General features: G+C 69.7%; 40 protein-coding genes, 1 pseudogene and 1 riboswitch. Of the genes and pseudogenes, 24 read left to right on the top strand and 17 right to left on the bottom strand.

Features of this window, described 5'->3' with window-relative positions; all coding sequences use genetic code 11:
• Positions 1 to 127 precede the first annotated feature (127 nt).
• A pseudogene (locus HZU84_RS16115) lies at positions 128 to 349 on the bottom strand (transposase); the annotation flags it as partial.
• Here HZU84_RS16115 and HZU84_RS16110 point away from each other — a divergent pair.
• Positions 339 to 1,787, top strand: coding sequence for a methyl-accepting chemotaxis protein (locus tag HZU84_RS16110; RefSeq protein ID WP_149505493.1), 1,449 nt, complete (start codon positions 339 to 341; stop codon positions 1,785 to 1,787). The pseudogene HZU84_RS16115 and the gene HZU84_RS16110 overlap by 11 nt on opposite strands.
• 11 nt (positions 1,788 to 1,798) lie before the next feature.
• On the opposite strand, the gene iolB is transcribed toward HZU84_RS16110, so the two are convergent.
• The 4 genes from iolB to HZU84_RS16090 are packed head-to-tail and all read right to left on the bottom strand — an operon-like array spanning position 1,799 to position 7,533.
• On the bottom strand, positions 1,799 to 2,614 hold the full coding sequence (iolB, locus tag HZU84_RS16105) for a 5-deoxy-glucuronate isomerase (RefSeq protein WP_149505494.1): 816 nt from the start codon (positions 2,612 to 2,614) through the stop codon (positions 1,799 to 1,801).
• Between the two features lie 23 nt (positions 2,615 to 2,637).
• A complete protein-coding gene (gene iolE / locus HZU84_RS16100) occupies positions 2,638 to 3,576 on the bottom strand; it encodes a myo-inosose-2 dehydratase (protein WP_149505495.1) in 939 nt (312 codons plus the stop codon).
• A 53-nt stretch (positions 3,577 to 3,629) separates the two neighbouring features.
• Entirely contained in the window at positions 3,630 to 5,519 is a 1,890-nt protein-coding gene (gene iolD / locus HZU84_RS16095; protein WP_149505496.1) for a 3D-(3,5/4)-trihydroxycyclohexane-1,2-dione acylhydrolase (decyclizing), read from the bottom strand.
• A 58-nt stretch (positions 5,520 to 5,577) separates the two neighbouring features.
• Positions 5,578 to 7,533, bottom strand: coding sequence for a bifunctional 5-dehydro-2-deoxygluconokinase/5-dehydro-2-deoxyphosphogluconate aldolase (locus HZU84_RS16090; protein ID WP_149505497.1), 1,956 nt, complete (start codon positions 7,531 to 7,533; stop codon positions 5,578 to 5,580).
• Between the two features lie 311 nt (positions 7,534 to 7,844).
• Here HZU84_RS16090 and HZU84_RS16085 point away from each other — a divergent pair, with 311 nt between their 5' ends.
• The 3 genes from HZU84_RS16085 (at position 7,845) to HZU84_RS16075 (ending at position 11,488) form a co-directional block, all read left to right on the top strand.
• Positions 7,845 to 8,774: a sugar ABC transporter substrate-binding protein gene (locus tag HZU84_RS16085; RefSeq protein WP_149505498.1), complete on the top strand. Its 930-nt coding sequence runs from the start codon at positions 7,845 to 7,847 to the stop codon at positions 8,772 to 8,774.
• Positions 8,775 to 8,861: 87 nt separating this feature from the next.
• A complete protein-coding gene (locus HZU84_RS16080) occupies positions 8,862 to 10,397 on the top strand; it encodes a sugar ABC transporter ATP-binding protein (protein WP_149505499.1) in 1,536 nt (511 codons plus the stop codon).
• A 65-nt stretch (positions 10,398 to 10,462) separates the two neighbouring features.
• Positions 10,463 to 11,488, top strand: coding sequence for an ABC transporter permease (locus tag HZU84_RS16075; RefSeq protein WP_149505500.1), 1,026 nt, complete (start codon positions 10,463 to 10,465; stop codon positions 11,486 to 11,488).
• Here the strand turns inward: HZU84_RS16075 and HZU84_RS16070 are convergent, their stop codons facing one another.
• The 11 genes from HZU84_RS16070 to HZU84_RS16020 all read right to left on the bottom strand — a co-directional run bounded on the left by HZU84_RS16070 (position 11,489) and on the right by HZU84_RS16020 (position 23,041).
• Positions 11,489 to 11,872 (bottom strand): response regulator, encoded by a 384-nt coding sequence (locus HZU84_RS16070; RefSeq protein WP_149505501.1) that lies wholly within the window; start codon positions 11,870 to 11,872, stop codon positions 11,489 to 11,491.
• Positions 11,873 to 11,907: 35 nt separating this feature from the next.
• On the bottom strand, positions 11,908 to 13,182 hold the full coding sequence (locus HZU84_RS16065) for a methyl-accepting chemotaxis protein (protein ID WP_149505502.1): 1,275 nt from the start codon (positions 13,180 to 13,182) through the stop codon (positions 11,908 to 11,910).
• Between the two features lie 70 nt (positions 13,183 to 13,252).
• Positions 13,253 to 13,618 (bottom strand): response regulator, encoded by a 366-nt coding sequence (locus HZU84_RS16060; protein WP_149505503.1) that lies wholly within the window; start codon positions 13,616 to 13,618, stop codon positions 13,253 to 13,255.
• A gap of 67 nt (positions 13,619 to 13,685) precedes the next feature.
• Positions 13,686 to 13,922 (bottom strand): hypothetical protein, encoded by a 237-nt coding sequence (locus HZU84_RS16055; protein ID WP_149505504.1) that lies wholly within the window; start codon positions 13,920 to 13,922, stop codon positions 13,686 to 13,688.
• Positions 13,922 to 16,336: a chemotaxis protein CheA gene (locus HZU84_RS16050; RefSeq protein ID WP_149505505.1), complete on the bottom strand. Its 2,415-nt coding sequence runs from the start codon at positions 16,334 to 16,336 to the stop codon at positions 13,922 to 13,924. Before HZU84_RS16050 ends, HZU84_RS16055 begins: the two co-directional genes overlap by 1 nt.
• The gene (locus tag HZU84_RS16045) at positions 16,333 to 16,761 is read right to left on the bottom strand and encodes a response regulator (protein WP_149505506.1); all 429 of its coding nucleotides are present in this window, start codon (positions 16,759 to 16,761) and stop codon (positions 16,333 to 16,335) included. Before HZU84_RS16045 ends, HZU84_RS16050 begins: the two co-directional genes overlap by 4 nt.
• Entirely contained in the window at positions 16,758 to 17,633 is an 876-nt protein-coding gene (locus HZU84_RS16040) for a CheR family methyltransferase (RefSeq protein WP_149505507.1), read from the bottom strand. The genes HZU84_RS16045 and HZU84_RS16040 overlap by 4 nt, the downstream gene beginning before the upstream one ends.
• A gap of 29 nt (positions 17,634 to 17,662) precedes the next feature.
• The gene (locus HZU84_RS16035) at positions 17,663 to 18,289 is read right to left on the bottom strand and encodes a HEAT repeat domain-containing protein (RefSeq protein ID WP_244954575.1); all 627 of its coding nucleotides are present in this window, start codon (positions 18,287 to 18,289) and stop codon (positions 17,663 to 17,665) included.
• Positions 18,290 to 18,335: 46 nt separating this feature from the next.
• Positions 18,336 to 19,463, bottom strand: coding sequence for a chemotaxis-specific protein-glutamate methyltransferase CheB (gene cheB, locus HZU84_RS16030; RefSeq protein ID WP_149505508.1), 1,128 nt, complete (start codon positions 19,461 to 19,463; stop codon positions 18,336 to 18,338).
• A gap of 22 nt (positions 19,464 to 19,485) precedes the next feature.
• Positions 19,486 to 21,153 carry a chemotaxis protein CheW gene (locus tag HZU84_RS16025; RefSeq protein WP_149505509.1) on the bottom strand — a complete coding sequence of 556 codons (1,668 nt, stop codon included), beginning with the start codon at positions 21,151 to 21,153 and terminating at the stop codon, positions 19,486 to 19,488.
• 1 nt (position 21,154) lies between these two features.
• Positions 21,155 to 23,041 carry a methyl-accepting chemotaxis protein gene (locus tag HZU84_RS16020; protein ID WP_310734049.1) on the bottom strand — a complete coding sequence of 629 codons (1,887 nt, stop codon included), beginning with the start codon at positions 23,039 to 23,041 and terminating at the stop codon, positions 21,155 to 21,157.
• Positions 23,042 to 23,280: 239 nt separating this feature from the next.
• Positions 23,281 to 23,506, top strand: a riboswitch (cobalamin riboswitch).
• 142 nt (positions 23,507 to 23,648) lie between these two features.
• Between HZU84_RS16020 and HZU84_RS16015 the strand changes: the two genes are divergently transcribed.
• The 17 genes from HZU84_RS16015 (at position 23,649) to HZU84_RS15935 (ending at position 38,379) form a co-directional block, all read left to right on the top strand.
• Positions 23,649 to 24,989 carry a cobyrinic acid a,c-diamide synthase CobB gene (locus tag HZU84_RS16015; RefSeq protein WP_149505511.1) on the top strand — a complete coding sequence of 447 codons (1,341 nt, stop codon included), beginning with the start codon at positions 23,649 to 23,651 and terminating at the stop codon, positions 24,987 to 24,989.
• 116 nt (positions 24,990 to 25,105) lie between these two features.
• Complete coding sequence (locus HZU84_RS16010; protein ID WP_149505512.1) at positions 25,106 to 25,753, top strand: energy-coupling factor ABC transporter permease; 648 nt, start codon at positions 25,106 to 25,108, stop codon at positions 25,751 to 25,753.
• Positions 25,754 to 26,533, top strand: a complete 780-nt coding sequence (cobM, locus tag HZU84_RS16005; RefSeq protein WP_149505513.1) for a precorrin-4 C(11)-methyltransferase — start codon at positions 25,754 to 25,756, stop codon at positions 26,531 to 26,533.
• Positions 26,530 to 27,408 carry a sirohydrochlorin chelatase gene (locus tag HZU84_RS16000; RefSeq protein ID WP_149505514.1) on the top strand — a complete coding sequence of 293 codons (879 nt, stop codon included), beginning with the start codon at positions 26,530 to 26,532 and terminating at the stop codon, positions 27,406 to 27,408. Before cobM ends, HZU84_RS16000 begins: the two co-directional genes overlap by 4 nt.
• Complete coding sequence (locus tag HZU84_RS15995; RefSeq protein WP_149505515.1) at positions 27,405 to 28,085, top strand: precorrin-8X methylmutase; 681 nt, start codon at positions 27,405 to 27,407, stop codon at positions 28,083 to 28,085. The genes HZU84_RS16000 and HZU84_RS15995 overlap by 4 nt, the downstream gene beginning before the upstream one ends.
• A 19-nt stretch (positions 28,086 to 28,104) precedes the next feature.
• Positions 28,105 to 29,229, top strand: coding sequence for a cobalt-precorrin-5B (C(1))-methyltransferase (locus tag HZU84_RS15990; protein WP_149505516.1), 1,125 nt, complete (start codon positions 28,105 to 28,107; stop codon positions 29,227 to 29,229).
• Between the two features lie 12 nt (positions 29,230 to 29,241).
• Positions 29,242 to 30,567, top strand: a complete 1,326-nt coding sequence (gene cbiE / locus HZU84_RS15985; protein ID WP_180693007.1) for a precorrin-6y C5,15-methyltransferase (decarboxylating) subunit CbiE — start codon at positions 29,242 to 29,244, stop codon at positions 30,565 to 30,567.
• A complete protein-coding gene (cobI, locus tag HZU84_RS15980) occupies positions 30,564 to 31,376 on the top strand; it encodes a precorrin-2 C(20)-methyltransferase (RefSeq protein WP_180693006.1) in 813 nt (270 codons plus the stop codon). The genes cbiE and cobI overlap by 4 nt, the downstream gene beginning before the upstream one ends.
• Positions 31,373 to 32,140 (top strand): cobalamin biosynthesis central domain-containing protein, encoded by a 768-nt coding sequence (locus HZU84_RS15975; RefSeq protein ID WP_149505518.1) that lies wholly within the window; start codon positions 31,373 to 31,375, stop codon positions 32,138 to 32,140. Before cobI ends, HZU84_RS15975 begins: the two co-directional genes overlap by 4 nt.
• Positions 32,137 to 32,583, top strand: coding sequence for a cobalamin biosynthesis protein (locus tag HZU84_RS15970; protein WP_149505519.1), 447 nt, complete (start codon positions 32,137 to 32,139; stop codon positions 32,581 to 32,583). The genes HZU84_RS15975 and HZU84_RS15970 overlap by 4 nt, the downstream gene beginning before the upstream one ends.
• A 65-nt stretch (positions 32,584 to 32,648) precedes the next feature.
• Positions 32,649 to 33,608, top strand: coding sequence for a precorrin-3B C(17)-methyltransferase (cobJ, locus tag HZU84_RS15965; protein ID WP_149505738.1), 960 nt, complete (start codon positions 32,649 to 32,651; stop codon positions 33,606 to 33,608).
• Entirely contained in the window at positions 33,605 to 33,970 is a 366-nt protein-coding gene (locus tag HZU84_RS15960) for a (2Fe-2S) ferredoxin domain-containing protein (RefSeq protein ID WP_149505520.1), read from the top strand. Before cobJ ends, HZU84_RS15960 begins: the two co-directional genes overlap by 4 nt.
• A 64-nt stretch (positions 33,971 to 34,034) precedes the next feature.
• Positions 34,035 to 34,403: a hypothetical protein gene (locus HZU84_RS15955; RefSeq protein ID WP_149505521.1), complete on the top strand. Its 369-nt coding sequence runs from the start codon at positions 34,035 to 34,037 to the stop codon at positions 34,401 to 34,403.
• Between the two features lie 125 nt (positions 34,404 to 34,528).
• Positions 34,529 to 35,086, top strand: coding sequence for an NADPH-dependent FMN reductase (locus HZU84_RS15950; protein ID WP_149505522.1), 558 nt, complete (start codon positions 34,529 to 34,531; stop codon positions 35,084 to 35,086).
• Positions 35,087 to 35,126: 40 nt separating this feature from the next.
• Positions 35,127 to 36,443, top strand: a complete 1,317-nt coding sequence (locus HZU84_RS15945; protein ID WP_149505523.1) for a M16 family metallopeptidase — start codon at positions 35,127 to 35,129, stop codon at positions 36,441 to 36,443.
• A gap of 120 nt (positions 36,444 to 36,563) precedes the next feature.
• Complete coding sequence (locus HZU84_RS15940) at positions 36,564 to 37,274, top strand: substrate-binding domain-containing protein (protein WP_244954576.1); 711 nt, start codon at positions 36,564 to 36,566, stop codon at positions 37,272 to 37,274.
• Between the two features lie 76 nt (positions 37,275 to 37,350).
• Positions 37,351 to 38,379: an amidohydrolase family protein gene (locus tag HZU84_RS15935; RefSeq protein ID WP_149505740.1), complete on the top strand. Its 1,029-nt coding sequence runs from the start codon at positions 37,351 to 37,353 to the stop codon at positions 38,377 to 38,379.
• Between the two features lie 29 nt (positions 38,380 to 38,408).
• On the opposite strand, the gene HZU84_RS15930 is transcribed toward HZU84_RS15935, so the two are convergent.
• Positions 38,409 to 39,059, bottom strand: a complete 651-nt coding sequence (locus HZU84_RS15930; RefSeq protein ID WP_149505524.1) for a hypothetical protein — start codon at positions 39,057 to 39,059, stop codon at positions 38,409 to 38,411.
• A gap of 166 nt (positions 39,060 to 39,225) precedes the next feature.
• On the opposite strand from HZU84_RS15930, the gene HZU84_RS15925 reads away from it, so the two are divergent.
• The 3 genes from HZU84_RS15925 to napA all read left to right on the top strand — a co-directional run bounded on the left by HZU84_RS15925 (position 39,226) and on the right by napA (position 42,699).
• Positions 39,226 to 39,651 (top strand): YkvA family protein, encoded by a 426-nt coding sequence (locus tag HZU84_RS15925; protein ID WP_149505525.1) that lies wholly within the window; start codon positions 39,226 to 39,228, stop codon positions 39,649 to 39,651.
• A 76-nt stretch (positions 39,652 to 39,727) separates the two neighbouring features.
• Positions 39,728 to 40,051, top strand: coding sequence for a chaperone NapD (locus tag HZU84_RS15920; RefSeq protein WP_149505526.1), 324 nt, complete (start codon positions 39,728 to 39,730; stop codon positions 40,049 to 40,051).
• A 98-nt stretch (positions 40,052 to 40,149) separates the two neighbouring features.
• Complete coding sequence (napA, locus tag HZU84_RS15915; protein WP_149505527.1) at positions 40,150 to 42,699, top strand: nitrate reductase catalytic subunit NapA; 2,550 nt, start codon at positions 40,150 to 40,152, stop codon at positions 42,697 to 42,699.
• Positions 42,700 to 42,822: the final 123 nt, after the last annotated feature.

Genomic DNA, 42,822 nt, shown 5'->3' with positions numbered 1-42,822 from the left:
CAGGAAAAATCCAGGAAGACCAGTCTCAACATCAAGCGCCAGAAGGCCGCCTGGAGCCCGAAGTATCTGGAGACCGTGCTCGGCATCAGCCCGAAGTAGGGGATCGGGCTTCATGCAATTGCCCTGGCCAGGCTCTCAGCCGCCGCCAGCACGTCATGCCGCTGCCGTAGCCCAGCTCCTGCGGCAGGTGTTCCCACCCAATCCCGGTGCGCAGCACGAACAGGATGCCGTTCAAGGCCCGCCTGTCGTCCACCCGCGGCCGGCCTCCCTGGGCCGAGCGCCGCGGTGCCTCAGGCAGCAACCCTTCCAACTTCTCCCACAGGGCAGCGCTGACTTCCTTGTCTCTCATCGGCCTTCAACGATTCAGACAGCGATGGCGACGACTGTGTTTTGTTAGCCGCTCTTATGGCGCGACGCTGCGCAGCTTCGCTGCAGCAGATCCCTCGTCGATCGAGGCGCTCTACAAGGATCTGGACGGGCAGGCGAAATCCTGCGCGGCCGGCTTTGTCCAGGCCCGCGAGCTGGTGACGGACGAGGCCGGCCGGAAGCTGCTCGACCAGGCAGCAGCAGCCGAACGCACTGCAGTCGAGATCATCTCGCAGGCCCGCCAGGAATACGCCAGCCGGGGAGAAGCCGCTGTGGCCTTCGGCATCCGGGTGGCGATGAGCACCGACCAGGAAAAAAATGAGGCCAGGCTGGTCGCCTGGACGCAGGCACTGCGTGCGCTCAGCGACTGGGACGATGCCACGCAGCGCCAGGTGGCAGAGGCAGCCGCACCGGTGGCCGCGCAGGCCGGCCAGGTGCTGCTCGGCGGTGCGGTGCTTGCGCTGCTGGTGGCGGCCGGACTGGGCACCTGGCTGACGCGCGACATCAGCCGCGGCCTGCGCCAGGCGGTCGACGCGGCGGCGCAGATGGCCTCGCACGACCTGTCGCGGCCGATCCCGCCGGGCCGCGCCGACGAGATCGGCGAGGTGCTGCTGGCGCTCGAGAATCTGCGCCAGCAGATGAACCGGATGGTCAGCGGCGTGCACGAGGCCGCGGCCTCGATCAGCCTGGCCGGCGGCGAGCTCGCCAGCGGCAGTCAGGACCTGAGCCAGCGCGCCGAGCAGGCCGCCGCCACGCTGCAGGTGACGCTGGGCACGCTCGACACGCTGAGCGGCTCGGTCACCGAGACGGGCGGATCGGCCCGCCAGGCCGACGAGCTGGCGCGCTCGGCCAGCGAGGTCGCCACCCATGGCGGACGCACCGTCTCGCAGGCGGTGTCGACGATGGGCGAGGTCGAGGCCGCCGCGCGCAAGATCTCCGACATCATCGGCATCATCGACGGCATCGCCTTCCAGACCAACATCCTGGCGCTGAATGCGGCGGTGGAGGCCGCCCGGGCCGGCGAGCAGGGCCGCGGCTTCGCGGTGGTCGCCGGCGAGGTGCGCAGCCTGGCACAGCGCAGCACCCAGGCCGCGCGCGAGATCAAGTCGCTGATCGGCGACTCGCTCGACAAGGTGGCCGCCGGTTCGCAGCAGGTGCGCCTGGCCGGCGACAGCACGCAGGCGCTGATGTGCTCGATCGAGCAGGTCTTCGGCCTGATCAGCACCATCTCGCAGCAGGCCAGCGGCCAGATGGGCGGTCTGGAGCAGACCCGCGGCGCGCTGCAGCAGCTCGACTCGGTGGCGCAGCAGAACGCGGCGATGGCCGAACAGACCGCCGCCGCGGTCAGCGCGCTGACCGAACAGGCCGACCGGCTCGGCGAGCTGGTCGGCGACTTCAGGCTCCAGGCCCAGGCGGCCTGAGGCCGCCCGGATCAGGGCTTGGGCGGAGTCTGCAGCATCCACTCGTGCGCCGGGTCGTTCCTGAAATGCCAGGCGCGGCCGGGACCGGCCATCACGTTGAGGTAGTACAGGTCATAGCCGTGCGGTGCCACGCAGGGGTGGTAGCCGCGCGGCACCATCACCACGTCGTGGTCCTCGACCACGCAGGCCTCGTCGAGGCTGCGGTCGTCGGTGTAGACCCGCTGGAAGGCGAAGCCCTGCGGCGGGTTGAGCCGGTGGTAGTAGGTCTCCTCGAGCAGCGTCTCCTCGGGCGGCATGTCGCGGTCATGCTTGTGCGGCGGATAGCTGCTCGAGTGGCCGCCCGGCGTGATGACCTCGGTCACCAGCAGGTGATCGGCGGTCGGGTCGTCGGCCATCAGCACGTCGCAGACATAGCGGGTGTTGCTGCCCTGGCCGCGCACGCTGCGGCGCATGGAGCTGCCGTCGATGCGCCGCACCGACTTGCCGCCATCGTACGGGGCGGTGCACAGCGCCACTTCCGCCGCGCCGCGCGCGGTGATGACCACCGTCTCGCCGCCGGGCACATAGAGCGCGTCGGGCGACTTCTCCTCGAAGACGCTCTCGCGCGAGCCCAGGCCGGCGTGCGTCGTGCCGCCGACCTGCACGTCGACCGTGCCGGTCAGCACGACCAGGCAGAGCTCGCGCGTGCCGGTCTCGAGCGATTCGCTCTCGCCGGCCTCCAGGCGCAGGGCCCGGAAGCCGACGTGCCTCCAGCCGGCGCTCTCGGGCGTGATGTCGCAGATCTGGCGGCCGGCGGCGGCCTTGACCAGCAGGGGGGACTGGGGCATGTCGGCTCCTGGCGGTTGAGCGGTCAGACCGCGCTGGCGTCGATGCGGTCGACGATGGCGCGCAGCGTGTCGTAGCCCTTCTTGGCGTACTCGTAGCTCGGGGCCACGGCCGGATCCTGTTCGGCCTCGACCACCAGCCAGCCCTCATAGCCGGCGTCGTGCAGCGTCGAGAGCACCGCGTCGTAGTCGATCACGCCGTCGCCGGGCACGGTGAAGGTACCGTTGATGACGCCGTGCAGGAAGCTCCAGCCGTCGTTGCGGGCCCGGGCAATGACCTGGGCGCGCACGTCCTTGCAGTGCACATGCACCACGCGGCCGACATGCTTCTTCAGCACCGCGACCGGGTCGGCGGCGCCGCCGAAGTAGGCGTGGCCGGTGTCGAACAGCAGGAAGACCTTGGCCGGATCGGTCAGGGCCATCAGCTTGTCGACGTCGGCCGGGCTCTCGACATAGGCACCCATGTGGTGGTGGTAGGCCAGCTTGATGCCGTAGGTCTCGATCAGGTGCTGGCCGAAGGCGTTCAGGCGCTCGGCGTAGGCGGCCCAGGCCGCGTCGTCCTTGAACTTCGGACGCTTGGCCACCGGGGTGTCGATCTGGCCCTGGATGGTGCCGGCACACTCGCCGTACACGACCACCTTGACGCCGTTGTACTGCAGCTTGCGCAGGTGGGCCTGGGCGCGCTCGATCTCGGCGGCGACCGCCTGGGCGTCGGTCTGGCCGACGGGCACTTCGGCCAGGAAGCCGGAATACCAGCCCGAGACGCAGACCAGGCCGAACTCGTCGAGCTTGGCCTTCAGGCCGGGACCGTCCTTCGGGAACTTGTTGCCCAGCTCGAAGCCGGCGTAGCCGATCTCGCGGCCTTCGGAGAGCGCCGTCTCCAGCGGGGTCTCGCCGCCCAGCGAGGGCAGGTCGTCGTTCATCCAGGACAGGGGATTGATGCCGATGCGGACGTTCCAGGTCATGGTGGGGTTCCTGAGAAAGAAGAGGGAAATGTTCAGGGGTTCGGGCCGGCAGCTCAGTTGAACTGCTTCTTCTTGGCGTCGAGGTAGCGGGCGTGCGCGGCCTCGACCTCGGGGCGCTGCGAGACCTGCGGGATGGCGACCTCCCACCAGGCGCCGCCGTCACCGGTGGTGCGGTGGTGCGTGGTGTCGATCACCAGCACCTGGCTGCGGGTGGCGCGGCGCGCGCGGGCCATCTCGCGGCGCAGCTCGGCCACGTCCTTGACATGGACCGCTTCGGCGCCGAGCGAGCGCCCGTTCATCGCGAAGTCGATCGCCGAGGGCACGCCGCCCTCGGGAATGCAGTCGTCGAGCATGTTGTTGAAGCTGGCTCCCCCGGACTTGAGCTGCAGCCGCTCGATGCAGCCGTAGCCGCGGTTGTCCAGCAGCACGACGATGATCTTGCGGCCCAGCATGACCGAGGTGGCCAGCTCGTTGTTGAGCATCATGTAGGAGCCGTCGCCCACCATGACGATCACCTCGCGCTCGGGGCGGGCCATCTTGGCGCCCAGGCCGCCCGCCACCTCGTAGCCCATGCACGAATAGGCATAGTCCATGTGGTAGTTGCCGGGCACGCCCGAGCGCCAGAGCTTGTGCAGCTCGGCGGGCAGGGTGCCGGCGGCGCAGACGACGATGTCGCTGGCGGCCGAGTCCAGCCCGATGTCGGCCGCGGACTCGCGCACCGCGCCGATCACCTCGGCGTCATAGGGCAGCGTGCCGGCGGCGGGCGTGTCCAGCGTCAGCTCGGTCACGCGGGCCAACCAGCCGGCGGCCAGATCGCGGGCCTGCGCGGTCCAGGCGGCGTCGGCCTTCCAGTCGCCCAGCGCGGCGCCGAGCTGGGCCAGACCGTCGCGGGCATCGGCCACCAGCATGCGGCCGCGCTTCTTGCCGGCATCGAAGGGCTGCACGTTCAGGCTCAGCAGCTTCGCGTGGGCATAGAGCGCGTGCGAGCCGGTGGTGAAATCCTGCAGCCGGGTGCCGACCGCGAAGACCACGTCGCAGTCCTCGGCCAGGCGGTTGGCCGCCGGCGAGCCGGTCACGCCGATCGAGCCCAGGTTGAGCGGATGGTTCCAGCCCAGGCTGCCCTTGCCGGCCTGCGACTCGGCCACCGGGATGCCGTGCGCCTCGGCGAAGGCGGCCAGCTCGGCCCAGGCCTGGCTGTAGAGCACGCCGCCGCCGGCGACGATCAGCGGCTTCTTCGCCGACTTCAGCAGCTCGGCGGCCGCGGCCAGTTCGCGCGCTTCGGCCGGCGGGCGGCGGAAGCGGATCACCTCGGGCTGGAAGAAGTCTTCCGGCCAGTCGTGCGCGAAGGTCTGCACGTCCTGCGGCAGCGCCAGGCAGACCGGGCCGCACTGGGCCGGGTCGGTCATCACCTGGATGGCCCTCGGCAGCGCCACCAGCAGCTGCTCGGGCGTGGTGATGCGGTCGAAGTAGCGGGTGACCGGGCGGAAGCAGTCGTTGGCGCTGAGGTCGCCCTGCTCGAAGCTCTCGACCTGCTGCAGCACCGGGTCGGGCAGGCGGCTGACGAAGACGTCGCCGGGCAGCAGCAGCACCGGCAGGCGGGCCACATGCGCCAGCGCGGCCGACGTCACCATGTTGGTGGCGCCGGGACCGATGCTGGAGGTCACCGCCATGATGCGCTGGCGGAAGTTCGTCTTGGCGTAGGCGATGGCCGCGTTGGCCATGCCCTGCTCGTTGTGGGCGCGGAAGGTCGGCAGCACCGCCTTCTCGGCCTGCAGCGCCTCGCCCAGGCCGGCCACGTTGCCGTGGCCGAAGATCGAGAACACGCCCCCGCAGTAGGGCAGCACCTCGGTGCGGCCGTCGGGCTGGGTGACTTCCGCCTTCAGCGCGGCCAGGTAGCGCACCAGCGCCTGGGCCACGGTCAGTCTCACGGTCTTCCTGTCCATCATGGATCTCGGTAGAAAATTCGGGGGATCAGCAGGCAACGGTGGCGTGTTGCAGGACTCAGGCGGCGGCTGCGCTGCGGCCGTCGTGGCGGCGCTTCCAGGCCTCGACCAGCGTGGCGAAGTTGCGCGCCACCTCGTCAATGAAGGCCGCGTCGTCGATCTGGCCGGCGAACCACTTCAGCGAGGCCTCGACCCACAGCGTGCGCCCGACCATGAATCCCTTGACGATCGGGTTGGTCGCCAGCGCGAAGCTGTCGGCCAGGTACTGCAGCGGCTGGTTCAGGCCCAGGATGACGGCGCCGCGGCAGTGCGGGTCGCGCTCGGCCACCAGCGCGGCCAAGCGGGTCCAGCCCTCGGGGCTCATCGGCGCGAGCTTCCACCATTCCGGCCGGACACCCAGGTTGTAGAAGCGCTTGACCGCGCGCAGCACCGCCTCGTCCTCGGTGCCGGCGGCCGTCATCGCCTTCGGGGGAATGATCTCCAGCAGCAGCTCGTTGCCGCTTTCGCGGGTGGCCTCCCACAGTTCGAGCACGCGCTGCTCCTGCTCCAGGCGCAGGTCGACCGCGTCGTCCGGGTGGTAGTGCACCAGGCACTTGACGACCTGCTCGGTCGGCCAGTGGACCAGCGCCGAGCCGACCGAGCGGGTGCCGTCGAAGCGCAAGGGGCGCGAGCCCGGCAGCTCGACCGGACGGCCCACCCACCAGCCGCGGCCGGTGGCGGCGGCCAGTGCGTCCTGACCGTAATCGCCGCCGTCGATCAGCACACCGGTGTGGCCCTGCAGCTGATGGCTGACTTCCACCTGCTCGGCCGCCTTGACCAGCAACTTCTTCAGCGCCGGGATCCGCGATTCGTCGGCGCCGGCCTCGCGCGCCAGATCATAGAACTGGCTGCGGTGGTCGAAGGCCATCACGCACAGCTCGTCCCAGACCGCGCGCGCCGGCGTGACCCGGTGCAGATGCGCCAGATCCTGGTCGGCATCGACCTTCGGGTTGCGGCTGCCGGAGAACCAGTGCGCCAGCTCCGCCGGCGTGGGCATCGCCGCCGAGCAGGCATGGCGCGAGACGACGATGGCGCCGCAGGCATTGGCGGTGCGGGTGGCTTCCCGCCAGTCCTGGCCGCGCAGCAGGCTCGCCAGCAGGCCCGACAGGAAGGCATCGCCGGCGCCCAGCACATTGAGCACTTCGACGCGCTCGCCGCGGAAGGTCGGCGCATGGTCGATCTCGGCCGGGACGTCGCCCTCGATGACGCAGCAGCCCAGCGCGCCGCGCTTGACCACCAGCACCGCGCCGGATGCCGCACGCACCGCGCGCAGGCAGGCCATCAGGTCTCCCGGCACGCCGCCGGCGATCAGGAACTCTTCCTCGGTGCCGACCAGCAGGTCGAACTCACCCAGCACCTGCTGGAGCTGCTGCGTGACGCGCGCGTCCGGCACATAGCGGTTCTCGCCGGCACCGCGCGAGGTCAGGCCCCACAGCACCGGGCGGTAGTCGATGTCGAGAATGCGCACCGTGCCGTGCTTCTTGGCGTAGTCCAGCGCGGTCAGCGCCGCCTCGCGGGTGGTCGGGGTGGAGAGGTGGGTGCCGGTCAGGGCCAGCGCGCGGCATTCGGCGATGAAGTCCTCGCGGATCTCGTCGGCGCGCACCGCCATGTCGGCGCAGTTCTCGCGCACGAACAGCAGCGGGAAGGTGTCGCGGTCCTTCAGGCCCAGCAGCACCAGCGCGGTCAGGCGCTCGGGATCGGTCTGCAGCGCCGACGTGTCGCAGCCCTCGCGCTCGAGCGTCTCGCGCAGGAAGTTGCCCATCTGGTCGTTGCCGACGCGCGAGACCATCGCGGTCTTCAGGCCCAGGCGCGCCACGCCGAACGCGACATTGCCCGAGGAGCCGCCCAGGTACATCTGGAAGCTGCGAGCGTCCTCGAGACGGCTGCCGAATTGCTGCGCGTACAGGTCGACCGCGACGCGACCCAGGCAGGCCAGGTCGATGCGGCGCCCGGCGGGAAAGTTCAGGATGCTCATGGAAATGTCCGGCCCGTGATGGAGGCAGCCCGGAGGCTGTGAAGGCAAGTGCAAACGCTGATGCGCTGATTGATGCGCTGATTGATGCGCCGATGCGCAGGCTTGTGCGGAAGTTGGCGCCCAGTCTAGGAGATACGGAAAAACAATTCCTTAGTGTATTCACTTAGAAATGTTTTTCCAAAATTTGCGTGCCTGAAGCTACAGTTGCCACCGTGCCGGACCGACAGGCCAACGCGCCCGCTCCACCGGACACTGGCTCACCCACCCAACCGGATGGCGCCCGGGGCGCCGACTTCGAAGAGGAGACAGAGATGAAGAAGATGCTGATGGCCGTTGCAGTGGCAGGCACGCTGGCCACCCCGATGGCCCACGCCCAGAAGATCGGCGTGACGATGGCGGCCTTCGACGACACCTTCCTGACCATCCTGCGCAACGGCATCAACGATTCCGCCAAGAAGGCGGGCGCCTCGGCGCAGCTCGAGGACGCCGGCAACGACGTGGGCAAGCAGCTCAGCCAGATCCAGAACATGATCGCGCAGAAGTTCGACGCGATCATCGTCAACCCGGTCGACACCGACGTGACGCCGAAGATCACCAAGATGGTGACCGACGCCAAGATCCCGCTGGTCTATGTCAACCGCAAGCCGGCCGACTTCGCCAAGCTGCCCGCCGGCGTGGCCTTCGTCGCCTCCGACGAGAAGGTCTCGGGCACGCTGCAGACCCAGCACATCTGCAAGCTGCTGAACGGCAAGGGCACGGTGCTGGTGCTGATGGGCGAGCTCTCCAACGAGGCCGCGCGCACCCGTACCCAGGACATCGAGGATGTCGTCAAGACCAAGGAGTGCTCGGGCCTGAAGATCGCCGACAAGCGCGAAGGCAAGTGGAGCCGCACCGCCGCCCAGGACATCACCACCAACTGGCTGTCGTCGGGCATGAAGTTCGACGCCATCATCGCCAACAACGACGAGATGGCGCTGGGCGCGATCAACGCGCTGAAGGCCTCGAAGAAGTGGACGCCGCAGAGCATCGTCGGCGGCATCGATGCCACCCCGGACGCGCTGGCCTCGATGAAGGCGGGCGAGCTGAAGGTCACGGTGTTCCAGAACGCCGCCGGCCAGGGCGCGGGCTCGGTCGATGCCGCGCTCAAGCTGATCAGGAAGCAGCCGGTCGACCGCTTCGTCAACGTGCCCTTCGAGCTGGTCACGCCGGAAAACCTGAGCAAGTACGCCGGCAAGAACTGATCGCGCCGGTGCGCTGATCACGGGCGGCCGGCGTGCCGCCCGCCGAGCTTTCTCCTCCCCACCGACCCGAACCCCGCGAGACCCCCGATGTCCGACACCGCCACCGTCGAGCGGCCCGATGCGGCCGCCTCCTCCGCCGCGCCGCCGCTGCTGGCGATCCAGGGCATCCGCAAGGCCTTTCCGGGCGTGGTCGCGCTCGACAATGTGCAGTTCAGCCTGCGTGCCGGCACGGTTCACGCGCTGATGGGCGAGAACGGCGCGGGCAAGTCGACGCTGATGAAGATCATCGCCGGCGTCTACATGCCCGATCAGGGCGAGATCCGCATCAAGGGCCAGCCGGTCGCGCTGAGCGGCCCGCTCGATGCGCTCGACCGCGGCATCGCGATGATCCATCAGGAACTCAACCTGATGCCCTTCATGACGATCGCGGAGAACATCTGGATCCGCCGCGAGCCGAAGAGCCGCCTCGGCCTGGTCGACCACGCCGAGATGCGCCGGCGCACCCAGGCGCTGTTCGACCGCCTGGCCATCGATCTCGATCCCGAGACCGAGATCCAGAGCCTGTCGATCGCCAGCCGCCAGATGGTGGAGATCGCCAAGGCGGTGTCCTTCGACTCGGACGTCCTCATCATGGACGAGCCGACCTCGGCGCTGACCGACAAGGAGGTCGCCCACCTGTTCCGCATCATTCGGCAGCTGCGCAGCCAGGGCAAGGGCATCGTCTACATCACCCACAAGATGAACGAGCTGTTCGAGATCGCCGACGAGTTCTCGGTGTTCCGCGACGGCAAGTACATCGGCACGCACGCCTCGAAGGACGTGACCCGCGACGACATCATCCGCATGATGGTCGGGCGCGAGATCACGCAGATGTTCCCCAAGGAAGAGGTGCCGATCGGCGATGTGGTGCTGTCGGTCAAGGACCTGAAGGTCGACGGTCTCTTCGAGGGCGTGAGCTTCGACCTGCGCGCCGGCGAGATCCTGGGCCTGGCGGGCCTGGTCGGCTCGGGGCGCTCCAACGTGGCCGAGGCGCTGTTCGGCGTGGTGCCTGCCACCGGCGGCACGATCGCGATCCGTGGCCGGACGGTGAAGATCGACTCGCCCGCCGCCGCGATGAAGCACGGCATGGCCTTCCTGACCGAAGACCGCAAGGACACCGGCTGCTTCCTGATCCTGGACATCCTCTCCAACATGGAGACGGCGGTGCTGCAGGACCGCCATGTCAGGTTCGGCTTCGTGCAGGAGGCGCAGCTCAGGCGCGACTGCGAGGAGATGAGCCGCACGCTGCGCGTCAAGACACCGGACCTGCAGGAGGTCATCCAGAACCTCTCCGGCGGCAACCAGCAGAAGGTGCTGATCGGCCGCTGGCTGCTGACCCGTCCGAAGATCCTGATCCTCGACGAGCCGACCCGAGGCATCGACGTCGGCGCCAAGGCCGAGATCCACCGCCTGGTGAGCAGGCTCGCCGGCGAGGGCGTCGCGGTGCTGATGATTTCCTCGGAAATGCCCGAGGTGCTCGGCATGAGCGACCGGGTCATGGTCATGCACGAGGGCCGCATGACCGGCATCGTCGACCGGGCCCAGGCCGATCAGGTGACCATCATGGACCTGGCCTCGCGCTGAATTCCCGGCACACGCACATCAACAAGATCCACGAGATCAACGAACTCACCGAAGCGGAGACCTTCATGGCAAGCACCAACGCGACTGTCGGCGCCCAGTCGATGACCTTCAAGCCGGCCAAGCGCAAGTGGCCGCCCGAGACCAGCATCTTCCTGGTGCTGGTCGGCATCTGTCTGCTGTTCGAGGGCCTGGGCTGGTGGGTCAACGGCCAGAGCTTCCTGATGAATGTCGACCGCCTGCAGATCATCATCCTGCAGATGGCGGTCATCGGCATCATCGCCATCGGCGTCAACCTGGTGATCATCACCAGCGGCATCGACCTGTCCTCGGGCTCGGTGGTGGCGGCGGCGGCGGTCGTCTCGGCCAGCCTGGCGCAGGTGTCGGACTTCCCCCGCGCGATCTTTCCGCATCTGACCGACCTGCCGATCATCTGGCCGGTCCTGGCCGGTGCACTGGTCGGGCTGATCGTCGGGCTGATCAACGGCTCGCTGATCGCCTACACCGCGATCCCGGCCTTCATCGCCACGCTGGGCACGATGGTGGCCGCACGCGGCTTCGCCAAGTGGTTCACCAACGGCATGCCGGTGTCGATGCTGACCGACGACTTCGCCTGGATCGGCGCAGGCGCCAACCCGGTCATCATCTTCCTGGTGCTGGCCGCCATCTTCCATGTGGTGCTGCGCTACACCCGTTTCGGCAAGTTCACCTACGCGATCGGCGCCAACCGCCAGGCGGCACGGGTCTCGGGCATCAATGTCAACCGCCACCTGATCTGGGTCTACTCGATCGCCGGTCTGCTGGCCGGCATCGCCGGCACGGTGACCGCCGCACGCGCCGTCTCCGGCCAGTCCGGCATGGGCGTGATGTACGAGCTCGACGCGATCGCCGCGGTCGTGATCGGCGGCACCTCGCTGGCCGGCGGCCTGGGCCGCATCACCGGCACCGTGATCGGCGTGCTGATCCTGGGCGTGATGACCTCCGGCTTCACCTTCATCCGCATCGACGCCTACTACCAGGAGATGGTCAAGGGCGCGATCATCGTCGCGGCGGTGGTGGCTGACCAGTATCGCCAGCGCAACCGCCGCGGCTGATCAGGGCCGGCCGGACGGATTCTGCGGGGGCAGCAAGGGCTTGATCAGCCGGATCAGCTCGCTGCCCCCGACCGGCTTGATCAGCCAGCCGGTGGCACCGATGTTCTTGGCCTGATCGCGCTTGGCCTGCTGGTCGCGTGTCGTCAGCGCCAGGATCGGCGTGAAGCGCAGCAGCTTGCGCGCCTCGGCGATGAAGGAAATGCCGTCCATGCACGGCATGTTGATGTCGGTGATGATCAGGTCCGGGCGCAGCCCGGACTGCAGCCGCGCCAGTGCCGTCTGCCCCTCCGGCGCCAGCACGACCGCGTAGCCGCTGATCTCGAGCGTGTTCTGGAGACTCTGGCGCATCGTCGCCGAATCCTCCACCACCAGGATGGTTTGCATCGTCTCCTCCAGACTTCGGACTTCAGGATTCAGGATCAGAACAGCTCGATCTTGGGTCCGGCCGGCTCGCTGACCGCAGCCAGCTCGGGCTGTGGCCGGACCGGTGCCGAGCCTGATGAGCCGGTCGAACCGGCACCGCCCGTGGCCTGGGCGTGGGCCTTGCGCTGGCTGTGCATCACGTAGTTCTCGCTCCAGCGGGTGATCAGGTGCTCGAGCTGAACGGGCGGCGGCGGCGCATCGCCGTCGAGCAGCTCGTAGAGCTGGGAGAAATGCTCCGACATGCCCACCAGCGCCATGTTGACCTGCTCGAGCATCTGGCGGTTGATGTCCTGGAACTGCATGTCGCCCAGCGTGTCGATCACGTCCTGGGTCATCGCACGAATGGTGCTGTCCATGCTGGAGGAGAGATCGCCCAGGTAGGGCACGACATCGCCGAGGGTGCGGCTCATCGTCTCGATGTGGCTGGCGATCTCGTCGAGCTGCTCGGCCGTGCTGGACGACGCTCCTCGGTCGCTGCCGGCAGAGCGTGCGGACGACTGCAGATCGATCTGCTCGGCCGCATGCGCGATGCCCTCGGTGATCTTCTGCGCCGCCTCGGCGGTCTGGGTGGAGAGATTGCGCACCTCGGCCGCCACCACCTTGAAGCCGGCGCCTTCCTGACCGGCACGCGCGGCCTCGATCGACGCATTGATCGCCAGCAGATTGGTCTGGCGCGAGATGTTGGAGATCAGCTCGGCCAGCGGCGTGAGCGCACGGACCTGATCGGCCACCGCCCGCACACGCAGCACGCTCTCGTCGCGCCCCTGCTCGAAGGCCTTCTGGTGCTCGGCCAGCGAACTGACCGCAGCGGTGTGCTGGCCCGCCCGCGACAGGGTCTCCGCCGAGAGGCTGTGCGATCGGCCTACCGCCTGGTCGACCCGCTCATGCAGCTGGATGACCGTGGCATGCACCCGCTGCATGCGCTCCATCATCGACATGACCGCATCTTCCGAGGTCTTGATGGTCGCCTTGACCTGGGCCTCGAGAATGCCGAAGGCCTGGCGCAGCGTTCCGATGTCCTGCGCGATCACGTCGGCAGCACGGTCCTGGCGGACCCGACCGCTGGGCCCCTGCCAGCGGCCCAGGGCATGGCCGGCGCCCAGGCCGCCGATCAGCGCGCCCGCGGTGCCGGTGCCGACCAGCTCGGGCCAGGCCAGATGCACCGCGACGGTCAGCAGCCCCAGGCTGCCCAGCACCGCATGGCGAGCGTTCAGGCGGCGCCATGCCGGCGATGCGGCGACATGCGAGGTCGTGTCCGTTCTCTGGTTCATGATGTGCTCGTGCGTGCTGCCGCTGCCTGCCTGATGCGGCATGGGAAAAGGCGAGGGAGAATGCTCAGGATCAGGCTCCGGGCAGCACCTGCTTGATGACCTTGACCAGATCGGAGCCGCCGACCGGCTTGACCAGCCAGCCGGTGGCGCCGTTCTTCTTGGCCTCGTCGCGCTTGCCCTGCTGGCTCTCGGTGGTCAGTGCCAGGATCGGGGTGAAGCGCAGCAGCTTGCGCGCCTCGCGGATCAGCTGGATGCCGTCCATGCGCGGCATGTTGATGTCGGTGATGATCAGGTCGGGCTTCAGACCGGTCTTGAGCCGGTCCAGCGCCGCCTGGCCGTCTCCGGCGGTGTCGACCTTGAAGCCGCTCATCTCCAGCGTGCCCTTCAGGCTCATCAGCATCGTCGCGGAGTCGTCGACCAGAAAGACGTGTTTCATCGGGGAGCCCCCTGCAGTTCATGGAGAAAGTCGGGCTGGCACGGCAGCGGCTGGGGTGGCCGCCGCTTCATGACGAAGCCTGCGGCGCCAGGGCCGCCTGGAGCCAGGGATCGGCCGGCATGCCTGTCACACGAGGTCGCAGGGCAAGCAGCACCTGCAGCACCGCGGCGTGCATGTGCTCGCACTTGCCCACATTGACGGCCGCCCGGGGCTGCGACTTGAGCCACTGCTGCAGCTCTTCCGCTTCCTCGGCGCTGATCCGGCCCTGCAGCGTGACGGATTTCTTCAGGTATCGGATGCCCATCAGACCAGCTCCTTCGGGTTGAGGATCATCAGCACGCTGCCATCGCCCATCAGCGCGGTGCCGGCGAAGCCGGTGATGCCCGCCAGCACGCCCTCGAGCGGCTTGAGGATGATGTCGGAGGTGCCGTGGAAGTTGTCGACCAGCAGGCCGATGCTCTCGCTGCCGAGCCGCACCACCAGCACCGCCAGCTCGCCGTCGCTGTTGGGCTGAGGCGGCAGGTCCATGCCCAGCATGTCGGAGAGCGCGCGCAGCGGCACGATGCGCCCGCGCAGCACCGTGGTCTGCGAACGCTTGAAATGGTGGATGTCCTCGGCCGGCACCCGCACCGTCTCGACGATCAGATCCATCGGCACGCCGAAGTGGCGACCGCCGGCCTCGATCATCATCACGTTGGTCACCGCCATCGACAGCGGCAGCGTCAGCCGCACCGTGGTGCCGCGGCCGCGCTCGCTCTCGAGCTCGACCTGGCCGTTGATGCGCTCGACCGCGGTGCGCACCACGTCCATGCCGACGCCACGTCCCGACAGGTCGGAGATCGACTCGGCCGTGGAGAATCCCGGCAGGAAGACCAGCTGCACCGCTTCCACGTCGCTGAGCGAGGAGGCGCGGTCGGCCGGGATCAGCCCGCGCTCGACCGCCTTGGCCCGCACCCGCTCGGTGTCGATGCCGGCGCCGTCGTCGCTGATCGTCAGCACGACGCGGTCGCCTTCCTGGCGCGCCGCGACACGCAGCACGCCCTGCGGCGGCTTGCCGCTGGCCACGCGCACGTCGGGCGTCTCCAGCCCGTGGTCCAGGCTGTTGCGCAGGATGTGGATCAGCGGATCGGCCAGCGACTCGATGACGTTCTTGTCGGCCTCGGTCTCCTCGCCCTCGACCACCAGCGAGACATCCTTGCCGAGCTTCTTGCCGATGTCGCGCACCAGGCGGCCGAAACGCTGGAAGATGATCCCGACCGGCAGCATGCGCACCTGCATGATCGCGTGCTGCATGTCCTCGGCGATGCGGTTGATCACCGAATACTGGGCCTTGATCTCGCGGGCCAGCTCGCGCTGCTGGAACACCGTCTCGGCGCGGGTGGCCAGATAGGGCAGGGCGTTCTTGGCCACCACCATCTCGCCGATCAGCTCCATCAGCCGGTCGATCTTGTCCTGCGAGACCTTCAGCACCTTCTGGCCGCGTTCGGGCGAGCCGGGTTCGTCACCAGCCTGAGCACCCTGGCCGGTCGACCCACGCTGAGGAATCGGGGCGGCCGGGCTGCCGGCGACCGGGTCCGATGCGCTACCCGCCGCCGTGAGCGGCTGCGGATCGGCCTGTGCGGCCGCCGGACGGCCAGGCCGATGCTGGCGTGCCCACTGCAGCAGCGGCGCCGGCCCCGGCGGCAGCTGGGCCAGCGAGGCGTGCGCACTGCGCGCCGCCTCGTCGTCGATGCAGCTCAGCAGGTTCTGCAGCGTCGCGCGGGTGGCGGCCACCGTGCCCGCCGCCACGCCGGCGCGGCCCAGCAGCCGACACTGGTCGTCCCAGATCTGCTGCAGGCGCCTGAGCATCAGCGCCTCATGCTCGTCGGCCGGATCGATCGATGCTGCGACGCCGCGCGATCCCTCCTGCTCGTTGCGCACCGCCGACAGATCGAGCACCACCGGAGCGGCGGCCACAGGGGCCGGCATCTCCACCAGCTCGATCTGCTCGGGCACATAGCGGAAATGCGCCGCGACCTCGGACTGCGGTGCGTCGCTGACGATCACCAGATCGAGATTGCAGGCATAGCAGTCGAAGTCGTCCGCTACCGGCCAGGGCTGACGGGCCGCGACCGAGAGATGGCGCAGGCCCGGGGTCAGCCGGGCGTGGTGCCAGGGATCCTCGCCCTTGAAGAAGCAGTCGGGCTCGGGCTGGTAGCGCACCGCGATGCGCCCCGCCTGGCGAGCCGCCTCGGGAATGCGCTCGGCCCAGGCCGGGAGTGGCGCGGGCTCAGGAGGCGGTGCCGGCACGGATGTGGTCGCTGCGGCAGGCGCAGCAGGCTCCGCAGGCGCACTGAGATGCTGGCGCAGACGCTGCGCGATCGGGCTGGCCCGCTCGTCGGCCTGCTCCGGCAGCGCGCCCCGGGTCTCGATCGCATCGATCAGCTCGGCGGTGAAGTCCATCGCCTCCAGCAGCGTGTCTGCAATCTCCGGCCCGTAGGCCAGGGCCCCGTTGCGCACCCGGTCCAGCAGATCCTCACCGGCATGCACCACCCGCTCCAGCGCCTTGAACTCGAACAGGCCGCAGTTGCCCTTGAGGGTGTGGACCTGGCGGAACAGGTCGTTGAGCAGTTCGGTGTCGTCAGGGGACTTCTCGACATCGAGCAGACGCTGGCCGATGCACTCGAGGCACTCGCGTGCCTCCAGGATGAACTGCTCCAGGAGTTCGGTCGAGTTCATGCGCTGACTCCCTGCATGCGACCGGCGGCGATGCGCCGGGCGGTGACGCCATCGCCCATCAGCAGCGCGGCGGTCAGCACCAGATCGCGCGGGCGCGCCGGCTTGATCAGATAGCCGTTGGCGCCCGCCTCCTCGGCAGCGGCGGCATCATGCATCTGGGCCTCGGTCGAGACCATCAGCACCGGAGCCTGGGCGAGCTGCGGCAGGCGGCGCAGCTCGCGCACCAGCGTGTAGCCGTCCATCTTGGGCATGTTGACATCCACGACATACAGGTCGTAGGCCGGCCCGCCCGGACGGGCCATCACCCGCTCGAGGGCTTCCAGTCCGTTGACGGCCTCGTCGACGCTCCAGCCGGCATCGCCGAGCATCTTGCGGTGATACATGCGCACGGTCGCGGCATCGTCGACCACGAGAATGTGCTTCATGGGCGCTCTCCGGGAAGGGGTTTCTGGTAGACCATCGCGTCCGGAAAACGGCGCACGGCATAGAGCGAGGAAATCCGGCTCATCGACTCCGAGTGCCCCAGGCAGACGAATCCGCCGGGATTGAGCGCGTCGTACATCGCCTCGGCGGCGAGACGGCGCGACAGGTCGTCGAAATAGATCAGCAGGTTGCGGCAGAAGATCACGTCGATGTCGCGAAAGCGCCGGGTGTCGGCCGCATCGCTGAGATTGACGCGGCTGAAGTCGACCGCAGCGACCAGATCGCGCGAGATCTGGTATTCGTTGTCGGACAGGCGCCGGAAATACTTGTCCAGGTAGTGCTTGGGCAGATTGGCCACCGATCGGGCCGAGTAGACGCCGCGCTCGGCCGCCGCCAGCACCGTGGTGTCGATGTCGGAGGACAGGATCTCGACCTCGTAGTCGTCGATGTGGCGCCAGCGCTCGAGCAGGTAGATCGCGATCGAGTAGGGCTCCTCGCCGGTCGACGAGGGAATCGACCAGATCCGGATTCGGCCGCCCTTGCGCTTGCGCCGCGCCACCTCGTCGAGCATGTCGTTGACCAGGCAGTCGAACTGGTAGCTCTCGCGGAAGAAATAGGTCTCGTTGACCGTCATCAGATTGACCAGCTGCTGCAGCTCGCGGCCGTCGGCCTCGAAGCGCAGCGCGATGAAATAGGCCCGGAAGCTGTCGCTCCCGGTGGCCTCGATGCGCTCGATCAGGCGCTTGTCGACGAAGTAGCGCTTGCTTTCCTCGAAATGGATGCCGGTCTTGCGATAGAAGAATTCGCGGAACTTCAGGAAGTCCGCATCGCTGATCGTCGGCGGGACGATCGCGGGGGCGGTGGCGGCTTTCATCGGCCTGTCCTTCGCGGGGGCGGGCATCGTCATGAGGCCCGGATGCGCTCGATCGCCACATCGGCGGCGAAGCCGATGAAGGGATCGTCGGCGAAGCGCCGGCGGGTCTCGCGCAGCGCGTCGATGTGCTCGGGCTGGCCGGTCTCGGCCATGACCTCGATGGCGGCGGCCACGACATTGACCTCCCGGTCGGACAGCAGCACCTGCTGCAGCCACTGCGTCACCTGCTCATGGCGCAGCTCGCCGAGCAGGTTGACGGTGAAGATGCGCACATCCACATCGGCGTCGAGCAGCAGCGCCGAGATGCGCGGCCCCACCACCTTGGGCAGGCCCGACAGCACCTCGATGGCGCCATTGCGCAGCCGGGCGTCCTCGCTGCGCAGCAGCGGCAGCAGCGCGCTGACCGCCTCGTCGCTGGCCATCGTGCCCAGCGCGAGGAAGATGGCCTCGCGCACCGCCGCATCGCGCTCGACCAGCAGCTGGGCGCCGAGTGCCGCGGCAGCCTGCGGATGGCCGGTCAGGTCGCGCACCGCCCAGCGGCGCTGCTCGGCATCGCCCCCGCGCAGCTGGGCGACCAGTCCGTCGACATGGCGCGGAAAGCCGCGGTCGACGACCTCGCGCAGCGGATCCGGCGTGTTGCTCTTTCTCAGTCCCATGCGGTGTCCCCTGTGGCCCGTGTCGTTGGCAGTGATGAATCGGTTCTCAGCCCAGGCGCTGCACCCAGGTGCGCAGTTGCCGGGCCACGTCCTGGCTGGGCAGCACCACGCTGGCGCCCCCGCGCTGGATCAGCTCGGACGGCATGCCGAAGACGACGCAGCTCGATTCGGCCTCGGCGATCGTTCGGCCGCCGCGCGCCTTCAGCTCGGCCATCGCCCGGGCGCCGTCGAAGCCCATGCCGGTCATCAGCACGCCCACCAGCTGCGAGGCCGGAAGAACCCGCATCGCGCTCTCGACCATCACGTCGGCTGACGGATGCCAGGGATGGGCGGGAGACTCCGGCCGCGGCTGTGCGACCAGACGCCCGAGCCGCTCGACCACGACCAGATCGGTGCCGCCGCGGCCGATGTGGATGCGCCCGGGCTCCAGCGGCATCGGCTCGCCGACCTCGACCACCTCCAGCGCGCACATGCGGTCCATGCGCTGCGCGAAGGCCAGCGTGAAGTTCGGCGGCATGTGCTGGGCCACCAGCACCGGCCAGGGAAAGTCGGCCGGCAGCTGCGGCAGCACATCCTCGAGCGTGCGCGGCCCGCCGGTGGAAATGCCGATCAGCACCAGGCCCGGACAGCGGCCCATGCCACCGCGCGGCGGAGCGGGCGATGCAGATGCCGGTGCGCTCGTGGTCGTGCGAGGACTCGCCGGAGCGGGTCGTGCCAGAGCGGGGCGCGGAGCACGCTGCACCGGCGCGGGCATCGCGGCCGCCGGTCGGCCCGGCCGCAGCCGGATGCGCGAGGCGGTGCGCACCTTCTCCAGCAGCAGCGCCTGGATGTCGTCGATGCTCAGCGAGATGGTGCCGCCCGGCTTGGCGATGAAGTCGACCGCACCGAGCGCCAGCGCCTCCATCGTGGCCTGCGCGCCCTTCTCGGTCAGCGACGAGACCATGACGATCGGAGTGGGCCGCGCCTGCATCATCAGCGACAGCGCGGTCAGTCCGTCCATCTCGGGCATGTTGATGTCGAGCGTGACGACATCGGGCTGCCACTCGAGCAGCTGCTCCACGCCTTCACGCCCGTTGCGGGCGGCGGCGACCGTCCAGCCGGCCTGCGTCAGCACGGCCGAGAGCAGCCGGCGCATCAGCGCCGAATCATCGACGACGAGAACCTTGCCGGGCATGGTCGGGCAATCTCCTTGTGCATCAGGCGGCACGAGCCATCGATGGGGCGGTGCGGGACTCGCCCGCAGGCTCGAGCGACTCGATGGCACGCACCTCGCGCGCGGCCAGCAGCTGGGTCGGATCGATCAGCAGCACCAGGCGGCGGTCGCCATCGAGCCGCGCGACCCGGCCGATCAGGCGGATCTGCTCGTCGGAGAGCTGCGGCGCCGGCGCGATGTTCTGGCGCGGAATGCGCAGCACCTCGGCCACCGAGTCGACGATGAAGCCGGTGCGCAGGCCGCCGAGCGTGAACACCATGATGCGCTGGCGATCGTTGCGCTCGATCGCGTCCATGCCCAGGCGGCGACGCTGGTCGATGACCGGCAGCACCGTGCCGCGCAGATTGATCACGCCCTCGACGAATTCGGGCGTGCGCGGCACGCGGGTGAGCGTCTCGGGCAGGCGCACGATCTCCTGCACGCTCATGATCGGCACGCCGAACTCCTCCGCGCCGAGGCGGAAGATGACGACCTGGGCGTCCTCGTCGTCGGGAGGGGAAATCATGCTGTGGGTCGATCTGTTCATCGATGCGTCCGGGCTGGAGAGTGAATCGGCCGATCCGGATCGGTCTGAAGACCCGGAAACCCCCGGGGCGCCCAGCTGCAGGGCCTCTCTCACGCTGTCCATGCCGAGCAGCCGGTCGGTGGCGATGATCGAGACCAGCCGGCGGCCGCCGTCGAGCCTGCAGATCGCCGAGAACTCCTGCAGATCGGCGTCGCGCGTCAGGATGCCGGGCATGGTGTCGGCCTGGCTGCGCGGCACGCTGAGCACTTCCTTGACGGTGTCGGTGACCAGACCGATCTGGCCGCCGCCGGGCAGCGCCACGACGACGATGCGGTGATGCTCGTCCAGCTCCGCATCCGCCAGCGCGAACAGCGAGCGCAGGCTCACCAGCGGCAGCAGCCGGCGGCGCAGCGAGATCAGCCCGAGCACATGGCCCGGCGCCCCGGGCACCGCGGTGATCGTCTCCGGCACCTGGACGATCTCCTGCACGTCGGCGATGTCGAGCGCATATTCCTGCGCCGCCACCGTGAAGCTCACCAGCCGCAGCTCGCCGCTGCCCTCGCCGGGCTCGGCCCGGTCGGCGGACTCGCCGCCATCGGCCGCGCGCGAGCCGCTGACCGCGCCGCTTTCGCGCGACGGAATCATGCGGGTGAGGTGCTGCTGGACCAGCCGGGCAAAGTCGATGATCAGCAGCAGGTCGCGATGGCCGCCATGACCATCGGACACCTCGCGGCGGATCACCCCGGTCAGGCAATCGGTCTGCACCACAGACTGAACCACCTGCGCCGGCTCGATCTCGCTGGCATCGACGCTGATGACGCTGGCCACCCGGTCGACGACGAAGCCCAGCGACTGGCCGATGTGGATCACCAGCGCACGGGTGGCGTCATCGTTGTCGCGCTCCGGCGTGCCGAACAGCCGGCGCAGGCTGATGATCGGCAGCACCCGGCCGCGCAGATTGGCCAGCCCCTCGAGGGCCGGCGGCGTCAGCGGCATGCGCGCGACATCGGGCACGCGGATGATCTCCTGCACCGGCGCCATCGGCACCGCGAACATCTCGCCGGCGACGCTGAAGGTGACGAACTGCTGCGTCTGCCCGGCCGCCCGCGTCTCGTCGCCGTCGGCGACCGTGTGGAGCGCCTCCATCTCAGTTGCTCTGCAGCTCGTCGGCCAGCGAGGCGATCTCCTCGATCGCGGCGGAGAGCTCCTCGGCACCCTGAGACTGCTGGCGCGCCGCGGCCGAAGCCTGCTCGGCGGCCTTCTCGGACTCCTGGGCCGCCGCGGAGACCTGGTCGACCGCCACGCGCACCTGCGACAGGGCCGAGACGATCTCCTGGGCCGACTCGGCCGCCTCGACATTGCCCTTCTCGACCTCGACGACATCGCCTTCCATCGCCGACAGGTTGGCGGTGATCGAGCGGGTCTTGTCGACCTCGGCCAGCGCGGCCGTGGCGATCTCGCCCAGGTCGCGGCCGACGGTGGCGATCTGGTCCTGGATGCCTTTGACCAGATCTTTGATGCGGTCGGCATTCTCGGCCGAGTCATGCGCGAGATTGCGGATGTCGGTGGCCACCACCACGAAGCCCTTGCCGTACTCGCCGGCACGCGCCGCCTCGATCGAGCCGTTGACCGCCAGCATGTTGGTCTGGATCGAGACCTGGGTGATGGCATCGACGATCTTGTCGATCTTGCGGCTGACCAGCTCCAGCTCCTTGATCTGCTGCAGGCTGGTGCGGGTGGAGGCCACGCTGTCCGAGATGCTGCTCACCAGCCCCTCGATCATCTGCTTGTTGTCGATCATCAGGGCGCGGATCGCGCTGGAGCGCTCACGCGCGTTCTGCGCCCGCTCGGAGGCGATCTGCGCGCCGCGTTCGATCTGCGTGATCGCCGCGGCGGACTCGGCGGTGGCCGAGGCCTGGGTCTGCGCGCCCTTGCGGATCTCGTCGAGCGCCACCATGATCTGCGCGGCCGAGCGGTTGATCTCCTGCACCGCACCGGCGAGCTGCTCGGCGGCGCTGGCGACTTCTTCGGCGCTCTTGCCGATGTCCGAGGAGTTCTTCAGCTCGTCGGCGATCTCCGACAGGTTCTGCGAGGTCTGCTCGCACTCGGACAGCGCCGCGCTCTGCTCGTCGACCGTCTTGGCCGCCTCCTCGCAGGCGGAGGACTGCTGCGCGGCCGCCGCGGCGATCTGCTCGGCGCCCTTGAGCGCCTGCTGCGAGGCCACGCTGGCCTGCTGGGCCGCGGCGGAGATCTCGCTGGCCCCGGCCACGATGTCGGCCGCGTCATGGCGCACCCGGTCGAGCTGGCGCAGGATCTGTTCGCTCTTCTCGACCTCGCCGGCGATCGTCTCGGACGACTGGTTGATGCCGGCCGCGATGGCCTTGACCTCGCCCTGGATCTGACCGACCAGATCCTGGATCTGCTTGGCGCTCTTCTCGCTGGTCTCGGCCAGCGTGCGCACTTCGTCGGCGACCACCGCAAAGCCCTTGCCGTGCTGACCGGCCCGCGCGGCTTCGATCGCGGCATTCAGGGCCAGCAGATTGGTCTGGTCGGCGATGCGCGCCACCGCCTTGACGATGTCGCCGATGTTGGCCGCCTGGCGCTCGAGCTCGGCCACCCGCTGCACCGACTCGGCCTGGCGGCGCGCCGCCAGCGTGACATTGGCCACCGTGGCGCGCACCTCGGAATCGATGCGGCTGGTGGTGGCCTGCATGCTGTCGGCCTTGGCTCGCGAATTGTTGACCGCGGACAGCTGGCGGGCGATCGAAGCGCTGACCTGGGTGATCGCTGCGAGCGATTCCTGGGCTGCGCCCGAGGCTTCCTCGGCGCCGCTGGCGATCTGGTCGGCCGCGCGCTTGAGCTCTTCGGAAGCGGAGGCCGCCTCGTTGATGCCGGCCGACAGCTGGCTCGATGCGCTGGCCACCCGCTCGGCAACCTGCTGCTGCTTGGCCAGCGTGCGTGCGCGCTTGCGGCCGGCCTCGGCGTCGCGGGCCATCGTACGGGTCACGCCGCGTGCGACGACCGGGGCGGCCACGGGTTCATGAACGGTCTCTCGATGCTTGGTCACCAGCGCCATGGACGGGCTCCGAATGTTCTGGACTGAGGGGACAGCGACTCCGTCCGGTCATCGACGGCGGCAGGTCGTGTGCAGGGCGCAGTGATTCGATCACGCGGATTCCCGACGCCATGAAGGGATTTGCCGGGCTTTTCCGTTCTTTTGCGGTGTCCGTCTCGGCACCTTGCAGGACTGGCGCGGGGCGCGCCGAAGCTGATAGACTGCACGCCGCTGCAGGTGATCCGGTTCGTGAAGAACGGCCGGATTTAAACGGGAAGCCGGTGAAAAGCCGGCGCTGCCCCCGCAACGGTCAGCGAGAGAAGATCAGGTCACGATGCCACTGGAGCCGCGGTTCCGGGAAGGCGACCCGATCGGCAGGACCGCCCGACAGGGCGATTCCCGCGCTCGCGAGCCCGGAGACCGGCCTGAAGCATGCGCACTGGCACCGCGGAGGGCGGCGACCGGACGACACGGGACTGCGCCGCAGCCCCGTGCAGGACCGGCCCCGGTCCTGTTGCGTCCGACCCCGCCCGATGCCGCCAGCGATTCTCTCGCGACAGCCGCACGGGGCGTGCGGCCGACAGGCATGACGACACAGACTCCTTCCGGGCGGCCCGACCGCCTCTGCCCCGCGCTGCTGGTCAGCGCACCGGCCTCCGGCCAGGGCAAGACCACGGTGACGGCCGCGCTGGCCCGCCACTGGCGCCGCCAGGGCCTGCGGGTGCGGGTGTTCAAGACCGGCCCCGACTTCATCGATCCGATGGTGCACGAGCACGCCAGCGGCGCGCCGTGCCGGCAGCTCGACCTGTGGATGGGCGGCGAGGATCACTGCCGCGAGCTGCTCTGGCAGGCCGCCGGCGAGGCCGACCTGATCCTGGTCGAGGGTGTGATGGGCCTGCACGACGGCAGCGCCTCGAGCGCGGCGCTGGCCGAGCGGCTCGGGCTGCCAGTGCTGGCGGTGATCGACGCCAGCGCGATGGCGCAGACCTTCGGCGCGATCGCGCTCGGGCTGAAGCTGTACCGGCCGGGGCTGGACTTTGCCGGCGTGATCGCCAACCGCGTCGGCAGCGAGGGCCATGCGCGCATGGTCATCGAGAGCCTGCCGCCGGGCATGGCCGCATTCGGCGCGCTGCCGCGCTGCGAGGCGCTGGAGTGGCCCTCGCGCCACCTGGGCCTGGTTCAGGCGGCCGAACTGCCGGACCTGGAGCGCCGGCTGGAAGGCGCAGCCGATGTGGTCGCGCGCGCCGCACCGCCGCTGCCCGCACCGGTGCGCTTCATCGCGCCGGCCGAGGTCGACGCCCCGCCGCGGCGCCTGGCCGGCCGCACGGTGGCCATCGCCCGCGACGACGCCTTCGCCTTCCTGTACCCCGCCAATGTCGACCTGCTGGCGCAGCTCGGCGCACGCGTCGTCTTCTTCTCGCCGCTGGCCGACGAGCCGGTGCCGGCCGAGGCCGATGCGCTCTACCTGCCCGGCGGCTATCCGGAGCTGCATCTGGAGCGGCTGGAGGAGGCGTGCCGCACCCGCGACACGATCCGCGCCTTTCACGCCGCCGGCCGGCCGATCGTCGCCGAGTGCGGCGGCCTGCTCGCGCTGGGGGATGGCCTGAGCGATCTGGCCGGTCGACGCGCCGCGATGTGGGGCCTGCTGCCGGGCGAGGGCCGCATGCAGCCGTGCCTGGTCAACCTCGGCATGCACACCGCCGACCTGCCTGAGGGCACGGTGCGCGGCCACACCTTCCACCACGGCCAGTTCGAGAGCCCGCTGCCCGCTGCCGGCCGGACCCGGGCCGAGCGTGACCACGGCCGGCCGGAATCCGTCTGGCGCCTCGGCCGGCTGCACGCCTCCTTCCTGCACCTCTACTTCCCGTCGAACCCGAGCGCGATCGCGGCGCTGTTCGATCCGGCCACGCCGCCGCCCGGCGGCTGAGCGCCCGTCCTTCCCGACACGCCTGACCTGATGCGCGCGGAGCCCTGGCGGCCCCGTGCCGGGCCGGCTCGCGCCTGCCCCCTTCTTCCCTGTCCCTTGTCCACGGAGATTTCACGATGCATATCGAACCCGGCTTCCTGTCCGATGCCAAGATCATGGCCGCCAATGTGGCCGCCGTCGGCCTGCTGGCCGCGCATGCACCGGCGCTGTGGCGCCGGCCTGCCCTGTGGCTGCGCACGCTGCTGGCGGCGGTCTTCTTCTCGGTCTTCATGCAGAGCTTCCACCTGCCGGTGGGACCGTCCGAGCTGCATTTCATCGGCGCGATGCCCGTCTATGTGCTGTTCGGCCTGCTGCCGACCCTCTTCGGCTTCGCGCTGGGCCTGCTGATGCAGGGCCTGCTGTTCGAGCCGCAGGATCTGGTGCATCTGGCGGTCAATGCGCTGTCGCTGATCGTGCCGCTGCTGGCGGTGCACCACACGCTGGGCCGTCGCCTGGGCGAAGGCACGCCGGGTCTGGCCGCGCTGCTCAAGCTCGACGGCGCCTACTACGCCGGTGTCACGCTGATGGTCGGCTTCTGGCTCGCCAACGGCGAACAGGCGGTCTCGCTGGCCGAGTGGGGCCGCTTCGCGGCGTCCTATCTGGGTGTGGTGGCGCTGGAGCCGCTGGTCACCATCGCGCTGGTGCGTGGCGCCGCGGCACTGCGCTCGCAGCGCTGGGCGCGGGTCTGTCTGGACGAGCGCCTGACGCTGGCCGGGGCGGCCTGAATGCGCGGCACCGTCTGGTTCGTCGGCGCCGGCCCCGGAGACCCGGAGCTGCTGACCGTCAAGGGCCGCGCGCTGATCGAGCGCGCCGGCGCGATCCTGTTCGCCGGCTCCCTGGTGAACGAGGCCGCGACCCGCTGGGCGCCGCCGGGCTGCGTCATCGCCGACAGCAAGGAGATGACGCTGCCGCAGATGGCCGCCTGGCTGATCGAGCAGGCCGACGCGCACGAGACGGTGGTGCGGCTGCAGACGGGCGACCCGGCGCTCTACGGCGCGCTGATCGAGCTGGTGCAGCCGCTCGACGCCGCCGGCGTGCCGGTGCGCGTGGTGCCCGGCGTGTCGTCGGCGATGGCCTCGGCGGCGGCGGCGGTCGAGAGCTTCACGCTGCCGGAGGTCACGCAGAGCGTCATCTTCACCCGCGTCGAGGGCCGCACGCCGATGCCGCCGGGCGAGGACCTGGCCGCGCTGGCGGCGCACCGCACCACGCTGTGCATCTTCCTGTCGATCACGCTGCTGCACAAGGTCGAGGCCGGGCTGCGCGCGGCGGGCTGGCCGGAGGACGCGCCGATCGTCGTCGTCCACAAGGCCAGCTGGCCGGGCGAGGAGCGCATCGTGCGCGGCACGCTTTCCGACATCAAGCAGCGCTGCCGCGACGCCGGCATCGTCAGTCAGGCCATGGTCCTCGCCAGCCCCACGCTGGGCGCGCGCCACTGGCCGGACCTCGTCAAGTCGAAGCTCTACGACCCGGGCTTCACCCACCGCTTCCGCAAGGCTTGCGCATGAATTACCACCCAGACTGCATCCTGCTCGTCGGCCACGGCTCGCGCGAGGAATCCGGCAATGTCGAGATCCGCGAGTTCGTCGCGCAATGGCGCGCGCGCCAGCCGCGCTGGCGCATCGAGGTCTGCTTCATCGAGTTCGCGCCGCCCTCGCTGCACGACGGCCTGATCGCCGCGGCGCAGGGCGCGCGCCGCGTGCTGGTGCTGCCGCTGATCCTCAACGCCGCCGGCCATGTGAAGATGGAGATCCCGGAGGCGATCGAGCACGCCCGCGCGCACTGCCCCGGTACCGAATTCCTCTACGGCCCGCACCTCACCGCCTGCGATCCGATCCTGGCGATCCTCAAGCGCCGGCTGCGCAGGGCCATGAATGCGCTCGACATGCCGGACCCGACGACCACCGGCGTGATCCTGCTGGGGCGCGGCTCCTCCGACCGCGCCGCCAACGGCGACATGGCCAAGATGGCGCGCTGGCTGCAGGAGGCGGGCGACCACGAGCTGGTCGACCTGGCCTTCACCGGCATCACCTTCCCGCGGCTGGAGCGGGTGGTGCAGCGCCAGGCGCTGATCGGCATGCGCCAGATCGTGGTGCTGCCCTACTACCTCTACACCGGCACGCTGATGCAGCGCATCCATCGCCAGGTCGAGCACCTGCGCGCGCAGTACCCGCAGATCCGCTTCGCCGCCTCGACGCACTTCGGCTTCGAGGATGAAATCTTCGCGCTGCTGGAGCAGCGCGTCGCCGACCTGCAGGCCGGCACCCCCGACAGCCGCCTGCCCTGCGACGGCTGCAGCTACCGCGAGATCGCGCACGACCTCGGCCACGGCCATTCGCACGAGCACACGCATCAGCACGCGCACCAGCACGCACCGGCATGAGCACCGTCAACACCGTCACCGAGCAGCTCACCCGCGCCGGCCAGGCGATCGAGCATGACAGCTTCGCGATCATCGACGCCGAGGCCGGCCCGCACCGCTACACGCCCGAGCAGTGGCCGATCGTGCGCCGCATGATCCACGCCAACGCCGACTTCGAGTTCAACGGCCTGACCGACTTCCACCCGGAGGCGGTCGAGGCCGGCATCCGGGCGATGCTGCAGGGCAGCGCGCCGGTGGTGGCCGATGTCGAGATGATCTGCTCCGGCCTGTCGCGGCCGCGCCTGGCGCACTTCGGCATGACGACGCACCAGTTCATCAGCGATGCCGACGTGATCGCGCAGGCCCGGGCCGAGGACACCACCCGCGCGGTGCAGGCGATGCGCAAGGCGCACCGGCTCGGGCGGCTGGAGGGCGCGATTGTGGGCATCGGCAATGCGCCAACCGCGCTGATCGAGCTGGTGCGGCTGATCCGCGAGGCGGGCGTGCGCCCGGCGCTGGTGGTCGGCATGCCGGTGGGATTCGTCTCGGCGGCCGAGTCGAAGGACCTGATGGCCGAGATCGCCGATGTGCCCTGGATCGTCATCCGCGGCCGCAAGGGCGGATCGACGCTGGTGGTGGCCGCCGTGCACGCGCTGCTGTCGCTGGCCGAGGCGCGGCAGAAGGCCGCCGCGGCCTGACGCTGGAGAGGCCGCTTCCATGATGGACAAGACCGTCAAGCGCGGCACGCGCACCGGCTTCACCACCGGCGCCTGCGCGGCCGCGGCCGCCCGCGCCGCCGCGCTCGGACTGGTCGAGGGCGCGGTGCCGGCCGAGGTCGAGAGCCTGCTGCCCAACGGCGACCGGGTGCGCTTCGCCGTGCACGACGGCCGCTGCGAGGGCGAGGGCACCGGGCGCGCCGCCCACGCGATGGTGGTGAAGTTCGCCGGCGACGACCCCGACTGCACCGATGGCGCGCACCTGACCGCCGAGGTGCGGATCGATCCCGACCGGCCCGGCGTGGTCACGCTGCACGGCGGCTTCGGCGTCGGCACCGTGACGATGGCCGGGCTGGGGCTGGAGGTCGGCGGGCCGGCCATCAACCCGGTGCCGCGACGCAACATCGAGGACAACCTGCGCGAGGTGGCCGCCGGCCTGCTCGACGAGGTCGGGCTGGTGGTGACGATCTCGGTGCCGCAGGGCGTCGAGATGGCGAAGAAGACGCTCAACGCCCGCCTGGGCATCCTGGGCGGCATCTCGATCCTGGGCACCACCGGCATCGTCAAGCCCTATTCGACCGCCGCCTACCGCGCCAGCGTGGTGCAGGGCGTGCAGGTGGCGGCCACGCTTGGCCACGGCGTCGTCGTGCTGACCACCGGCGGGCGCACCGAGCAGTTCGCGATGAAGGAGCGCCCCGCGCTGCCCGCCGCCTGCTTCGTGCAGATGGGCGACTTCCTGCGCTACGCGCTGGACGAGGCGGTGGCGCAGGGGCTGCGCGAGGTGGTGATCGGCGGCATGGTCGGCAAGCTGACCAAGATCGCCCAGGGCGAGACCATCACCCACGCCAACCGCGCCGAGGTCGACACCGGCCTGCTGGCCGGGCTGGCCGCCGGCATCGGCGCGCCGCCCGAGGAATGCGCCGCCATCGCCGCCGCCGAGACGGCCCGCTTCGCCGCCGAGCGCATGGAGGCGCTCGGGCTGCTGAACGAATTCCACGCCGCGCTGGCGCAGAAGGTGGTGTCCACGCTGACCACGCCCGAGCGCTACGGCCAGCGCTTCCACCTGCAGGTGCTGGTCTGCGATTTCGAGGGCCGCAAGATCGCCGAGGCGAGTTCGGCCCGCTGACGAGGACTGCTGATGAACACCGATGTCTTTCCGGATCCCAACCCCTGCCGGGTGCTGGGCGTGCTCGACGACGGCGCGGCCAGCCTGAGCGCGACCGCGCGGGCGCAGCTGCGCGCGGCCGACCGCGTGATCGGCGGCGCGCGCACGCTCGCGCTGCTGGAAGCCGAGATCCGCCCCGACGCCGAGCGGCTCGACCTGACCGGCAAATTGAGCGCCGTGCCCGGCTGGGTGAGCGAGGCGCGCGAGGCCGGCCGCAAGGTGGTGGTGCTGGCCACCGGCGACCCGCTCTGCCACGGCATCGCCGGCTTCCTGGCCGCGCGGCTGTGCGTGCAGGCGATCGAGGTGCTGCCCAATGTCTCGACGCTGCAGCTGGCCTGCGCGCGCCTCAAGCTGGTCTGGCAGGACGCGCGCATCGTGTCGATCCACGCCCGGGACGCCGGCGAATGGCAGGTCGGCGCGCCGCCCACGCATGGCCTGCACGCGCTGGCGCAGGCGCTGCGCGCACATGACCGCCTGCTGGTGCTGACCAGCCCCGACAACACGCCCGCACGCATCGCCCGGCTGCTGCTCGCCGAGGGGCAGGGCGAGGACTTCCGCATGGCGGTGGCCGAGCGGCTGCTGCAGCCGGACGAGCGGGTGCGCGCCGAGCTGGCGCCGGCCGAGGTGGCCGAGGCGCCGCCGCAGGCCTTCGCCGATCCGAACGTGGTGCTGCTGTGGCGGGTGTGCCCGCGGCCGAACCCGGTGCGCTTCGGCCTGGCCGACCGCGACTATCGGCAGCGGCAGCCCGACAAGGGCCTGATCACCAGGCAGGAGGTGCGTGCGGTGTCGCTGGCGCGGCTGCAGCTGCGCGCCGACAGCAGGGTGTGGGACATCGGCGCCGGCTCCGGCTCGGTCGGGCTGGAGGCGGCGCGGCTGTGCCCGCAGGGCCACGTCTGGGCGATCGAGAAGAACGAGGCCGACATCACCATCGCGCGCGCCAACCGCGATGCCTTCGGCGTCTCCAACCACACGCTGGTGCACGGCCGCGCACCCGAGGGGCTCGAGGCCTGGCCCGATCCGGACGCCGTCTTCATCGGCGGCTCCGGCGGCGAGCTCTCCAGCTTGATCGCGCTGGGCCTGCGCCGGCTGCGCCCGGGCGGTCATCTGGTGATGAACTTCGTGACGCTGGAGAACCTGGCCGTGGCCACGCAGGCGCTCAAGGCGATGGCGGCGACCGATGCGATCGACTGGGACGTGCTGCAGCTGCAGGCCGCGCGCAGCCGCCCGATTCTCGACATGCACCGCATGGCTGCGGAAAACCCGGTGTGGATCGTCTGCGCCCGCAAGGAGGCCGCATGAATCCGGGCCTGAAGAAGATGGGCACGCTGCACGGCGTCAGCCTCGGCCCCGGCGACCCGGGCCTGATCACGCGGCGCGCCTGGGCGCTGCTGGAGCGCACCGACACCGCCTGGGTCTACCCGGCGCGCAGCACGAAGACGCCGAGCTACGCCTTCGACATCGTCGCGCGCGCGGGCCTGGTGCCGCCGACCGACCACCAGAGCCTGCTGTTCCCGATGACGCACGACGGCGACAAGCTCGCCCGCGCCTGGCTGCGCGCGGCCGAAGTCGTCTGGCCGAAGCTGCGCGCCGGACAGGATGTGCTGTTCCTGGTCGAGGGCGACGCCAGCACCTACGCCACCTTCGGCCACCTGGCGCGCACGCTGCGCGCGCTGGCCGAGGAAGAGGGCGCCGAGCTGCCGATCGAGGTGGTGGCCGGCGTCAACGCCTTCACCGCGGCCTGCGCCACGCAAGGGCTGCCGCTGTGCGAGCAGGACGACACCGTGGCGCTGGTGCCCGCGGCCTACGGCGTCTCGGCGATCGACCGGCTGCTGGCCGACTTCGACACCCTGGTGCTGCTGAAGGTCAAGCCGCTGATCGGCGAGCTGCTCGACTGGCTGGAGCGGCGCGAGCTGCTCGGCCACGCCAGCTTCGTCGAGCGCTGCGGCGCACCCGACGAACAGGTGGCCGACACGCCCAAGGCCCTGCGTGCGCTGCGCGAGCGCAAGGTCAGCTACCTCTCGCTGATGATCGTGCGCAGCCCGCACCGGGTGCGCGGCGAGCGCATCCGCGGCTGCCTGAAGAAGACCTCGCCCGGAGTCGCCGCATGAACGCTGTCCCGTCCGTTTCCGCTGTCGATGCGCGCGTCTGCATCGTCGCCATCACGAAGCACGGCGCCGCGCAGGCCGCGGCACTGGCGCGCCGGCTGCCGCAGGCGTCGATCTGCACCTCGGCCAGGTTCGCCGGCGCCTTCGCCGCCGTGGCCAATCCGGTGCGCGCCTACGAGGGCGCGCTGCGCGACGAGATCGCGCCGCTGTTCGAGGGCTTCGACCAGCTGGTCTTCTTCGTCTCGCTCGGTGCCGTGGTGCGACTGATCGCGCCGCACCTGAGGAACAAGGACGTCGATCCCGGCGTGACGGTGATCGACGATGCCGGCCAGTTCGTCATCCCGGTGCTCTCGGGCCATGTCGGCGGCGCCAACGCGATGGCCGAGCAGGTGGCCGGACTGATCGGCGCCACGCCGGTGGTGACCACCGCGTCGGACGTGGGCCGCACCATCCCGGTCGACATTCTCGGCCGCGAGCTGGGCTGGCGCGTCGAGGCGCCGAAGATCAACATCACCCGCGTCTCGGCGCATGTGGTCAACGGCGAGCCGATCGCCTTCGTGCAGGAGGCCGGCCGGCCCGACTGGTGGACGCGGCCCACGCCGCTGCCGGCCAGCATCGAGCGCCTGACGCGCTTCGACCAGGTCGATCCGGCCCGCCACCGCGCGGTGCTGTGGGTCACGCACGCCGAGATCGCGCCCGAGGTCTGGACGCGCTGGGCCGAGCGCTTGGTGGTCTACCGCCCGCCGCACGAGGAGCCGGCCGCATGAAGCCGCGCCTCGCGCTCGGCCTGGGCTGCGACCGCGGCACGCCCGAGGCCACGCTGCGCCAGGCCGTCGATCAGGCGCTGACCCAGGCCGGTGCGGTCCGGGCCGATGTGGCGGCGGTGGCCAGCATCACGCTGAAGGCCGACGAGACCGGCCTGCTGGCGCTCTGCCGCACCGAGGGCTGGACGCCGGTCTTCCATGCGCCGGACGTCCTGGCCCGGGTCGCGGTGCCCAACCCGTCCGAGACGGTGCGCCGCCACACCGGCACGCCCTCGGTCAGCGAGGCCGCCGCGCTGCTGGCCGCCGGCCGTGCCGACGAGATGCGCGCGCTGGTCGTTGAGAAGCACCGCCTGCGCGGGCCGGACGGGCGCCATGCCACCGTGTCGGTGGCGCGGATGCGCAGCCCGGCTCCATCCCCTGAATCCCCCGAACCGGAGATCCCGTGAACGATCCCATCCTTCCCGCCGCACTCGCCGAGTTCGACGCCTCCCCCCCACCCGCCGGCAAGATCATGCTCGTCGGCATCGGCCCCGGCAGCGTCGAGCACATGACCGCGCGCGCCCGCAGCGCCATCGCCGAGGCCGATGTGGTGGTCGGCTACGTCACCTACATCAAGCTGGTCGCCGACCTGCTGGAGGGCAAGGAGGTCGTGCGCAAGGGCATGACCGAGGAGCTTGACCGCGCGGTCAGCGCGCTCGACGCCGCCCGCGCCGGCAGGAAGGTGGCGCTGGTCTCCAGCGGCGACGCCGGCGTCTACGGCATGGCCGGGCCGACCTACGAGGTGCTGTTCCAGGCCGGCTGGACGCCAGAGGGCGACGTCGCGGTCGAGATCGTGCCGGGCGCCTCGGCGCTCAACAGCTGCGCCGCGCTGGTCGGCGCGCCGCTGACGCACGACTTCTGCGCCATCTCGCTCTCGGACCTGCTCACGCCCTGGCCGGTGATCGCCCGCCGGCTCGATGCGGTGGCGATGGCCGACTTCGTCGTCGCGCTCTACAACCCCAAGAGCGGCCGCCGCACCCGCCAGATCGTCGAGGCGCAGCGTCTGTTCCTGCGCCACCGCCGCGCCGACACGCCGGTGGCCATCGTCAAGAGCGCCTACCGCCGCCGTCAGAACATCGTCTTCACGACGCTGGCGCAGATGGCCGAGCAGGACATCGGCATGCTCAGCACCGTGCTGATCGGCAACAGCAGCACCTTCGTGCGCGACGGGCTGATGGTCACGCCGCGTGGCTACGCCAACAAGTACGACGCCGAACAGGGCTTCGAGACCCGCGACGGCGAGAAGGCCGGCCGCTCGCTCTCCACCGGCCTGCTCGGCTGGCTGGACACGCTGCAGGCCGACCACGCCGCCGGCGAGAGCGTCGAGCAGCTCGCCGCGCGCCACCGCCTGCCGGTCGACTACATCCGCGCCACGCTGGACGAGCCGCTGGAGGCCGCCGCCGCCGATCTGCCCGAGGAGAGCGAAGCATGAGCGAGACCGCCGTCAAGCCGAAGATCGGCGCCTACCGCCGCCACCTGCTGGTCTGCACCGGTCCGCGCTGCACCCAGGACGGCCAGGCCCAGGCGCTGTTCGACAGCCTGGGCGAGAAGTTCAAGGCCGCGGGCCTGAACGACGGCGAGCTGCGGGTCAAGCGCAGCCGCGTCAGCTGCTTTGCCGCCTGCAAGGGCGGCCCGGTGATGTGCGTGCAGCCCGACGGCACCTGGTACCACGACGTCACGCCGCAGAACATGGACCGCATCATCGCCTCGCACCTGGTCGGCGGCGAGCCGGTCGCCGATCTGGTCTTCCACCAGGGCCCGGGCACCTGCGCGGACGACGACGCCCACGACTGAAGCGACGGGGGAGGGTGCGCTTTTCGGCGCATCCGTCCTCGGCGCGCCATGCTGCACTGGCGCGATGGATGCCCCTCCTGCCGCCACCGACCGCCGCGTCATCCAGATCCACGCCGACGCGCCGCGCAAGCCCGCGCCCGGCCAGGCCTGCAACGGCTGCGGCCTGTGCTGCCTGACCGAACCCTGCCCGGTCGGCATGCTCGCCAGCCAGCGCCGCGACGGCGCCTGCCGCATGCTCGAATGGGACGAGGGCGCCGCGCGCTATGTCTGCGGCCTGCTGACCGGCCAGCACGCGCCGCTGCCCGTCTGGCTGCGTCCGGCCGCCCCGCTGCTGCGCCGCAGCGCCCGCCGCCTGATCGCCGCGGGCATCGGCTGCGACTGCACGCTGGAGGTGGAATCCGCAGGTGCCGAGCCGTCCGGCGACCGGCACTGAGCGTCGGACCCGTCCGACACGTCCGCGCAGGTCCGGCCGACAGCGCCGGGGCACGCTGCGGCGCACCATGAGGACATGCCGGCTTCGCACCCTTCCGTGCCCCGGCGCCGAACACGGAGTTCCCCATGTCTGATTCCCGCACCCGCCTCCTCGTCATCACCGGCAGCCTGCGCCGCGCCTCGTTCAACCGCATGGTCGCGCAGACGCTGCCGGAGCTGGTGGCGGTCGATGTCGAGATCGCGCTGCATGCGACGCTGGGCGACATTCCGCTCTATGACCAGGACACCTTCGACGCCGGCCTGCCCGACGGCGTGGCGCGGCTGGCCGAGGCGGTGTTCGCGGCCGATGGCGTGGTGATCGTGACGCCGGAATACAACTACTCGGTGCCGGGCGCGCTGAAGAACGCGCTGGACTGGCTCTCGCGCCTGCCGGGCAAGCCGATGGGCTCCCGACCGGTGGCGCTGCAGAGTGCGTCGATGGGCATGCTCGGCGGCGTGCGGGCGCAGTACCACCTGCGCCAGGTGCTGGTCGCGCTGGATGCGCGGGTGATGAACCTGCCCGAGGTGATGATCGGTCAGGTGCAGAACAAGGTCGATGCCGACGCCGGCCGGCTGATCGACGGCGACGCGCGCGAGCACATCCGCCGCCAGCTCGACGCCTTCGTGCGCTTCATCCGCCGCTGAGCGGCGGTGCACCGCCCGCGCCTGCCGGCACAATGCCGGCATGACCCATTCCCTCCCCCGCCCGGCCTGCGCCGACGACGACACCGAGGTCCTGGTCCTGCCCAACGGCGTGCGCATCCTGGCGGTGCGGCCCTCGCATCTGGCCAGCACGAATGTCAGCATCTATGTGCGCACCGGCAGCCGCCATGAGAGCGCACGGCTCAACGGCATCAGCCATGTCGTCGAGCACATGGCCTTCAAGGGCACCGCGACGCGCGACTGCCAGCAGATCAATCTCGAGGCCGAGCTGCTCGGCGCCGAGGTCAACGCGCACACCGACAAGGACCATACCGCCTACCACATGCGCGGTCTGGCGCGCGACGCACTGACCTTCGTGCGCATGCTGGGCGACATCGTGCGCCACGGCAGCTTCCCCGAGGCCGAGCTGGAGCGCGAGCGCCAGGTGATCCTGCAGGAGTTCCTCGAGGACGAGGACGATGCGCTGTCCACCGCCTTCAAGCTCTTCGACGAGGCCTCCTTCGGCAGGCATGCGCTGGCGCAGCCGGTGATCGGGCGGCGGCGCAACATCGAGCGCTTCAGCCGCGACGAGCTGACCGGCTATGTCGCGCGCCAGTACACCGGCAGCAACCTGATCGTGGCGGTGTCCGGCCCGGTCGAGCTGCAGGCGCTGGCGCGCGAGGTCGAGGCCGTCTTCGGTGACATGCCCGCCGGCACGCCCAATCTCGTGGCGCCGCCGACCTGGGTCGGCGGGGTGAAGAGCCGGCGCCAGCCGGGCTCCAGCCAGACGCATCTGGTGACGGGATTCCCGCTGCCCGACCGGCTCGATCCGCTGGCGGCCACCGGCGTGATGGCCGCGGCGGTGCTGGGCGAGGGCATGAGCTCGCCGCTGCTCGACCGGGTGCGCGAGCGCCTGGGACTGGTCTACTACGCCGGCTGCTCGACCGACCAGTCGGATCTGGCCGGGCAGTTCGTGCTGGAGGCCTCGACCACGGCCGAGCACCTCGAGGCCTGCCAGGACGAGATCGTCGCGCTGCTGCAGGCGCAGGCCGAGCGGGTCAGCGAGACCGACCTGCTGCGCGCGCGCAACCAGATCGCGGTGCGCGCGGTGCGCCAGCGCGAGGGCGCGCAGCACCGGCTGGAGACGGCCGCGCTCGACCTGTTCGCGCTCGGGCGGGTGCGCAGCGGTGCCGAATGGCTGGCGGCGCTGGAGGCGGTGGACGCCGATGCGGTGCGCGACTGCACCCGGCGCATGCTGGCCGCGCCGGCCGCGGTGGCGATCACCGGCAAGGTGCCGACCGGCACCCGGGAGCGCACCGAGGAGCGCATGGAGCGCCTGCGCAGCACCGTGACGGGCTGAGCGGCATCCGGGGCAACCCGGATCAGCGATGCCGAGGGAAGATAGCTGCTAGTGCCCGCCGACTCTGGCCGGCATGGCGGTGGCTGCCGAGAATGCGCGAAGTCTCCCTCAGGATTTCGCATGACCTCCGACTCCCGCGCGCTGCCGCCGCCCGTCAAGGGCATCTCCTCGATGGCCACCCGCCAGCTGCTGGCCGAGCTGGTCGCCGACTGGCAGGCCCGCAGCGGCCACTCGGCCGAGATCGCCTCGGTGGGCGGCGTCGATGCCGCCCGGCGCGTCGCCGCCTGCGAGGCCTTCGACGTGGTGATCCTGGGCTCGGACGCGATCGACAAGCTGATCGCTGGCGGCCATGTGCAGCCGGGCAGCCGGGTGGATCTGGTGCGCTCGGGCGTGGCGGTGGCCGTGCGCGCCGGCGCCACACATCCCGACCTCTCCAGCGAAGAAAGCGTCAAGGCCGCCGTGCTGGCCGCGCGCAGCGTCAGCTGCTCGACCGGCCCGAGCGGTGTCGCACTGGCGAAACTGTTCGAGCGCTGGGGCATCGCCGCCGACGTGGCCGAGCGCCTGGTCACGCCGCCGCCGGGCACGCCGGTGGGCTCGCTGGTCGCCGCGGGCGAGGTCGAGCTGGGCTTCCAGCAGCTCAGCGAGCTGATCCATGTCGAGGGCATCGACATCGTGGGCCCGCTGCCCGACGCGATCCAGATCACCACGATCTTCTCGGCCGGCGTCGCCGCCACCTGCACGCAGCCGGATGCGGTGCGCGCGATGCTCGACTTCATGAAGTCGCCCGAGGCCGCCGCCGCGAAGCGCCGCCAGGGCATGGAACCGGCCTGAGCACGGCCGCCTCGTTCGCCTTGTCCGCCTCTTTTCCCGTCTTTTCACCGAGCGCCCCATGAGCCAAGCCCAACCCCTGATCATCGACGTCCACGGCCACTACACCACCGCGCCCGCTGCGCTCGGCGCCTGGCGCGACCTGCAGATCGCCGCGCTGAAGGACCCCAGCCAGAAGCCCGACCCGAAGGCGCTGAAGATCAGCGATGACGAGCTGCGCGAGTCGATCGAGAAGAACCAGCTGCGCCTGATGAAGGAACGCGGCTCGGACCTGACCATCTTCAGCCCGCGCGCCAGCTTCATGGCGCACCACATCGGCGACTTCGAGACCTCGAGCACCTGGGCGGCGATCTGCAACGAGCTGTGCTACCGCGTCAGCCAGCTGTTCCCGGACAACTTCATCGGCGCGGCGATGCTGCCGCAGTCGCCGGGCGTGGACCCGAAGACCTGCATTGCCGAGCTGGAGCGCTGCGTCAAGGACTACGGCTTCGTCGGCATCAACCTGAACCCGGATCCGTCGGGCGGCCACTGGAACAGCCCGCCGCTGACCGACCGCCACTGGTACCCCATCTACGAGAAGATGGTCGAGTACGACATCCCGGCGATGATCCATGTCTCGACCAGCTGCAACAGCTGCTTCCACACCACCGGCAGCCATTACCTGAACGCCGACACCACCGCCTTCATGCAGTGCCTGCAGGGCGACCTGTTCAAGGACTTCCCCACGCTGAAGTTCCTGATCCCGCACGGCGGCGGCGCGGTGCCCTACCACTGGGGCCGTTTCCGCGGTCTGGCGCAGGAGATGAAGAAGCCGCTGCTCGACGAGCATCTGCTGAACAACATCTTCTTCGACACCTGCGTCTATCACCAGCCAGGCATCGACCTGCTGACCAAGGTGATCCCGGTGAAGAACATCCTGTTCGCCTCCGAGATGATCGGCGCGGTGCGCGGCATCGACCCGCAGACCGGCTACTACTACGACGACACCAAGCGCTACGTCAACGCCACCGAGAACCTGACGGACGAGGAGCGCTACGCGGTGTTCGAGGGCAATGCCCGCCGCGTCTTCCCGCGCATGGATGCGGCGCTGAAGGCCAAGGGGCTTTGACTCCGACGGCGTGCGGCTGGAGAGCCAGGCTAGAACGCCCGGGTCTGGGCCTTTGCCCTCTCTCTTTCGGCCGCACGCTTGTCGGCTTCCTGCTCCGCTCTCATTTCCGCGTGGGCAACCGGATCGGTGAAGGTCAGGTACGTCGTGGTATCCGGCCAGCCCCGCGAAACGCTGACCGTCATGCCTTGCGGAAATTTCCAGGTGTAGGTGACCGGCCCCAGGCCCTCATTGCCTGATCGGGTGCTGGCGCGCCCGTACTTGTGCGTCACCATCGTGGCCACCTGGGTCACCAGACCGGTGTCCATGAAGCCTTCGAACTCGTACTGCGCAAACGCGAAAGTTCCGGTCCTGCCCACATAGCCGGCGATGAAGCCCGACGCGCCGTCCAGAACGCCTGCCGCGCTGTAGGTGTCGACCCAATACTTGTCTTCGACACGCACCGGCTGCAACCCGCCCGCCTCGAAAACCTCGCGAAGCTGCTCTCGCGTGGCGGATTTCAACTGCACGCCAAAAAGCTCGAGGTAGGCTGGCGGCTTTGCCTGCGACGGAGGCTGCGGCGACTTGGTCTGAGCGGCAGCCACCATCGTTGCGGCAAGAACTGCCGACAAGAGAACGGATTTAACGGCAATCATCGCTGTTGATGCTGTTATTGTGAAAAAAGTCAGCTTACCGATTGCCATTTTTGCCGTCCACGGCACCGCTGAACGTTCGTGACTGAAGTCACGACAGAACAGGCTCCGCGTGACCGTCGGTGCACGCTTGCTGCAGACAAAAAGTCAATCACTTAACCATGATAAGTTTCATTATCATGGTTAATGTTTTTTTCATAAAACTCAGCTTTCTGCCATGCGCACTCCTGAAAGATCCAGCCAGGTCAGGCACTTGGCAGACCGTCTTCGCCACTGGGCGCGGCGCATCAAGCGCGATGCGGTCACCCTGTGGTTCGCCTGCAGGAATGCGAAAACGCCCCGAGCCGTGAAGCTGCTGTGCCTCTTCGTGGTGGCCTACGCACTCAGCCCCATCGATCTGATTCCGGACTTCATCCCGGTGCTCGGATACCTTGACGATGTGCTGCTGCTGCCTGGGATGATCTGGCTGGCAGTCAGGCTGCTGCCGCCGGCCGTGCTCGAAGACAGCCGCCTCCGAGCCGAGGCCTGGATGACCGAACAGGGTCGCAAGCCCGTCAGCAAGGTCGGTGCGGCGGTGATCGTGCTGCTGTGGGCCGCAGCGGCAGCAGGCGCCTGGGCATGTGCGGCGGACACCCGACCTTGACCTGCATCAGCCTGGCGGATGGCATGCAAGGTCACATTGCAGCCCGCACCCAGACAGGGTGTACCCAGGAGATCCCATGAGCATTCTCGGCGCCATCGTGCGCACTTCCCGTGATCGCGTCGCGGAGCTGTCGCGCCAGCTCGCCCAACAGCCTGGCGTCGATGTCGCGCTCGATCCGGGTGATGGCCGGCTGATTCTCGTCATCGAGGACAGCGCGGGCATCGCCGCCTCGGCCACGCTGGCTGCGATTGCGCTGCTGCCCGGGGTCGTCGATGTCTCGCTGGTCTACGAGCATGGCGGCGATGACCCGGTCGAGAGCGCCGGCATGAACGCCACCTCCTGGCGCGCCGGCCTGCATGAACTGGCCGCCGGCGTGGACCTGCGGCACGACCGCACCTGAGCCCTCCTGAGGGCCCCATCCGTGCCGGCCGTCTTGAACCAGTTCAAGGACTTTCCTCCCGTGAACGGCGAGCATCCGGCCGCACTGTTGGAGGAAGCATGGAATCGAATCGTCGCGACTTTCTGAAGGCCCAGGCCCTGAGCGCCACCGCCGCTGCAGCCGGCATTCCGATCGTCGTCGAAGCCGCCGAAGGCGCGTCGGCGCCGGTGGCGGGCGGCGCAGTGCGCTGGGACAAGGCACCGTGCCGCTTCTGCGGCACCGGCTGCGCGGTGATGGTGGGCGTGCAGGACGGCCGCGTCGTCGCCACCCAGGGCGACCCGGAAGCGCCCGTCAACCGCGGCCTGAACTGCATCAAGGGCTACTTCCTGTCCAAGATCATGTACGGCCGCGACCGGCTGACCACGCCGCTGCTGCGCAAGAAGAACGGCCAGTACGCCAAGGACGGCGACTTCGTGCCGGTCAGCTGGAACGAGGCCTTCGATATCATGGCCGCGAAGTGGAAGGAAGCGATCAAGACCTCCGGCGTGAACTCGCTGGCGATGTTCGGATCCGGACAGTGGACGGTCTGGGAGGGCTATGCGGCATCCAAGCTCTACAAGGCGGGCTTCCGCACCAACAACCTCGACCCGAACGCGCGCCACTGCATGGCATCAGCCGTGGCCGGCTTCATGCGCACCTTCGGCATCGACGAGCCGATGGGCTGCTATGACGACATCGAGCAGGCCGACGCCTTCGTGCTGTGGGGCTCGAACATGGCCGAGATGCACCCGATCCTGTGGAGCCGCATCACCGACCGGCGCCTGTCGCATCCGCATGTCAAGGTCGCGGTGCTGTCGACCTACGAGCACCGCAGCTTCGACCTGGCCGACGCCGGGCTGATCTTCAAGCCGCAGACCGATCTGGCGATCCTCAACTACATCGCCAACTACATCATCACCAACAAGAAGGTGAACCAGGACTTCGTCAAGAAGAACGTCAACTTCAAGAAGGGCGCCACCGACATCGGCTACGGCCTGCGCCCGGTGCATGCGCTGGAGAAGGACGCCACCAGCAACGGCTACCCCGGCGCCGACGGCAAGCCCAAGGGCAGCCCGAACGACGCCAGCCCGATCAGCTTCGAGGAGTACGCGAAGTTCGTCGCCGAGTACACCGCGGAGAAGACCTCGGAGATTTCCGGTGTGCCGGTGCGCCAGCTGGAAGAACTGGCCAAGCTCTACGCCGACCCGAAGGTCAAGGTGATGTCGCTGTGGACGATGGGCTTCAACCAGCACACCCGCGGCACCTGGGCCAACAACATGGTCTACAACATCCACCTGCTGACCGGCAAGATCAGCCAGCCGGGCAACAGCCCGTTCTCGCTGACCGGCCAGCCGAGCGCCTGCGGCACCGCACGCGAGGTCGGCACCTTTGCGCACCGCCTGCCGGCCGACATGGTGGTGACCAACCCCGAGCACCGCCATCACACCGAGGAGATCTGGGGCCTGCCCGAGGGCACGATTCCCGACAAGATCGGCCTGCACGCGGTGGCGATGGCCCGGGCGCTGAAGGACGGCAAGATCCGCTGCTACTGGAACACCACCAACAACAACATGCAGGCCGGGCCGAACATCAACGGCGAGCTGCTGCCGGGCTGGCGCAATCCGGCCACCTTCATCGTCGTCAGCGATGTCTACCCCAACGCCAGCGCAATGGCCGCCGACCTGATCCTGCCCAGCGCGATGTGGGTCGAGAAGGAAGGGGCCTTCGGCAACGCCGAGCGCCGCACCCAGTTCTGGCGCCAGCAGGTCCAGGCCCCGGGCGAGGCCCGCTCCGACCTGTGGCAGATGATGGAGTTCTCCAAGCGCTTCAAGGTCGAGGAGGTCTGGCCGGCCGAGCTGATCGCGAAGAAGCCCGAGTTCAAGGGCAAGACGCTGTTCGACATCCTGTTCGGCAACGGCAAGGTCAACCGCTATCCGCTGGCCGACCTGACGAAGGTCAACAGCAAGTACATCAAGGACTACCGCAACGACGAGTCCAAGGCCTTCGGCTTCTACGTGCAGAAGGGCCTGTTCGAGGAGTACGCCGAGTTCGGCCGCGGCCACGGCCATGACCTGGCGCCCTTCGACGTCTACCACGAGGTGCGCGGCCTGCGCTGGCCGGTGGTCGACGGCAAGGAGACGCTGTGGCGCTTCCGCGAAGGCTACGACCCCTACGTGAAGAAGGGCGAGGGCCTGCGCTTCTACGGCCAGAAGGACGGCCGCGCCAACATCTTCGCGCTGCCCTACCAGCCCGCGGCCGAAAGCCCGGACAAGGACTTCGACCTGTGGCTGTGCACCGGCCGGGTGCTGGAGCACTGGCACACCGGCACGATGACCCGCCGCGTGCCCGAGCTGCACCGCGCGGTGCCCGAGGCGGTCGTCTTCATGCATCCGGACGACGCCCAGTCCCGCGGCCTGCAGCGCGGCATGAAGGTCAAGGTCGCCTCGCGCCGCGGCGAGATCACGCTCTCGGTCGAGACCAAGGGCCGCAACAAGGTGCCGCGCGGCCTGGTCTTCGTTCCCTTCTTCGACGAGGGCCGGCTGGTCAACAAGCTGACGCTGGACGCGACCTGCCCGATCTCGAAGGAGACCGACTACAAGAAGTGCGCCGTCAAGGTGGTGCGCGCCTGAGGCGCAGCACGCGGGAGAGCCCGATGAGCACCCGACGCGAGTGGCTGCAGCAGGCGGCGGGCGCCGGCGCGGCCGCACTGCTGGCCGGCGGCTGTGCGCTGCTGGCGCGCCCGGCCGTCGGCC

This window comes from Sphaerotilus sulfidivorans (assembly GCF_013426975.1).
Lineage (GTDB): Bacteria > Pseudomonadota > Gammaproteobacteria > Burkholderiales > Burkholderiaceae_C > Sphaerotilus > Sphaerotilus sulfidivorans.
Note: the sequence above shows the minus strand (reverse complement) of the source record. Positions and strands in the feature narration are given on the sequence as shown.

Excerpts from the sequence above, each read along its gene's own strand:
- HZU84_RS15990 (WP_149505516.1), top strand. The coding sequence starts at position 28,105 with ATGATGGACAAGACCGTCAAGCGCGGCACGCGCACCGGCTTCACCACC.
- HZU84_RS16080 (WP_149505499.1), top strand. The coding sequence starts at position 8,862 with ATGTCCGACACCGCCACCGTCGAGCGGCCCGATGCGGCCGCCTCCTCC.
- HZU84_RS15995 (WP_149505515.1), top strand. The coding sequence starts at position 27,405 with ATGAGCACCGTCAACACCGTCACCGAGCAGCTCACCCGCGCCGGCCAG.
- cobI (WP_180693006.1), top strand. The coding sequence starts at position 30,564 with ATGAATCCGGGCCTGAAGAAGATGGGCACGCTGCACGGCGTCAGCCTC.
- HZU84_RS15920 (WP_149505526.1), top strand. The coding sequence starts at position 39,728 with ATGAGCATTCTCGGCGCCATCGTGCGCACTTCCCGTGATCGCGTCGCG.
- iolB (WP_149505494.1), bottom strand. The coding sequence starts at position 2,614 with ATGCCCCAGTCCCCCCTGCTGGTCAAGGCCGCCGCCGGCCGCCAGATC.
- HZU84_RS15950 (WP_149505522.1), top strand. The coding sequence starts at position 34,529 with ATGTCTGATTCCCGCACCCGCCTCCTCGTCATCACCGGCAGCCTGCGC.
- HZU84_RS16010 (WP_149505512.1), top strand. The coding sequence starts at position 25,106 with ATGCATATCGAACCCGGCTTCCTGTCCGATGCCAAGATCATGGCCGCC.
- HZU84_RS16025 (WP_149505509.1), bottom strand. The coding sequence starts at position 21,153 with ATGGAGGCGCTCCACACGGTCGCCGACGGCGACGAGACGCGGGCGGCC.
- cheB (WP_149505508.1), bottom strand. The coding sequence starts at position 19,463 with ATGCCCGGCAAGGTTCTCGTCGTCGATGATTCGGCGCTGATGCGCCGG.
- HZU84_RS15970 (WP_149505519.1), top strand. The coding sequence starts at position 32,137 with ATGAAGCCGCGCCTCGCGCTCGGCCTGGGCTGCGACCGCGGCACGCCC.
- HZU84_RS16015 (WP_149505511.1), top strand. The coding sequence starts at position 23,649 with ATGACGACACAGACTCCTTCCGGGCGGCCCGACCGCCTCTGCCCCGCG.
- HZU84_RS15930 (WP_149505524.1), bottom strand. The coding sequence starts at position 39,059 with ATGGCAATCGGTAAGCTGACTTTTTTCACAATAACAGCATCAACAGCG.
- HZU84_RS16000 (WP_149505514.1), top strand. The coding sequence starts at position 26,530 with ATGAATTACCACCCAGACTGCATCCTGCTCGTCGGCCACGGCTCGCGC.
- HZU84_RS16060 (WP_149505503.1), bottom strand. The coding sequence starts at position 13,618 with ATGAAACACGTCTTTCTGGTCGACGACTCCGCGACGATGCTGATGAGC.
- HZU84_RS16070 (WP_149505501.1), bottom strand. The coding sequence starts at position 11,872 with ATGCAAACCATCCTGGTGGTGGAGGATTCGGCGACGATGCGCCAGAGT.
- cobM (WP_149505513.1), top strand. The coding sequence starts at position 25,754 with ATGCGCGGCACCGTCTGGTTCGTCGGCGCCGGCCCCGGAGACCCGGAG.
- napA (WP_149505527.1), top strand. The coding sequence starts at position 40,150 with ATGGAATCGAATCGTCGCGACTTTCTGAAGGCCCAGGCCCTGAGCGCC.
- HZU84_RS16065 (WP_149505502.1), bottom strand. The coding sequence starts at position 13,182 with ATGAACCAGAGAACGGACACGACCTCGCATGTCGCCGCATCGCCGGCA.
- HZU84_RS16040 (WP_149505507.1), bottom strand. The coding sequence starts at position 17,633 with ATGAAAGCCGCCACCGCCCCCGCGATCGTCCCGCCGACGATCAGCGAT.
- iolD (WP_149505496.1), bottom strand. The coding sequence starts at position 5,519 with ATGGACAGGAAGACCGTGAGACTGACCGTGGCCCAGGCGCTGGTGCGC.
- cobJ (WP_149505738.1), top strand. The coding sequence starts at position 32,649 with ATGCTCGTCGGCATCGGCCCCGGCAGCGTCGAGCACATGACCGCGCGC.
- HZU84_RS15960 (WP_149505520.1), top strand. The coding sequence starts at position 33,605 with ATGAGCGAGACCGCCGTCAAGCCGAAGATCGGCGCCTACCGCCGCCAC.
- HZU84_RS16050 (WP_149505505.1), bottom strand. The coding sequence starts at position 16,336 with ATGAACTCGACCGAACTCCTGGAGCAGTTCATCCTGGAGGCACGCGAG.
- HZU84_RS15945 (WP_149505523.1), top strand. The coding sequence starts at position 35,127 with ATGACCCATTCCCTCCCCCGCCCGGCCTGCGCCGACGACGACACCGAG.
- HZU84_RS15940 (WP_244954576.1), top strand. The coding sequence starts at position 36,564 with ATGACCTCCGACTCCCGCGCGCTGCCGCCGCCCGTCAAGGGCATCTCC.
- HZU84_RS15925 (WP_149505525.1), top strand. The coding sequence starts at position 39,226 with ATGCGCACTCCTGAAAGATCCAGCCAGGTCAGGCACTTGGCAGACCGT.
- HZU84_RS16075 (WP_149505500.1), top strand. The coding sequence starts at position 10,463 with ATGGCAAGCACCAACGCGACTGTCGGCGCCCAGTCGATGACCTTCAAG.
- HZU84_RS15975 (WP_149505518.1), top strand. The coding sequence starts at position 31,373 with ATGAACGCTGTCCCGTCCGTTTCCGCTGTCGATGCGCGCGTCTGCATC.
- cbiE (WP_180693007.1), top strand. The coding sequence starts at position 29,242 with ATGAACACCGATGTCTTTCCGGATCCCAACCCCTGCCGGGTGCTGGGC.
- HZU84_RS16045 (WP_149505506.1), bottom strand. The coding sequence starts at position 16,761 with ATGAAGCACATTCTCGTGGTCGACGATGCCGCGACCGTGCGCATGTAT.
- HZU84_RS16035 (WP_244954575.1), bottom strand. The coding sequence starts at position 18,289 with ATGGGACTGAGAAAGAGCAACACGCCGGATCCGCTGCGCGAGGTCGTC.
- iolE (WP_149505495.1), bottom strand. The coding sequence starts at position 3,576 with ATGACCTGGAACGTCCGCATCGGCATCAATCCCCTGTCCTGGATGAAC.
- HZU84_RS16055 (WP_149505504.1), bottom strand. The coding sequence starts at position 13,922 with ATGGGCATCCGATACCTGAAGAAATCCGTCACGCTGCAGGGCCGGATC.
- HZU84_RS16085 (WP_149505498.1), top strand. The coding sequence starts at position 7,845 with ATGAAGAAGATGCTGATGGCCGTTGCAGTGGCAGGCACGCTGGCCACC.
- HZU84_RS16090 (WP_149505497.1), bottom strand. The coding sequence starts at position 7,533 with ATGAGCATCCTGAACTTTCCCGCCGGGCGCCGCATCGACCTGGCCTGC.
- HZU84_RS15955 (WP_149505521.1), top strand. The coding sequence starts at position 34,035 with ATGGATGCCCCTCCTGCCGCCACCGACCGCCGCGTCATCCAGATCCAC.